The organism is Campylobacter sp. JMF_04 NA10 (genome assembly GCF_027737655.1).
Taxonomy (GTDB): domain Bacteria; phylum Campylobacterota; class Campylobacteria; order Campylobacterales; family Campylobacteraceae; genus Campylobacter_B.
In genome coordinates this window covers 1-57,215 of the sequence record NZ_JAOVTZ010000005.1, presented here as the reverse complement: position 1 = coordinate 57,215, position 57,215 = coordinate 1, and the positions used below count along the sequence as shown (strand labels likewise).

The 57,215-nt window shown below is 40.9% G+C and carries 59 protein-coding genes and 1 other RNA gene (1 of these 60 running past the window's edge); 38 read left to right on the top strand and 22 right to left on the bottom strand.

Annotation, left to right across the window (positions count from 1 at the left end):
* The 4 genes from OFO12_RS07045 to OFO12_RS07030 form a co-directional block, all read left to right on the top strand.
* Positions 1-2,352, top strand: partial view of a DEAD/DEAH box helicase gene (locus tag OFO12_RS07045; protein WP_270869981.1) — the 3' portion only. It extends 624 nt beyond the left edge of the window; the window shows 2,352 of its 2,976 coding nt (coding positions 625-2,976); its start codon lies beyond the left edge, outside the window; it ends in the stop codon at positions 2,350-2,352.
* Positions 2,345-3,193 carry an ATP-binding protein gene (locus tag OFO12_RS07040; RefSeq protein WP_270869980.1) on the top strand — a complete coding sequence of 283 codons (849 nt, stop codon included), beginning with the start codon at positions 2,345-2,347 and terminating at the stop codon, positions 3,191-3,193. The genes OFO12_RS07045 and OFO12_RS07040 overlap by 8 nt, the downstream gene beginning before the upstream one ends.
* Positions 3,180-3,860 (top strand): 3-methyladenine DNA glycosylase, encoded by a 681-nt coding sequence (locus OFO12_RS07035; protein ID WP_270870033.1) that lies wholly within the window; start codon positions 3,180-3,182, stop codon positions 3,858-3,860. The genes OFO12_RS07040 and OFO12_RS07035 overlap by 14 nt, the downstream gene beginning before the upstream one ends.
* Before the next feature lie 125 nt (positions 3,861-3,985).
* Complete coding sequence (locus tag OFO12_RS07030) at positions 3,986-4,486, top strand: hypothetical protein (RefSeq protein ID WP_270869979.1); 501 nt, start codon at positions 3,986-3,988, stop codon at positions 4,484-4,486.
* 84 nt (positions 4,487-4,570) lie between these two features.
* Here the strand turns inward: OFO12_RS07030 and OFO12_RS07025 are convergent, their stop codons facing one another.
* Together OFO12_RS07025 and ssrA are read right to left on the bottom strand one after the other, a co-directional pair.
* Positions 4,571-5,329 (bottom strand): metallophosphoesterase, encoded by a 759-nt coding sequence (locus OFO12_RS07025; protein ID WP_270869978.1) that lies wholly within the window; start codon positions 5,327-5,329, stop codon positions 4,571-4,573.
* 64 nt (positions 5,330-5,393) lie between these two features.
* Positions 5,394-5,754, bottom strand: a transfer-messenger RNA (tmRNA) gene (gene ssrA / locus OFO12_RS07020).
* Between the two features lie 103 nt (positions 5,755-5,857).
* Here ssrA and panB point away from each other — a divergent pair.
* From panB to OFO12_RS07000, 4 genes are all read left to right on the top strand, one after another.
* A complete protein-coding gene (gene panB / locus OFO12_RS07015) occupies positions 5,858-6,652 on the top strand; it encodes a 3-methyl-2-oxobutanoate hydroxymethyltransferase (protein WP_270869977.1) in 795 nt (264 codons plus the stop codon).
* Between the two features lie 9 nt (positions 6,653-6,661).
* Positions 6,662-7,675 (top strand): Holliday junction branch migration DNA helicase RuvB, encoded by a 1,014-nt coding sequence (gene ruvB, locus OFO12_RS07010; protein WP_270869976.1) that lies wholly within the window; start codon positions 6,662-6,664, stop codon positions 7,673-7,675.
* Positions 7,676-7,759: 84 nt separating this feature from the next.
* Complete coding sequence (locus OFO12_RS07005) at positions 7,760-9,508, top strand: phosphoethanolamine transferase (RefSeq protein WP_270869975.1); 1,749 nt, start codon at positions 7,760-7,762, stop codon at positions 9,506-9,508.
* A gap of 111 nt (positions 9,509-9,619) precedes the next feature.
* Positions 9,620-9,751 carry a hypothetical protein gene (locus tag OFO12_RS07000; protein ID WP_270869974.1) on the top strand — a complete coding sequence of 44 codons (132 nt, stop codon included), beginning with the start codon at positions 9,620-9,622 and terminating at the stop codon, positions 9,749-9,751.
* Between the two features lie 54 nt (positions 9,752-9,805).
* On the opposite strand, the gene OFO12_RS06995 is transcribed toward OFO12_RS07000, so the two are convergent.
* Positions 9,806-10,456 carry a Crp/Fnr family transcriptional regulator gene (locus tag OFO12_RS06995; protein WP_270869973.1) on the bottom strand — a complete coding sequence of 217 codons (651 nt, stop codon included), beginning with the start codon at positions 10,454-10,456 and terminating at the stop codon, positions 9,806-9,808.
* 90 nt (positions 10,457-10,546) lie between these two features.
* Here OFO12_RS06995 and hcp point away from each other — a divergent pair, with 90 nt between their 5' ends.
* Positions 10,547-12,178: a hydroxylamine reductase gene (hcp, locus tag OFO12_RS06990; protein WP_270869972.1), complete on the top strand. Its 1,632-nt coding sequence runs from the start codon at positions 10,547-10,549 to the stop codon at positions 12,176-12,178.
* A gap of 95 nt (positions 12,179-12,273) precedes the next feature.
* Positions 12,274-12,765, top strand: coding sequence for an EexN family lipoprotein (locus tag OFO12_RS06985; RefSeq protein WP_270869971.1), 492 nt, complete (start codon positions 12,274-12,276; stop codon positions 12,763-12,765).
* A 71-nt stretch (positions 12,766-12,836) separates the two neighbouring features.
* On the opposite strand, the gene OFO12_RS06980 is transcribed toward OFO12_RS06985, so the two are convergent.
* Positions 12,837-13,673 carry a hypothetical protein gene (locus OFO12_RS06980; RefSeq protein ID WP_270869970.1) on the bottom strand — a complete coding sequence of 279 codons (837 nt, stop codon included), beginning with the start codon at positions 13,671-13,673 and terminating at the stop codon, positions 12,837-12,839.
* Positions 13,674-13,878: 205 nt separating this feature from the next.
* Between OFO12_RS06980 and OFO12_RS06975 the strand changes: the two genes are divergently transcribed.
* Positions 13,879-15,018 (top strand): AI-2E family transporter, encoded by a 1,140-nt coding sequence (locus tag OFO12_RS06975; RefSeq protein WP_270869969.1) that lies wholly within the window; start codon positions 13,879-13,881, stop codon positions 15,016-15,018.
* 15 nt (positions 15,019-15,033) lie between these two features.
* Here the strand turns inward: OFO12_RS06975 and OFO12_RS06970 are convergent, their stop codons facing one another.
* The 4 genes from OFO12_RS06970 to OFO12_RS06955 all read right to left on the bottom strand — a co-directional run bounded on the left by OFO12_RS06970 (position 15,034) and on the right by OFO12_RS06955 (position 17,105).
* Positions 15,034-15,402, bottom strand: coding sequence for a hypothetical protein (locus OFO12_RS06970; RefSeq protein WP_270869968.1), 369 nt, complete (start codon positions 15,400-15,402; stop codon positions 15,034-15,036).
* A 2-nt stretch (positions 15,403-15,404) separates the two neighbouring features.
* Positions 15,405-15,761 (bottom strand): holo-ACP synthase, encoded by a 357-nt coding sequence (gene acpS, locus OFO12_RS06965; protein WP_270869967.1) that lies wholly within the window; start codon positions 15,759-15,761, stop codon positions 15,405-15,407.
* A gap of 108 nt (positions 15,762-15,869) precedes the next feature.
* Entirely contained in the window at positions 15,870-16,358 is a 489-nt protein-coding gene (locus tag OFO12_RS06960; RefSeq protein WP_270869966.1) for a peptidylprolyl isomerase, read from the bottom strand.
* Positions 16,359-16,367: 9 nt separating this feature from the next.
* Positions 16,368-17,105 carry a YebC/PmpR family DNA-binding transcriptional regulator gene (locus OFO12_RS06955; RefSeq protein WP_270858167.1) on the bottom strand — a complete coding sequence of 246 codons (738 nt, stop codon included), beginning with the start codon at positions 17,103-17,105 and terminating at the stop codon, positions 16,368-16,370.
* 141 nt (positions 17,106-17,246) lie between these two features.
* On the opposite strand from OFO12_RS06955, the gene OFO12_RS06950 reads away from it, so the two are divergent.
* From OFO12_RS06950 to OFO12_RS06905, 10 genes are all read left to right on the top strand, one after another.
* On the top strand, positions 17,247-17,456 hold the full coding sequence (locus tag OFO12_RS06950) for a heavy-metal-associated domain-containing protein (RefSeq protein ID WP_442867887.1): 210 nt from the start codon (positions 17,247-17,249) through the stop codon (positions 17,454-17,456).
* A gap of 6 nt (positions 17,457-17,462) precedes the next feature.
* Positions 17,463-19,631 (top strand): heavy metal translocating P-type ATPase, encoded by a 2,169-nt coding sequence (locus OFO12_RS06945; RefSeq protein WP_270869965.1) that lies wholly within the window; start codon positions 17,463-17,465, stop codon positions 19,629-19,631.
* Between the two features lie 125 nt (positions 19,632-19,756).
* Positions 19,757-22,306, top strand: coding sequence for a bifunctional aconitate hydratase 2/2-methylisocitrate dehydratase (locus OFO12_RS06940; RefSeq protein ID WP_270869964.1), 2,550 nt, complete (start codon positions 19,757-19,759; stop codon positions 22,304-22,306).
* A gap of 85 nt (positions 22,307-22,391) precedes the next feature.
* The gene (locus OFO12_RS06935; RefSeq protein ID WP_270869963.1) at positions 22,392-23,636 is read left to right on the top strand and encodes an ankyrin repeat domain-containing protein; all 1,245 of its coding nucleotides are present in this window, start codon (positions 22,392-22,394) and stop codon (positions 23,634-23,636) included.
* 21 nt (positions 23,637-23,657) lie between these two features.
* Complete coding sequence (locus tag OFO12_RS06930) at positions 23,658-25,361, top strand: Na+/H+ antiporter NhaC family protein (RefSeq protein WP_270869962.1); 1,704 nt, start codon at positions 23,658-23,660, stop codon at positions 25,359-25,361.
* On the top strand, positions 25,348-26,457 hold the full coding sequence (trmA, locus tag OFO12_RS06925) for a tRNA (uridine(54)-C5)-methyltransferase TrmA (RefSeq protein ID WP_270869961.1): 1,110 nt from the start codon (positions 25,348-25,350) through the stop codon (positions 26,455-26,457). Before OFO12_RS06930 ends, trmA begins: the two co-directional genes overlap by 14 nt.
* Entirely contained in the window at positions 26,454-26,843 is a 390-nt protein-coding gene (locus OFO12_RS06920) for a CoA-binding protein (RefSeq protein WP_270869960.1), read from the top strand. Before trmA ends, OFO12_RS06920 begins: the two co-directional genes overlap by 4 nt.
* A gap of 2 nt (positions 26,844-26,845) precedes the next feature.
* On the top strand, positions 26,846-28,057 hold the full coding sequence (gene ilvA / locus OFO12_RS06915) for a threonine ammonia-lyase (RefSeq protein WP_270862599.1): 1,212 nt from the start codon (positions 26,846-26,848) through the stop codon (positions 28,055-28,057).
* A 22-nt stretch (positions 28,058-28,079) separates the two neighbouring features.
* Positions 28,080-28,796 carry a DUF4230 domain-containing protein gene (locus tag OFO12_RS06910; RefSeq protein ID WP_270869959.1) on the top strand — a complete coding sequence of 239 codons (717 nt, stop codon included), beginning with the start codon at positions 28,080-28,082 and terminating at the stop codon, positions 28,794-28,796.
* Between the two features lie 9 nt (positions 28,797-28,805).
* A complete protein-coding gene (locus OFO12_RS06905) occupies positions 28,806-29,261 on the top strand; it encodes a hypothetical protein (RefSeq protein ID WP_270869958.1) in 456 nt (151 codons plus the stop codon).
* Between the two features lies 1 nt (position 29,262).
* On the opposite strand, the gene OFO12_RS06900 is transcribed toward OFO12_RS06905, so the two are convergent.
* The 4 genes from OFO12_RS06900 to ribH are packed head-to-tail and all read right to left on the bottom strand — an operon-like array spanning position 29,263 to position 31,545.
* The gene (locus OFO12_RS06900) at positions 29,263-30,003 is read right to left on the bottom strand and encodes a DUF3108 domain-containing protein (RefSeq protein ID WP_270862601.1); all 741 of its coding nucleotides are present in this window, start codon (positions 30,001-30,003) and stop codon (positions 29,263-29,265) included.
* A complete protein-coding gene (gene pyrF / locus OFO12_RS06895) occupies positions 30,000-30,686 on the bottom strand; it encodes an orotidine-5'-phosphate decarboxylase (protein ID WP_270869957.1) in 687 nt (228 codons plus the stop codon). Before pyrF ends, OFO12_RS06900 begins: the two co-directional genes overlap by 4 nt.
* Positions 30,683-31,072, bottom strand: a complete 390-nt coding sequence (nusB, locus tag OFO12_RS06890; protein WP_270866664.1) for a transcription antitermination factor NusB — start codon at positions 31,070-31,072, stop codon at positions 30,683-30,685. Before nusB ends, pyrF begins: the two co-directional genes overlap by 4 nt.
* A gap of 2 nt (positions 31,073-31,074) precedes the next feature.
* A complete protein-coding gene (ribH, locus tag OFO12_RS06885) occupies positions 31,075-31,545 on the bottom strand; it encodes a 6,7-dimethyl-8-ribityllumazine synthase (protein WP_270869956.1) in 471 nt (156 codons plus the stop codon).
* A 151-nt stretch (positions 31,546-31,696) separates the two neighbouring features.
* Here ribH and sodB point away from each other — a divergent pair, with 151 nt between their 5' ends.
* Positions 31,697-32,320 carry a superoxide dismutase [Fe] gene (gene sodB / locus OFO12_RS06880; RefSeq protein WP_270869955.1) on the top strand — a complete coding sequence of 208 codons (624 nt, stop codon included), beginning with the start codon at positions 31,697-31,699 and terminating at the stop codon, positions 32,318-32,320.
* 32 nt (positions 32,321-32,352) lie between these two features.
* Here the strand turns inward: sodB and OFO12_RS06875 are convergent, their stop codons facing one another.
* Positions 32,353-32,979 carry a phosphoribosylanthranilate isomerase gene (locus tag OFO12_RS06875; RefSeq protein ID WP_270869954.1) on the bottom strand — a complete coding sequence of 209 codons (627 nt, stop codon included), beginning with the start codon at positions 32,977-32,979 and terminating at the stop codon, positions 32,353-32,355.
* A gap of 2 nt (positions 32,980-32,981) precedes the next feature.
* On the bottom strand, positions 32,982-34,085 hold the full coding sequence (locus OFO12_RS06870; protein ID WP_270869953.1) for a DNA adenine methylase: 1,104 nt from the start codon (positions 34,083-34,085) through the stop codon (positions 32,982-32,984).
* A 219-nt stretch (positions 34,086-34,304) separates the two neighbouring features.
* On the opposite strand from OFO12_RS06870, the gene OFO12_RS06865 reads away from it, so the two are divergent.
* The 3 genes from OFO12_RS06865 to OFO12_RS06855 are packed head-to-tail and all read left to right on the top strand — an operon-like array spanning position 34,305 to position 37,508.
* Complete coding sequence (locus OFO12_RS06865) at positions 34,305-34,988, top strand: DNA-methyltransferase (protein ID WP_270869952.1); 684 nt, start codon at positions 34,305-34,307, stop codon at positions 34,986-34,988.
* Positions 34,954-35,823 carry a DNA adenine methylase gene (locus tag OFO12_RS06860; RefSeq protein WP_270869951.1) on the top strand — a complete coding sequence of 290 codons (870 nt, stop codon included), beginning with the start codon at positions 34,954-34,956 and terminating at the stop codon, positions 35,821-35,823. The genes OFO12_RS06865 and OFO12_RS06860 overlap by 35 nt, the downstream gene beginning before the upstream one ends.
* A gap of 11 nt (positions 35,824-35,834) precedes the next feature.
* Positions 35,835-37,508: a hypothetical protein gene (locus tag OFO12_RS06855; protein ID WP_270869950.1), complete on the top strand. Its 1,674-nt coding sequence runs from the start codon at positions 35,835-35,837 to the stop codon at positions 37,506-37,508.
* A 78-nt stretch (positions 37,509-37,586) separates the two neighbouring features.
* Here OFO12_RS06855 and trpD read toward each other — a convergent pair whose 3' ends face one another.
* Together trpD and OFO12_RS06845 are read right to left on the bottom strand one after the other, a co-directional pair.
* Positions 37,587-39,188, bottom strand: coding sequence for an anthranilate phosphoribosyltransferase (trpD, locus tag OFO12_RS06850; protein ID WP_270869949.1), 1,602 nt, complete (start codon positions 39,186-39,188; stop codon positions 37,587-37,589).
* Complete coding sequence (locus tag OFO12_RS06845) at positions 39,185-40,459, bottom strand: anthranilate synthase component I family protein (protein ID WP_270869948.1); 1,275 nt, start codon at positions 40,457-40,459, stop codon at positions 39,185-39,187. Before OFO12_RS06845 ends, trpD begins: the two co-directional genes overlap by 4 nt.
* A gap of 70 nt (positions 40,460-40,529) precedes the next feature.
* Between OFO12_RS06845 and yaaA the strand changes: the two genes are divergently transcribed.
* Entirely contained in the window at positions 40,530-41,282 is a 753-nt protein-coding gene (gene yaaA, locus OFO12_RS06840) for a peroxide stress protein YaaA (protein WP_270869947.1), read from the top strand.
* 9 nt (positions 41,283-41,291) lie between these two features.
* Positions 41,292-42,044: a sulfite exporter TauE/SafE family protein gene (locus OFO12_RS06835; RefSeq protein WP_270862611.1), complete on the top strand. Its 753-nt coding sequence runs from the start codon at positions 41,292-41,294 to the stop codon at positions 42,042-42,044.
* Positions 42,045-42,226: 182 nt separating this feature from the next.
* Here the strand turns inward: OFO12_RS06835 and OFO12_RS06830 are convergent, their stop codons facing one another.
* The 4 genes from OFO12_RS06830 to OFO12_RS06815 form a co-directional block, all read right to left on the bottom strand.
* A complete protein-coding gene (locus OFO12_RS06830) occupies positions 42,227-42,646 on the bottom strand; it encodes a hypothetical protein (RefSeq protein WP_270862612.1) in 420 nt (139 codons plus the stop codon).
* An 8-nt stretch (positions 42,647-42,654) separates the two neighbouring features.
* A complete protein-coding gene (locus OFO12_RS06825; RefSeq protein WP_270869946.1) occupies positions 42,655-44,019 on the bottom strand; it encodes a sodium-dependent transporter in 1,365 nt (454 codons plus the stop codon).
* Between the two features lie 135 nt (positions 44,020-44,154).
* A complete protein-coding gene (rpsU, locus tag OFO12_RS06820) occupies positions 44,155-44,367 on the bottom strand; it encodes a 30S ribosomal protein S21 (protein ID WP_270858142.1) in 213 nt (70 codons plus the stop codon).
* A 65-nt stretch (positions 44,368-44,432) separates the two neighbouring features.
* On the bottom strand, positions 44,433-44,966 hold the full coding sequence (locus tag OFO12_RS06815) for a hypothetical protein (RefSeq protein ID WP_270869945.1): 534 nt from the start codon (positions 44,964-44,966) through the stop codon (positions 44,433-44,435).
* 160 nt (positions 44,967-45,126) lie between these two features.
* Here OFO12_RS06815 and OFO12_RS06810 point away from each other — a divergent pair, with 160 nt between their 5' ends.
* The 7 genes from OFO12_RS06810 to OFO12_RS06780 all read left to right on the top strand — a co-directional run bounded on the left by OFO12_RS06810 (position 45,127) and on the right by OFO12_RS06780 (position 52,427).
* Positions 45,127-47,226, top strand: a complete 2,100-nt coding sequence (locus OFO12_RS06810) for a ribonucleoside triphosphate reductase (RefSeq protein ID WP_270862615.1) — start codon at positions 45,127-45,129, stop codon at positions 47,224-47,226.
* Between the two features lie 35 nt (positions 47,227-47,261).
* A complete protein-coding gene (nrdD, locus tag OFO12_RS06805) occupies positions 47,262-47,426 on the top strand; it encodes an anaerobic ribonucleoside-triphosphate reductase (RefSeq protein ID WP_270858139.1) in 165 nt (54 codons plus the stop codon).
* Between the two features lie 58 nt (positions 47,427-47,484).
* Positions 47,485-48,165 (top strand): anaerobic ribonucleoside-triphosphate reductase activating protein, encoded by a 681-nt coding sequence (locus tag OFO12_RS06800; protein WP_270869944.1) that lies wholly within the window; start codon positions 47,485-47,487, stop codon positions 48,163-48,165.
* Positions 48,166-48,214: 49 nt separating this feature from the next.
* On the top strand, positions 48,215-49,237 hold the full coding sequence (locus tag OFO12_RS06795; protein WP_270862616.1) for a ribonucleotide-diphosphate reductase subunit beta: 1,023 nt from the start codon (positions 48,215-48,217) through the stop codon (positions 49,235-49,237).
* A gap of 132 nt (positions 49,238-49,369) precedes the next feature.
* Positions 49,370-50,005 carry a protein-L-isoaspartate(D-aspartate) O-methyltransferase gene (locus tag OFO12_RS06790; protein WP_270869943.1) on the top strand — a complete coding sequence of 212 codons (636 nt, stop codon included), beginning with the start codon at positions 49,370-49,372 and terminating at the stop codon, positions 50,003-50,005.
* 70 nt (positions 50,006-50,075) lie between these two features.
* Positions 50,076-51,875: a hypothetical protein gene (locus OFO12_RS06785; protein WP_270869942.1), complete on the top strand. Its 1,800-nt coding sequence runs from the start codon at positions 50,076-50,078 to the stop codon at positions 51,873-51,875.
* A gap of 66 nt (positions 51,876-51,941) precedes the next feature.
* A complete protein-coding gene (locus tag OFO12_RS06780) occupies positions 51,942-52,427 on the top strand; it encodes a DUF2628 domain-containing protein (protein WP_270869941.1) in 486 nt (161 codons plus the stop codon).
* Between the two features lie 35 nt (positions 52,428-52,462).
* On the opposite strand, the gene OFO12_RS06775 is transcribed toward OFO12_RS06780, so the two are convergent.
* Positions 52,463-52,915 carry a molybdopterin synthase catalytic subunit gene (locus OFO12_RS06775; protein WP_270869940.1) on the bottom strand — a complete coding sequence of 151 codons (453 nt, stop codon included), beginning with the start codon at positions 52,913-52,915 and terminating at the stop codon, positions 52,463-52,465.
* 1 nt (position 52,916) lies between these two features.
* Positions 52,917-53,138 carry a MoaD/ThiS family protein gene (locus OFO12_RS06770; RefSeq protein ID WP_270858133.1) on the bottom strand — a complete coding sequence of 74 codons (222 nt, stop codon included), beginning with the start codon at positions 53,136-53,138 and terminating at the stop codon, positions 52,917-52,919.
* Between the two features lie 86 nt (positions 53,139-53,224).
* Here OFO12_RS06770 and nspC point away from each other — a divergent pair, with 86 nt between their 5' ends.
* The 4 genes from nspC (at position 53,225) to selD (ending at position 57,087) form a co-directional block, all read left to right on the top strand.
* Entirely contained in the window at positions 53,225-54,382 is a 1,158-nt protein-coding gene (nspC, locus tag OFO12_RS06765; RefSeq protein WP_270869939.1) for a carboxynorspermidine decarboxylase, read from the top strand.
* 68 nt (positions 54,383-54,450) lie between these two features.
* The gene (locus tag OFO12_RS06760; RefSeq protein ID WP_270869938.1) at positions 54,451-55,404 is read left to right on the top strand and encodes a formate dehydrogenase subunit gamma; all 954 of its coding nucleotides are present in this window, start codon (positions 54,451-54,453) and stop codon (positions 55,402-55,404) included.
* Positions 55,405-55,468: 64 nt separating this feature from the next.
* Positions 55,469-56,065: a sulfurtransferase-like selenium metabolism protein YedF gene (gene yedF, locus OFO12_RS06755; protein ID WP_270869937.1), complete on the top strand. Its 597-nt coding sequence runs from the start codon at positions 55,469-55,471 to the stop codon at positions 56,063-56,065.
* Positions 56,062-57,087 carry a selenide, water dikinase SelD gene (gene selD / locus OFO12_RS06750; RefSeq protein WP_270869936.1) on the top strand — a complete coding sequence of 342 codons (1,026 nt, stop codon included), beginning with the start codon at positions 56,062-56,064 and terminating at the stop codon, positions 57,085-57,087. The genes yedF and selD overlap by 4 nt, the downstream gene beginning before the upstream one ends.
* Positions 57,088-57,215: the final 128 nt, after the last annotated feature.

Sequence of the window (57,215 nt, the reverse complement as noted above, 5' to 3'; positions counted from 1 at the left end):
AAAATTAGCGCCTTTGATAGCGACGCTTTGATCAACGATCTAACTTCGCTTGGGTTTTGGTTTATTGATGGATTTGCGGATTATTTGCAAGAATTTAGCGCGGTTTTAGCGTGTCCTATCAAAAAAGATGAAATCTTTGCCGAAAGGGATCTAAGCGTCCTTGATACACTGCCACTAATACCTGCCGCGCGTAAATTTAAGGATTTGCAAATCACGCCAAATAGCGAATTTTTCGAATTTCACAAAAACGACAAAATCACCATTATCGCGCGAAATGATGCACTTTTGGCGCATTTGGATCTATCAAATTTAAGCAATGCGAAAATTTTAAAAGAGGATTTTATCCTAAATTTAATCAGCTCTGACGAGATTATCGTTTCATTAAACAAGCTAATCCCTAAAAAGCGCGTTCGCAAATCTAGCCTTGCGCTCGATGAGCTAAATCCGGGCGATTTTGTCGTGCATGAAGACTACGGAATCGCCAAATTCGCTGGCCTTGAACTAGCCACCGTTTTGGGGCATTCGCGTGAGTTTGTCGCCCTGATATACGAAGGCGGCGACAAGCTACTTTTGCCTGTGGAATACCTAAACAAAATCGACAAATATATCGCTGGTGGGGGCGTGGTAAGCCCTGATCGCCTAGGCAAGGCAAGCTTTGCGAAAATCAAAGAAAAGGTGCGCGAAAAACTCTTTGTCATCGCTAGTAAAATAATCCAAACCGCCGCTAAACGCGAGCTAATTCGTGGCGTGATGATAGAAAATACCGGTCCAAATTACGCCAAATTTATCGCTTCTAGCGGGTTTTCATACACGCCAGATCAAGAAAGCGCGATTAGCGCGATTTTGCAGGATTTGCGCAGTGGCAAGGTCATGGATAGGCTATTAAGCGGCGATGTGGGCTTTGGCAAGACAGAAGTGGCGATGAACGCGATATTTGCGACGATAAAAAGTGGCTTTTCAGCACTTTTTTTCGTGCCGACGACTTTGCTGTGCGCTCAGCACTACGCCACGCTAAAAGCGAGATTTGATGAGTTTGAAATCCCTGTTTTTAGGCTAGATAGATTTAGCAAAGCAAAGGAAAAAAGCGAAATTTTAAAACGGCTTAAAAATAACGAAGCGATTGTGTGTGTAGGCACGCATAGCCTGCTAAATGTCGAAGCGCCAAATTTAGGGCTTGTAATCGTCGATGAAGAGCATAAATTCGGCGTGAAACAAAAAGAAAAATTAAAGGAAAAATCGCAAAATTCGCACCTTTTAAGCATGTCTGCTACGCCAATTCCTCGCTCATTAAATATGGCGCTAAGCCAGATTAAGAGTTATAGCACGCTTCTAACTCCGCCACTAGATCGCCTCGATGTGCGCACAATGGTTAAAGAGTGGGACGAAAAAATCGTAAAAGAGGCGATTACTAGGGAGCTTCGCCGTGGTGGGCAGATTTTTTATGTGCATAATCATATCGCAAGTATGCCTAGCGTGAAAAAACGGCTACTTGAAATTTTGCCAAATTTAAAAATCGTAATCTTACACTCTAAAATCGATGCGCAAACCACCGAGGACGAGATGGCTAAATTTATCGCTGGGGAGTATGATCTCATGCTATGCACGAGCATAGTCGAGAGTGGAATCCACATGCCACGCGTCAATACGATTTTAATCGACAACGCCGATAAATTTGGCATAGCAGACCTGCACCAGCTTCGGGGCAGGGTAGGGCGCAGCAACAAACAGGCATTTTGCTACTATTTGATTGGCGATAAAACTGCCCTTACTAGCGATGCGCTAAAACGGCTCGTGGCATTAGAGAGCAACTCATTTCTAGGCTCTGGTTCGGTGCTAGCGTATCATGACCTAGAAATCAGAGGTGGTGGAAATCTCGTCGGTGAAGCACAAAGCGGGCATATCGAGGCTATCGGATACAGCCTGTATTTGCGTATGCTAGAAGATGAGATAAACAAGCTTTTAAACCAAAAAACAATCATTTCAAGCGTTGAGCTTAAAATTTCAGTCAATGCCTTTTTAAACAGCGAATATATCGCGGAGGATAGGTTGAGGCTTGATATTTACCACAGGCTTAGCAAATGCGAAAACGCTATGCAAATAAATGAAATTTACGCTGAAATCGAGGATAGATTCGGCAAGGCTGATGTTTATACCAAACAATTCATAGATATGATGATGATAAAGGTGCTAGCCCAAAATATCGGTGTGCGCGCGATTTCGAGCGCAGATGTAAATATCGTAATCACAGATAAAAATGGCGAAAAAATCCGCCTAAAATCGCCTTCGAAAGACGATGATGATGTGTTAGCGGAAATTTTAGTGTATTTGCGAAAGGAAAACAAAAATGTCTGAGTTAAATTTGAAAATCGATTGGCAAAGCGTGCAAGTGGCGCAGTTTCGCAGACACGGATTAAAACTGCGGGCGATAGAGGATATTGATTTTGTTGATATCAACGCGCTTTGTGGCTTGGAGGCGCAAAAAACCGCGCTTGTAGAAAATACGCGAAATTTTATCCACGGGCGTGGGGCAAATCACGCCTTGCTCTGGGGCGAGCCGGGCTGTGGTAAATCAAGCCTAGCAAAGGCAGTTTTTACGAAATTTTTGCAAGACGGGCTTAAAATCGTCGAAATCGGCAAAGATGATTTGGAGTATCTCATCGATATAATCGATGAAATCAGGGGGCAGGATTATTATTTCATCATTTTTTGCGATGATCTTAGCTTTGAGCTTGGCGAAAACGCCTACAAGCACCTAAAACCGCTACTTGACGGCTCTATGGAGCGCGCGCCAAAAAATGTGCTAATGTATGCGACCTCAAATCGCAGACACATTTTAAGCGAGCTAGCCAGCGACAACATGGGCGCGCAGGTGGGCACCGACGAGCTTCATTTAAGCGACGCCAAAAACGAGCGCATTAGCCTTAGCGAGCGATTTGGCTTGCAACTTAGCTTTTATAGTGGCAATATGAGCGAGTATTTGGGCGTGGTGGAGAGCTATTTCGCGGCATTTAGATTTATGAGCGTGGAGGAATTTAGGGCAAAATTTGCAGAATTTTTGCCGGATTTACACGCTAGGGCGCGCGAATTTTCCACGCTTAGGGCGAGCCGAAGCGGGCGGATTGCAAAGCAGTTTGCGCTAAGCTATGCAAGCGAGTTTTTTGCGAAATTTAGCCCCGAAAATGAGCGCGACTGAGCTATTTCGCGCACTTTTTGGCGCGATTAAATTTGATGATTTTCGCTGGTGGCCGAATTTTGGCGAATTTGAAGTGATTGTCGGCGCGATACTGATCCAAAATACAAACTGGAAAAACGCCGAACTCGCACTTGAAAATTTAAGGAAATTTGGGCTTTTGGATTTGCAAAATTTGGCGAATTTAAGCGTGGAAAATTTAGCTGAAATTATCAAACCAAGCGGATTTTATAACCAAAAAGCAAAGCGATTAAGCTTGCTTTGCAGGGCAATTGAGGCAGAATTTGGCGATTTTGAAAATTTCGCGCACGCCGTAAGCCGTGAGTGGCTGATAAGCCAAAAAGGCATAGGGGCAGAAACCTGCGACGCGATTTTGTGCTATGCGTGCGGAAGAGCCGTAATGGTCGCAGATAGCTACTCTGCGCGTTTGCTAGGCGCGCTTGGATATGAGTTTGAGAGCTACGACGAACTTAGCGAGTGGCTTGGCGCACTAGAATTTGGCGAAATTTTTAAACTAGTAAATTCTCGCTATGATAATTTTTCAAACGACGAAAACGGCGCATTTGCACTATTTCACGGACTAATAGTTGAATTTTGCAAAGAGCATTTAAGGGGCAAAAAATTTGATGAATTTGCGATAAATTTATTTAATGAGTTAAAATGCAGTTAAAAATCCAAATTTTTCTAACAATTTTTCTCGTGATTTACACCCTTTTATCGCTACCTAGCCAGATAAAAAATAAAAACTATTTTCAAATTTTTCTTTTTTTGTCTTTTGTCTGTATTAGCATAGAAATGCTTAGGCAAAACAGCCTTATAAATGGGCTTTTATCTAGTGTTGGTATGGATTTTATCGACATTATTTTGATTGGTGTTATGCTCTTTTTTATCTATGCTTTTCGTTCTGATAAGGTTGGCACTTTTATGATGTCTGCAATCTTTTTTTTTGATGGATTTGCTTCGCTAAACGGATATAAAGTGTGGAGCAAATACCAAGGCTGGGTAAGACTTGGCACAAGGGGCAAAATTTTTGCTTTTATTGTGGCTTTTGCCTCGCTTTTTGCTTTTTTATTTGGTAAAAAAAGCAATCAAAATAAACTATTTTTCTGCAAAAATTGCCAAAAGACTTTTTATTTTTATGAGGTAAAAAATTTAAGGTGCAAACAATGTTTTGGGAATTTGGTGGATTATGAGCACTATTTAAAAGAAAAATATGCACATAAAAATGAAATTTTTACTGGTGATAAAGCTGGCAAGTCAAAACCGCGCAAGAATAAACGAAAAAAGCATAAATAAGCCCTAAATGGAAAAATTTTAGCCGATTTTGCCCCTTGAAAATTTTAAAATTTCGGCGCAGTGTTTAGAATTTGCGAAGCGAGATTAAATCACGCACAAATGTTTGATTTTCTCACCCTCAAATTTCAGCTCCACTATATCGTGCCAAAGTGTCACAAACTGGCTATTTACGCAGAAAAGCTCCTCGTGAAAGTGTCCGAAAAACCACTTTTTAAATTTGATTTTGCGATAAATTTCTTCTAGTAAATCGCCGTTTGGATCGTGGAAATCTAGCGCAAACTCGTTTATGGCCAGCACCTTTTGCGCGATAGAATTCGGCGCAGTGTGCGAAAGCATCAAATCCACGCTAAAATCGTGCTTGGCGAGGTTTTCGTAAGCCTCGTTTAGCTCAGCCTCGCTGATATTTTCGCCCTCCCACCATGATATGTTTTGCGTGCGATATTCCCTGTCGATACTCGCCGCACCGCCCATACTAAGGACTTTGTGCCCTGCAAGCTCATAAACCTGCCCCCGCATTAAATGATATATGCACTCAGAAATTTTATGCACTTTTCCGCCGTGGAATTCGCTAATTTCATACGAATTTAAGCGATTGAAATTTTCGTGGTTGCCGTCGATAAAAAGCGTGGTATAATTCCGCTCGTTAAAATATTTTAGCCAACGAATTTCATCTTTATCCGGCTTACTCTCCCAAATAAAGCCAAAATCTCCTACAATAATGAGAAAATCATCTTTGCAAAGCTCTTTTTCGGTTTTGTATCTAAACTTTTCAAACCTTTTCATTTCACCGCTAAACCCACGCCAGCCGCCGTGTGTATCGCCTGTGATGAAAATTCTAGCCATTGTTTTGCCTTTAAATTTATGAAATTTTGTAAATTTTATGAAAATAACTTAAAAAAAGCTTAAATGGTGGAGGTGTGCGGGATCGAACCGCAGTCCAAAAACAAACGACCAAAGCCTCTACATGCTTAGCAAAAGTGAAATTCTCGCCCCGGCTTGCTCACTTTCCAAAACAACTCGCCAAAGCAAAGACTAAATTTCGCCCCGCGCCTCGTCAGAGCGCGAAACTACGCTATCTAGGATTACCCGCTACCGCGCTTAGATAGTATGGGCGCAGTGCAGGGCTCGACTGCGATTACGCTACTTTTGCGTAAGCAGGAGCAAAATTTTTGTTATTTGCGTTTAATTTTAATTTGGATTTTATACGCTATATCCGAAGCGGCATGCCACCTTGACCAATCCATTTCTGTCGAAGCCAAGTCACCCCCAAAAGGAAGTCGCACATTTTACTTCAAAAATTTTATATTGTCAAATTTGGGTTAAATTTGCCAAATTTAGGCTATAATCGCAAAAAATTTTAAAGGATAAAATATGGCAAAAATCACTATAAAAGACCTTTATAAAATGAAAGAAAACAGCGAAAAAATCGTTATGATCACAGCATACGACGCACTTTTTGCCAAAATTTTTAACGATCAAGTCGATATGGTGCTAGTAGGCGATAGCCTAAATATGAGCTTTGGCGGACACGCTGAGACTATCGGCATAAGTGTCGATGAGATGATTTATCACGCAAGGGCTGTTAGGCGCGGTCTAACTCACCCGTATTTGGTCGTGGATATGCCGTTTTGTTCGTGTGCTACGCCCCAGCTTGCGCTTAAAAACTGCGCCAAAGTCTATGAAAAGACAGGTTGCGACGCCGTTAAAATCGAAGGCGGAAAGGACTTTGCCGCTACCGTCGAGCTTCTTAGCAAAAACGGCATTGCCGTTATGAGCCACATAGGACTGCGCCCGCAACTCTCTCGCTTTCAAGGCGGTTACAAGGTAAGCGGTCGTGAGAAAAACGCCCTAAATTTGCTACTTGATGACGCCAAAGCTGTGCAAAATGCGGGAGCGGTTTTGCTTCTGCTTGAAGGCACAGTTTCTAGCGTGGCTAATGAAGTAATGAGCGTCGCAAATGTCCCTGTTATCGGTATCGGCGCAGGGTCGTGCGACGGACAGGTGCTAGTATGGAGCGATATGCTAGGATTTTTTGACGAATTTAAGCCAAAATTTGTAAAACGCTACCTAAACGGCGCCGAACTCGTGCGAGAAGCTGTGAAAAACTACGCTAACGATGTAAAAAAAGGCATTTTCCCAAGCGAAGAATTTGAGTATTTGAAATAGGTAAATTTAATGGACAGAATCGTAGAAATAGAAAAATTAAAACTAGATGAAGCGTCGGAAATTTCGCTAAGACCGGCGAATTTCGAGGATTATATCGGGCAAGAAAAAATCAAATCGAACCTAAACATAGCAATCACGGCCGCCAAAAAGCGCGCCGAGTGCCTAGATCATGTGCTGTTTTATGGGCCACCAGGGCTTGGCAAGACCACACTTGCGCACATTATCGCCTCGCAAATGGGAGCCAATATCAAAGTAACCGCCGCTCCAATGATAGAAAAAAGTGGCGATTTAGCGGCGATTTTGACAAATCTCGAAGAGGGTGATGTGCTTTTTATCGATGAAATTCATCGTTTAAGTCCTGCAATCGAAGAAGTTTTGTATTCGGCTATGGAGGATTTTCGCCTTGATATCATCATCGGCTCAGGCCCAGCGGCGCAAACCATTAAAATCGATATTCCACACTTTACGCTCATCGGTGCGACCACGCGCGCAGGCATGATTTCTGCGCCTTTGCGAGATCGCTTCGGTATGCAGTTTCGCTTGCAGTTTTATACCACCGAAGAGCTTGCCAAAATCGTAAAAATCGCCTCGATCAAACTCGAAAAAGAGTGCGAAAAAGACGCTAGCTTAGAGATCGCGCGTCGTAGCCGTGGCACGCCACGCATCGCGCTTCGACTTTTGAAACGCATAAGAGATTTTGCTGAGGTCAAAGACGAGGAAATCATCACCAAAGAGCGCGCAAACGAGGGTTTGGACGCGCTTGGGGTCAATGAGCTTGGATTTGATGAGATGGATTTGCGATACCTTGCGATTTTGGGCGAAGCGGGCAAGAGAGCCATGGGGCTAAGCACCATCGCAGCGGCACTTAGCGAGGACGAGGGCACGATCGAAGATGTCATCGAGCCGTATTTACTCGCAAACGGCTATATCGAAAAGACAGCCAAAGGGCGCATTATGAGCGTGCGCGCAAAATCAGCCCTAGGATACGAAACCAGCCCCGATGAACGGGGGCTTTTTGATTAAATTTAAAATCCGAATAAATTTAATAAATAGTATTTTGTAAGTTACACACGGCGAAATATTGTAATTTTGGTAAAAGGAGGGAGATTGAAAGATTTAAATTTTATAAATTTACGAGTAAATTCACTTAATTTTTTCGTGCTTTTTGCGCTTTCGTATATGCTATTTGTATCACTTGCGTATGTCCTAGCTAAGGGTATGCCAGTCGCAATAAATATAGTTAAATTTTTCTTTATAGATATGATTTTTGTGAGTGCTTTCATCGCCATTGGGGGGGGGCTTTGGCGCGATGAAAGGGCGTTTTTTAAGAAATTTTGCTTTATCTTTTTACTCATAAGCATTCCGCTGTTTTTAAATTTTACCACACCTTCTTTGCTAATAAATCGTAGTCCTAGTCTGAATTTCGCTTTTTTCGCTGTTTTGGCATTTGTTTTACTTATAGTTTTTAGATTGATTAAATTTAAAATAGCGCGAATTTTGCTCTTTGTTTTGATGATAATTCCTAGTGCATTTTATCTGGTGTATTTTTCGCAAACAGGCGGAGTTTTTAACGAATACTCGCTTATAGCGATACTCCAAAGCGAACCAGGCGAAGCCATAGAATACCTAAACACGAAATTTAACCTTTATTTGCCCTTAATCATTGCTTTTTTTATTTTGTCGTATTTTGTCATTTTTTTTAACTTTGAGCGATTAAATTTCGTTAAATTTGATTTAAGTGCAGTATTAAAGGTAGCTATATGCGTGCTTTTGGCATTTGATATTTTTACTAAATTTAATTTTAGAAAAATGCAAATTTATGCCATATCGTTAGATAAGGCAAATGAATTTTTGCAAAGCCTAGACAAATTTAAGCAAAACGAAAACGAGCGAATTAGTGGCGTAAAAAATTTAAAATTTAGCGATGAAAAGGCTCTTTATGTCCTTGTCATCGGCGAAAGCCAAAACAAAAATCACATGAGCGTGTATGGTTACAAGCACGATACTACGCCGTTTTTGCGCGAATTTGCAAAGCAAGGCAACTCAGTATTTTTCACAAATGCCTTTTCAAATCACAGCTTCACAATCCATGTGCTTTATCAGTTTATGACAGCGCGAAATCAATACAATGAAATCCCGCAAGAAAAGGCTATTAGCCTAATAGAACTGGCAAAAATGGCAAATTTTGAAACCATATATATCTCAAATCAAGCAAAACACGGCATTTATGGCTCGCCACTTTCTATGCTTTTTGCTAGCGCAAATCAAAAATTTTGGCTCACTGCGCTAGGCACAGATAGATTTCATCGCCCAGAAGAGCCGTATGATGAGAAAATTTTGCCAAAAATCGATGAGATGAAATTCGGGGATAAAACACTTCTTATCTTGCACCTTATGGGCGCACACTGGAAATACGAAGCAAGGTATCCAAAAGATTTTGTAAAATTTGAATCAAAATACGACAATGCGGTGTTGTATAATGATTTCATAGTGCAAAAAATTTACGAAAAAGTGCGCAAAATGCCGAATTTCAAGGCGCTTGTGTATTGCGCTGATCACGGCGAGGATATGCTTTATCAGCACGATAGCTCAAATTTTACTATGGATATGGCGCAAATCCCGTTTTTTGCGTATTTTAGCGATGATTGGATAGCTTTAAATTCGCAAAAATTTGCACAAATCAAAGCCAATGCAAACGAGTATTTTACAAATGATTTGATATTTAATTTCATAAGTGGCATTATGGGGATAAAATCATCAGTCGATGAGCCGTATAATGATATTTCCGGCGAATTTTACGACGCAAATAAAAGCCGTTTTAAAACGCTTCATGGAAAAAGAAAAATTTTAGAATAGTTTTAAATTTTGCATAAAAATATTATAATGTTTTTTAAATTAATTTAAAAAGCAAATTATGAAATTTATAAATTTTTGTGTTTTGGCGATACTAGGCGCAGTGTTTTTGGGTTGCGAAAGCAAAAAAGCGTGGATTATTATAGGGCAGATTTAAGTGCAGCCAAAGGGCGCATTATGAGTGTGCGCGCAAAATCAGCTCTGGGATACGAAACCAGCCCTGATGAACGGGGACTTTTTGATTAAAATTGCGTTAAATTTGCAAAATTTAATGCAAAATTTTGCAAATTTTAAAAAATTTCAAATATTAAAATTCAGGCGAAATTCGTTTTTATCATAGCTTATTAGTCCGTCTTTCGCCATTTTGCTAAGTTCGTTTGACATAGCGCTTCGATCTACGCCTAGATAATCAGCCAGCCCCTGCCTAGAAAACGACACACAAAAGCTGGTGCTTGCGTTTTTGAGTGCTTGCTCACCAAAATAAGAAAGCAATCTCTCTCGTATAGTCTTGGGCGCAGTGTGCATCATACGGGCTGAGAGATTTAGGTTTTTGTTGCTTGAAATTTTAAACAGATTATAGATGATTTTGTGATGATAGGGGCAATTTTCGGCACAAGAAGTTAGAATTTTGCGCAAATTTAAAAATAAAATTTCACTTGGCTCTGCGCTTACGACATCGCATTCTAGGGGTTTTGCGCTTATGGCGTAGTTTGCAGCAAATATATCGCCTCTGGTAATACGCCCAAAAATATTGCTATTTCCGCGCAAGAAATTTACGACAATATCCACGCTCCCGCTTAGCACGAGCCCGATTTTCGCAGTGCTGTCCCCACAGCGAAAGATTATCTCATCTTTGGCGAATTTCGCCCTTTGTGCTTCCAAGCAAGGGAGCAAATCTGCAATCTCATCTTCGCTTATGCCGTTAAAAAGTATGGTTTTGGATAAATTCATAAATTTTGCCTTTTTGTTGTTATAACAACAGAAATTAATTTTGCATTATATTATAATGCGCCTTGAATTTCAAATTTCAAAGGAGAAATTATGGAAAATATGTTTTGTTTCCAATGCCAAGAGACGGCTAAAAACACAGGCTGCACGATTAGTGGCGTATGTGGCAAAAAGCCAGAAGTTGCAGCTATGCAAGATCTGCTAGTGTGGGTTACAAAAGCTCTTTCTAGCGTAGCTTGTGCGCTAAGGGCACAGGGTAAAAGCGTAGCAAAAGAGGTAAATCACAGAGTAACGATGAATTTATTTGTAACTATCACAAACGCAAATTTCGATAATCCTGCGATTATCGCAATTATCAAAAAAACCATAGAAATGAAAAAATCGCTTATCGCAAATTTAGGCGATTGTTCAAATTTGCCAAGCTTTGCCCTTTGGGAGGGAGATGAGAGCGAATTTGCACAAAAAGCAAAAGAAGTCGGAGTTTTAAGCACGGCTGATGAGGACAAACGAAGCCTAAAAGAGCTTACCACTTATGGATTAAAGGGACTTGCTGCGTATATGAAACACGCAAACGCCCTAAATAAGGAAGATGAGAGCATTGATATTTTTATCCAAGAGGCTTTGGCAAAAACCCTTGATGATAGCCTAAGCATTGATGAGCTAATCGCTCTTGCCATGGAGACTGGCAAATTTGGCGTATCTGGCATGGCTTTGCTAGATAGCGCAAATACAGGCGCTTACGGCAATCCTGAGATTAGCGAAGTAAATATCGGCGTAGGGAAAAATCCCGGAATTTTAATTTCAGGGCATGATTTGCGCGATTTAGAAATGCTATTGGAGCAGACACAAGGCAGTGGCGTAGATGTCTATACACACTCTGAAATGCTTCCAGCCCACTACTATCCGTTTTTCAAAAAATATCCGAATTTAAGGGGAAATTACGGCAATGCGTGGTGGAAGCAAAAAGAGGAATTTGAGAAATTTAACGGACCGATTTTGATGACTACAAACTGCGTCATAATCCCGCCAGAGAGCTACAAACACAGACTTTGGACGACAGGTGCTGTGGGCGTGGAGGGTTGCCCCCACATTAAGGGCGAACACGGCGAAAATAAGGATTTTGGCGCTATAATCGAGCAGGCCAAAACCTGCGCCCCACCGACACAAATCGAAAGTGGTAAAATCGTAGGCGGTTTTGCTCATGCACAGGTTTTCGCCCTAGCCAATAAGGTCGTAGAGGCGGTAAAATCAGGCGCAATCCGTAAATTTGTCGTCATGGCTGGGTGCGACGGACGGGCGAAATCTAGGGAGTATTACACTGAGTTTGCAAAAGCTTTGCCAAAAGACACCGTGATTTTAACCGCAGGTTGTGCGAAATACAAATACAATAAGCTAAATTTGGGCGATATCGGCGGAATCCCGCGTGTCCTAGACGCTGGTCAGTGCAACGATTCATACTCACTTGCGCTAATTGCTTTGAAATTAAAAGAAATTTTTAATCTAAATGATATAAATGAACTTCCACTAGCGTTTAATATCGCTTGGTATGAGCAAAAGGCGGTTATCGTGCTTTTAGCGCTTTTATATCTTGGCGTGAAAAATATCCACCTTGGACCTACACTTCCAGCGTTTTTATCGCCAAATGTGGCAAAGGTATTGGTCGAAAACTTCGGCATTGCGGGCATTAGCTCGGTTGAGGCCGATATGAGATTGCTTGTTGGATAAATAATAGTTCTCCTTTTATGCTCGCCGTTTTGGCGAGCAAATTTTAACCCCAAATTCGCTATAATCTTTCTTCAAATTTCACAAAAAGGCTAAAAATGAAATTCATAAAATTTTGCGCTATTGTGGCGTTTTGCGCCGTTTTTTTAGGCTGCGAAAGCGAAAAAAGCGTGGATTATTACAGGGCAAATTTAAGCGAGGCAAAAGAGCGAGTGGCGCAGTGCAAAGGCATAAAAAACAAATCCAAAAAAACAGCCAAAGAGTGCGCAAACGCAAGCACGGCGCTTTCGCAAGTGGCGGCGAAAATGGATTTAGAAGCAAATCGTGCCAAGCTCAGCATAGGAGCGATTGTGCAGGATTTCACCACGCATTATATCGCGCAGGGCGAGTTTGGCGCGCCTGCTTCTATGAGTGGCATCTCGCTTCCTTTGCGTGTGGGAAGCGTGGTTTGTGCGGAGTTTGAGCGCAAAAGTGGAGATGAAATGTGGCTTGTGATAAACCGAGATGATGAGTTTTGCGCCGTGATTTATAATGAGTTTAGACAGGGCGAAATTTCAGTGGCAAATTCGGCTAAAATCATTATAAAATAGGCAAAATTTTAAAATTTTGCTTCGCAAATCCCGAATACTGGCGCGGAATTTTATTTTAAATTTCAATAATCTTATTTGCATAATTTTGCGATTTCTTTTCGCAAAAATTCTGGGTAAATGGTGCAAATTTCGGGGTGTAATTTTATATACTTTTTAACTTCATTTAACCCAATACCGTGTTTTTTATCATCATAAATCAAAAATCCAGCGTAAAATTTAGCTGTGTAAAGTCCCGTTAAATATCGATAAAAAAAGTAGTTGCGAAAGCCACTTACTATCTCTTCGTTTTTGTTGCTAAATGTAGCCAAAGCCTCAAAATGCGCTTCCAAGCTCTTTTCATGCAAAAGTTCTAATAATTGGGATTTTTGCTCTGTAAATGAGCGTTCGTATAGATAAGACTTGTAGTTTTTACCTGCTTGGGCGCTGATTTTTTTGACGATTTGCAAATCTACATTTTGCATTTCTTTCAGAGCTTGCAATATGCCAGCTAGATTTAGCACTTCGGTTGGGTGTCCGCATGGATCGCCTATGCAGGTTTCTAGCTCGTTAAATTTGGCTAAATTTTCCGTGCCGTTTGAGAGTAGAAAATCGACCTTTTCTTGCAAATACTCTTTGTAAAACTCCAAGGTCTTATCGAATTTGTTTTGATTTTGTGTTTGAGTTGCAATAAGTAAGAAATTTAGCCTTTGATCTAGTAGAAAATATTCTATAAATTCTTGATTTTTCAAGGTTTTGAGCTTTGTTAAATTTGCTATATTTTCATCTTGCCACTCCCGGCTCAAATCTAGCAATTTTTGTGTTTGGGTAGAGTTGTTTGCGTCTAAATTGCTAAGTTCTTTTGCAAATTCAGTTTTATCAAAAGCAAAAATTTGCCCCACAAGAGATAAAAACAGCAATATTTTTTTCATAAAAATTCCTTGAATAAAATGCGAAATTTTATCTTTTTAAATTTAAAATTTAGTTTGATTTTGTTTTCACAGAATTTTAAGAGAGGTAAAATTTCGGCGCAGTATTTATAGCCTGTGGTAGCGAATTTGAAAGAATTTGGGGTAAAATTTGAAATTTAAAAATTAAATTTATAAAATACCCCTTTTGAAATTTAAAGGATAAAATTTGGCAAATAATGAAAATTTAGACGCGCTTTCACACTCACGCCCTAATATCGTCGATTCTAAGGGCGAACCGCTGGGCAAAGCTAGTGCGAAAAACGCAAAAACGAGCAAGATTTTTTTCATCGGCATAATTTTATTTCTGTTTTGTTGCGTGATTTATCTGTTTTCGCCGTTTTTGCTGGCGATTGCGATTGGGGTTTTGATTTCGATTTCGACATCTGGTTTGCATGTCAAAATCCTCTCATTTGTGCGTGGCAAAAAGGTGCTAGGCTCGCTTCTGACGACGCTGGTGCTGTGCGTGGTGCTGTTTGTGCCATTTATCTATGCTGGCACGCAGATTACGAAAAATATCGCGCATTTTGACATTTCTAGCCTAAATTTAATGGTCGAAAATGCCAAAAATATGGATATTCAGCTCCCAAAGGCACTAAATGGATTTGAGGCGCAAATCAAGGAATTTTTGGGCAACCTAGACATCGCGGCCACTGCCAAACAGGCGTTTTCATACTTTTCTGTGGCGGGCAAATCGAGCCTAAAATTTATCGCTGATATGGTGTTAATCATCATTTTTTGCTTTTTTTCATACCTTTACGGTGCCGATATTGCGGGATTTATCAAAAAAATCGTCCCTGTCAAAGCCGAGCAGCTTGATTATATCTTCGCAGAGACCGCAAATACCATGAGCGTGGTGCTATACTCGACGATTTTTAACGCCGTTTTGCAGGGGCTTTTGTTTTCGGTGATTGCTGGAAGCTACGGATTTGACCCTGTGCTAATGGGCGTGATTTTTGGATTTTGCTCGCTAATCCCTGCGATCGGTGGCGCGCTCGTGTATGTGCCTACCGCGCTAATCGTCTTTATCGGGGGTTCGACGAGCGGTGCGCTTATCATTTTGATTTATTGTGTGGTGATGATTTCTACGATTGCTGATAGCTTTGTAAAGCCACTTGTGATTAAATTTATCAACTCGCGCCTTGTCAAAAATCCCGCCAAAATCAATGAAATTTTAATCTTTTTCTCAATGCTAGCTGGAATTTCGACCTTTGGGTTTTGGGGTGTGATACTGGGCCCTGCGATACTGACGCTGTTTTTAAGCGTGCTAAGTATGTATGATTATCTGCGTAGCGTGGATTTTGAGTAAAATTTAGGCAAAATTTTAATCAGCAAAAGCATAAACATAAAAATAATCGCCGACTATTATGTCTAAAATATCCTTATATGGGTAATCTGTGCCATTTGGATATAGATATGCGATAAAATCATCGAGTTTGGATTTGTGAATTTTGTAATGCAGATGAATATCGATTTTTGTAACTTCGTCATATAAATCTTTTGGCAATTTTTGCAAAGCAGACCAAGTTGAGAGATAATTCGGAAGTTGCGGGTGGATACACTCTAAAAGATTTGATTTTTCGGCTTGTTGTTCGCTGATTGCAAAATAGCTTTCAACATGCCAAAATTCATCAAGATATTCATCATCAAGCTTGATTGGTGGTTCATTTTTGCTTTTCAAATATAGTCGCATTGTTAATCCTTTTTTATTTCCAAAATCACAGCTGCGATTGCGAAATTTCCGTCGTGGCTGATACTAAGGGCTGAGTTTTTTATGCTAAATTTGGCTTTTAAATTTGGTGAGATTTCAAAAAACGGCGCACCTTTTGGCGTTTTTGCGATTTTTATATCCAAAAATCCACACTCGCCACCAATGCCAGTGCCAAGAGCCTTTGAAAAGGCTTCTTTGGCGGCGAAAAATCCTGCCAAAGTTTCATCGCTTTTTATCAAAGCAATTTCATCATCGCAAAAAACGCGACGCAAAAATTTCTCGCCGAATTTTTCTCGTAAGCCCGATATGCGTGAAATTTGAACTATGTCTATCCCAACCATTTTTTGATTTTTAAATTTGTCATTGCGAGCGAAGCGAAGCAATCCAGAGAATTTTTGATATTGTCTGATTTCAAAACAGCTTCGCCATTTCTCGCAATGATGATAAATTTACAAGCTTTCTTTAATCTCAATATCGATGATTTTATCGCCGGCTCTAATCGCGTCAAGCACGGCTAATCCTGCATTATCCACGACCTTGCCAAATACCGTATGCACGCCGTCAAGGTGTGGTTGTGCGCTGTGGCAGACGAAAAACTGGCTTCCGCCTGTGTTGCGTCCAGCATGCGCCATGCTTAGCGAACCACGCTCGTGGCGGTGTTTTTGACCTACGCACTCGCAGTTTATGCGCCAGCCAGGACCGCCTGTGCCAGTGCCGTAAGGGCAGCCGCCTTGGATTACGAAATTTGGGATAACGCGGTGGAAATTTAACCCCTTATAAAAGCCTGAGTTTGCAAGTGTGGCGAAATTTGTTACAGCTTGTGGCGCCTCGCTTGCGTATAATTCTAGCGTCATGTCGCCTTTATCCGTGTGGATTATGGCGAATTTTAGCTTTGATAGCGCGCTTTCGTCGATTTCATAGACTTTTAACTCTTCCATTTTTGCTCCTTATTCGATATTTGTGTAGATTGCTTGCACATCGTCGTCGTCTTCGAGGCGATCTAGTAGCGCGTCGATATCGGCGATTTGCTCGTCGCTGAATTCGTGTTTGTCGTTGGCGATGAATTTCAAATTTCCGCTAATTAGCTCCAAACCTAGCTTTTCGATACCCTCATTTAGAGTGCCGAAATTTTCGTATTCGCCATAGATGATTAGCGTTTTTTCGCTCTCGCCTTTGTCGTTTTCGAACTCATTTACCTCGATTTCGCTTAGTCCAAAGTCGATTAGTTCGAGTTCTAGCTCCTCGATATCTGCGCCATCTGGGAATTTCGTCTCAAAAACTGCCTTGCGAGAAAACATAAATTTCAAACTTCCGCTTGGCAAAAACTCGCCCTTGCCTTTGTTGAAGGCTGATTTTATGTTTGCAACCGTGCGGGTAGGGTTGTCTGTGGCGCACTCGACGATGACAAGCGCGCCGTGCGGGGCTTTGCCGTCGTAAAATACAGTCTTAATCTCTGCGCTATCCTTGCCGCTGGCGCGTTTAATCGCCGCGTCGATATTGTCCTTTGGCATGTTTTGCGCCTTTGCAGTCGCGATTGCAGCGCGAAGTTTGGCGTTCATTTCAGGATCTTCGCCACCTTCTTTGGCTGCCATTGTGATTGCCTTGCCAAGTTTTGGGAAAAGTTTGCTCATTTTCCCCCATCTAGCCTCTTTTGCCGCTCGTCTATACTCAAACGCTCGTCCCATAAATTATCCTTGTGAATTTAAAATTTAAAAACCTACGATTGTAGCAAAATTTGGCTTAAATTTAGGGGTAGTGGATTTAGGATTGACAAATGTTGTAAATTTTGATATATAATCGCAAAATAATTTTTTCAAGGAGCGAAAATGTCTTTTAAACAAACTATGAAATTTAGCGCACCAAAAATCATGTGCAACGGCTGCGCAAATACTATCAAAAACGCCCTAGCTGAGGAGTTTGGCGAGATTAGTGTCGATGTAGAAAACAAGGTCGTAAGCGTAAATTTAAGCGCAGATGAGGTGGAAAAATTTCTTAGCGAAATGGACGATTTGGGATTTAGCGCAACCAAAATTTAATCGCAAATGGCACAAAAATTTAACCTAAACATAGTCGGAATGACCTGCGTGAATTGCTCGAACGCAATCGAGCGAGTTACGCGTAAAATCGACGGCGTCGAAAGCGTAAGCGTGAGCTTCACAGCTGGTTCGGGCGAATTTGAAGTGGCAGATGATGCCGTGCTAGACGCCGTAAAAGCAAAAATCACAAAACTAGGCTATGAAATCGCCACAAACTACGAAGAGCTGGAAGCCAAAAAGGCGCGAAATTTAAAAAATATGCTTTTTAAATTCGTTTTAGCCGTGATTTTAGCGTGTTTTATAATGCTAATCGAAATGAAATCAAATTTCAGCTTCGCCGTAAAAGCCCTGCTCTGTGCGATTTTGGGTGCTGTTGTGCTTGGCTTTTGCGGCAAAAACTTTTTTTATCACGCGATAGGCTCACTTAAAAACAAAAACTACGATATGAATGTTCTGGTTTCGCTTGGCTCATCTGCGGCGTATTTGTATTCGCTAGGAAGTGCGATTTTCGTCCATTTTAAGGGCGGAAATGAGTGGGCGAATTTGTATTTTAGCTCTTCATCGATGATAATCGCTTTCATATTGCTAGGAAAATACCTTGAAGAGCGAAGCAAACTAAAAGCCAATGATTACATTAAAAAACTTATCGATTTAAGCCCAAAAAAGGCGATTTTGATTAACCCAGACGGCACGACAAGCGAAATTTTGGCTAACGAACTAAAACCCGGCGATAAAGTTTTAGTCAAAAACGGTGCGCAAATCCCGGGCGATGGCGTGGTTATAGATGGCGTTGCCGAAATAGATACAAGCCTGATAACCGGCGAGAGTTTAGCCGTTTTTAAAAAGGTCGGCGACAGCGTAAATGCTGGGTGCGTGAGTGTCGCAGGAATTTTGCAAGTGGAAATCACAAAATTTTCGCACCAAAGCGTTTTAGCTGAAATCAAAAATTTGCTAAGCGAAGCAGGAAGCAAAAAAATGCCGATTTCTCGCTTTGCCGATAAAATCGCAAATATCTTTGTGCCAAGCGTGATTTTTATCGCCGTTTGCGTGTTTGTGATTTGGCTAGTCGCAGGAAAAGCCCATATCGGCTTACTTTGCGCGATTTGCGTTTTGATTATTTCATGCCCTTGCGCTTTGGGTTTGGCTACGCCCATTGCGATAGTTTGCGCTATTTCAAATGCCGCTAAAAACGGCGTTTTGGTAAAAAACCCAGAAGTTTTAGAAATCTTAAAAGATACGAAAATCGCCGTTTTTGATAAAACAGGCACACTCAGCAGGGGCGAAATTTCGGTAAATTTTACAAATTTAAGCGATGAAAATCTGGCACTAATCGCAAGCGTGCAAATGCTTAGCGAACACCCGATTTCAAAGGCGATTGTGAAATTTGCAAAAGAAAAAGGGGTTAAATTTGCTAAATTTGACGGAGAATTTGAGAGTTTGCTGGGTCGTGGTATAAAGGCGCAAAACGGCGAATTTACGCTACTAGCGGGAAATAAAGAGCTTTTAAATGAAAACGGCGTGGAATTTGAAACGCCAAAAAATGCAGATGAATTTTTATCTAACGGCTTTGGCGTGATTTTTGTGGCTATAAATGCCGAATTCGTGGGCTTTGTGGCGCTTAGCGACATTTTGCGTGATGAAGCCAAGCAGTGCATAAGCACACTCAAAAATCAAGGCATAAAAACCATAATGCTAACAGGTGATAACGCCAAAACAGCGAATTTCATCGGCAAAAATTTAGGCATAGATGAGATCATAAGCGAAGTTTTGCCAAGCCAAAAATATGAATTTATCGCAAATTTAAAAAACGGCGAAAAAGTCCTTTTCGTAGGAGATGGCATAAACGACGCTCCGTCTCTTAAAACCGCCGGTATAGGTGTCGCGATGAACTCAGGCAGCGACATCGCCAAGGGTGCCGGAGATATAATCTTTATCAAAAACGACTTGCGAAATTTGGCTTATTTGATAAATTTGTCGCAGGTGGCGATGAAAACGATAAAACAAAACCTTTTTTGGGCGTTTTTTTACAATCTCATCTGCATACCTGTGGCGGCTGGAATTTTATATCCTTTGTGGGGAATATTACTAAAACCGATGTTTGGGGCTCTGGCAATGTGTTTTAGCTCGGTAACCGTAGTGCTAAATTCGATTAGACTGAAATTTGCGAGAATTTAAATTGTTTTGAATTTTGCTAACGCAAATTTCTTGCAATGAGTGCAAATTTAAAATTCCTGCGAATTTAACTATTTAATCAAATTTATTGTAAAATTGTCCAAAATTTTACCAAAAAGGGGCAAAATATGGACTTTTTACAAAACTACGAATCCAGCGTAAATGAGCGCGCGAAGCTAGGTATCCCGCCACTAGCACTTAGCGCCGAGCAAACCAAGCAGTTGTGCGAAATCCTAAAAACCAATCCAAGCGAAAAATTAATCGAAATTTTAAAAACACGCATTAACCCGGGCGTCGATGATGCCGCTAAAATCAAGGCGGAGTTTTTAGGCGAAATCATAAACGGTGAGTGCATTGTGGCTGGTATTAGCAAAGATGAGGCTTTTGCGATGTTGGAGCGCATGCTTGGCGGATACAGCGTGATCGAGCTAATCCGCGCCTTACAAAGCGCAGATGAAGCCACCGCAAAGGGCGCAGCAGCGGCTCTTGGTAGGACGATTTTCGTGCATGATTACTTCGCAGAGGTCGCAAGGCTGGCAAAAGAGGGCAACGCTCACGCAAAAGCCGTGCTTCAAGCGTGGGCGAATATGGAGTGGTTTAGGGCGAAAAAACCTCTGAGTGAGTGTATCAAAGGCGTGGTTTTCAAGGTCGCTGGCGAGACAAACACAGATGATTTAAGCCCTGCTAGCGAGGCTTTCACGCGTTCTGATATCCCGCTTCACGCTCTAAGCATGCTTAGCAAACGCCAAGCCGGTAGCCTAGAAACAATCGCTCAGCTTAAAAAAAGCGGTAGGCAGGTCGTGTATGTGGGCGATGTCGTGGGCACTGGAAGTAGTCGCAAAAGTGGCGTGAATTCCGTGCAGTGGCATATCGGCGAGGAAATTTATGGTATCCCAAACAAAAAAACAGGCGGTGTAATCATAGGCTCGGTCATCGCGCCGATTTTTTTCAACACAGCCCAAGATAGCGGTGCCTTGCCAATCGAAGCGAGTGTGGAAAATCTCGAAATGGGCGATGAAATCGAGATTTATCCATACAAGGGCGAGATTGTCAAAAATGGCGAGGTCGTTTGCAAATTTAGCCTGAGCCCAAATACGATTTTCGATGAATACAAAGCCGGCGGGCGAATCCCGCTAATCATCGCAAGAGGGCTTTGCGCTAAGGCTAGAAAAGAGCTAGGCTTAGGCGATGATGAGATTTTTACTAGACCAGAGCAACCTAAATTTGACGAGAGCGCAGGTTACACTCTCGCGCAAAAAATCGTCGGCAAAGCCTGTGGCATGGCGGGCGTGAGAGCTGGTATGTATGTCGAGCCACTCACGCTAACTGTGGGTTCGCAAGACACCACAGGCCCTATGACGCGCGATGAGATTAAAGAGCTTGCTAGCCTTGGATTTGGCGCAGATTTCGTGTTGCAGAGCTTTTGCCACACAGCAGCCTACCCTAAGCCAAGCGATACTATCACACACCGAACGCTTCCGTCTTTTATGAGTAGTCGCGGTGGCGTGGCACTGCGCCCAGGGGACGGCGTAATCCACTCATGGCTAAATCGTATGGTGCTCCCTGATAGCGTAGGCACGGGCGGAGATAGCCACACGAGATTTCCAATCGGCATTAGCTTTCCAGCAGGTAGCGGGCTAGTGGCGTTTGCGGCAGTTACTGGAAGTATGCCACTAAATATGCCAGAATCCGTGCTAGTTAGATTTAAAGGCGAGTTGCAAGAGGGCATTACTTTGCGCGATTTGGTAAATGCAATTCCTTACTATGCGATTAAAAAAGGCTTATTGAGCGTCGAGAAAAAGGGCAAGAAAAATATATTTGCGGGCAAAATTTTAGAGATTGAAGGGCTTGAAAATTTAAAGGCCGAGCAGGCTTTCGAGCTAAGCGACGCTAGTGCCGAGAGAAGTGCAGCAGCGTGCGCGATCGCGCTAAATACCGAGAGCGTGTGCGAATACATACGCTCAAATATCGCTCTAATCGACGCTATGATAAAAGCTGGTTATCAAAACAGCGACGCGCTAGCTAGAAGGGGCGAAAAAATGAAAAAATGGCTAGAAAATCCGACACTTCTAAAAGCCGATGAAAACGCAAAATACGCAGAAGTGATTGAAATAGATTTGGGTGAGATTACAGAGCCGATTTTAGCCTGCCCTAACGACCCTGACGATGTCGCAACGCTAAGCGAAATTTTAGCCGATGAGGCAAGGGCGAAAAATATCGATGAGGTTTTCATCGGAAGCTGTATGACAAATATCGGGCATTATCGCGCCGCAGCGCAGATTTTAAAGGGTAGCGCGCAAACACCAGCCCGCCTTTGGATAGCACCGCCTACGAAAATGGACGAAAAAAAACTCAAAGAAGAGGGCGTGTATAGCGTATTTGGCGCGGTAGGAGCGCGCACAGAGGTGCCTGGGTGCTCGCTGTGTATGGGAAATCAAGCGCGAGTAAAAGATAATGCGGTCGTAGTATCAACTTCGACTAGAAATTTCGATAATCGCATGGGTATGGGTGCTAAGGTGTATTTAGCCAGTGCCGAACTAGCCGCTGTTTGCGCGATGCTAGGCAGAATTCCTAGCGCGAGAGAATACAAAGAGATAGTGCGTGAGAAATTAAGTGGCAAAAATAGCGAAATTTATCGTTATTTAAATTTTAACGAGGAAGAAAATTTCGCGCTCTAAGCCACGAATTAGCGCGTTTTGCGCTAATAAGTTTAAATAAGCAAAATTTCGCTAAAATGGCAGGTTAAATTTGACAAGGTTGGTTATGCAAAGAATTTTGATTTTATGGATATTTGGCGCAATCTGTGCTTTTGGCGCGACCTGCGCCGATATCGAGGCAGATCCGAAAGCCTATTTTGCCACTACGCCAAGCCCTAGCGAACTTTTGCTGAGTGATTATGATTGCAAGGGCTCGCTTGTAAAGGCTCCATTTTTGCGAAATTTGCAAAATTTAGCTAGGACGATTAGAAGCGAGAGTATCGAGTGCGTGGGAAACGAAGCTAGCATAAATGAGAAAAAATTCGAACGCATATTAGCGCAGGCTGGCATGGATAGCGAGGGATTTTTGCGCGAGGCTAAGCAGAAAAATTTAGGCGCAGCGTATGCAAATGCGCTAGAAATTTTAGAATTTTACTCTGAGCAAAAATTTATAAATTTCATAAATTTCAAAAATTTTATCTCTGAGATAAATTTGGCAAAAACAGCATTACAAAGCCATTTTAACGCAAATTTATCCCCAAACGAGGCTAGTGAGATTGCGGATTTGGTGCTGAGCGAATTTGCCCTATATGCGGCCAAAAATCGCAGTATCGACGCGTATAATAAGCTCGAATTAGCCCTTAAAAACAGGGTAAATATAGATGAGTTTAATGTGCTTTTAAGCAGCGACACTTACAGCACAAACGACCTTAGCGGTGCGCTAAATTTGGCACTTTTGCTAGGATATGATACGAAATTTATCGACGCACTTATTACGCGCGGGGCGAAGATTAACGATGGGGACGATAGCGCGCTATTTTACGCTATGTCAAATTTACAAAATGCTAAATTTCTAATCTCCAAAGGCGCGCAAGTATCGCACAAAAATCAACTTGGCCAAACCCCGATTTTCTACGCTGTGGCTAGCAAAAACTACGAAATGGTAAATTTCATGGTCTATAACCACGCAAGTGTCAATGTCCGCCAAATCGGCTCTACCGAAAAGGGCGCGCTAGCTTCACTTGGCGGGTATTCGGACGCGTGTGCGTTTAATGATTTGGGTGCTAGTTTGCTAATGTATTCGGCGCTACATGGAAACAAAGAAATCACCGAGCTTTTGGTAAAATCTGGCGCAGATGAAAAAAGAGTAGATGAGGCCGGGCTAAATGCGCTTGATTACGCTATTTTTGGTGGCGATGAAAAGATCCAAGAATACCTCAAATCTATCGGACTTAAACCTAGTGTAAGCGCGAATAATGGGGATTTCATGGGAAGCATGGCAGAGGAAAATTTCGAAGATATAGCGAACTAATCTAATACAAAAGGGAAATTTATGTTTAGGATTTTATTTATTTTTTTGCTTCCGTTTTTTGTCTTTGGCGCGGAGCTTAGCCCAGCTGAAAAAAATGCAAGCATTTATGGCGCACTGACGCTGATTCCGCCACTTGTGGCGATTGCTCTTGCATTTATCACCAAAGATGTCATTTTATCGCTGTTTTTGGGCGTGTTAAGCGGGACATTTCTCATCGGTATGAACGATAATGGCGTGCTCTCTGGCTTTGTCGTAGCTTTTACGGATTTGTGTGCGCGTGTGGTAGCCTCCATGGCAGATGCGTGGAATGCGGGAATTTTGCTTCAAGTTATGTGTATCGGAGGCTTAATCGCGCTAGTTACCAAAAGTGGCGGCACCAAAGCCCTTGCTATGTGGCTTGGGGCTAGGGCGCATACTGGGGTTAGGGCGCAAATTTATACTTGGTTTATGGGAATTATCATTTTCTTTGACGATTACGCAAACGCCCTTATTTTGGGGCCTATCATGCGTCCTTTGATGGATAGATTTAAAATTTCGCGTGCGCGCTTTGCCTTTATCATCGACGCGACAGCTGCGCCGATAACTGGAATTGCGCTGATTTCGACTTGGGTCGGGGTTGAGATTTCGGCGATTAAGGAAGCGTATGCGCAAATTGGCGTCGAGGATATCAACGCATTTACGATTTTTGTGGAGACAATCCCGTATAGATTTTATAATATTTACATGCTTTTCTTTGTCGTGGCAAGTGCTGTGATGATGAGGGAATTTGGCCCTATGTATCGCGCCGAAATGGCGTCTCGCGCTGGCAAAAATGGCGGACGGGACTTTAAAATCGCAAATTTAGAAGATCAAGCATTTAGTCCAAAAGGGGGTATCGAACCACGCAAGATTAATGCTTTAATTCCGCTTGGAGCGATGATTGTGCTAAGCGTGATTGGGTTTTATGCAAACGGACTTGGCGCGCTTGGCGAAGAGGAATTAAAGGCTGTGCAAGCAGATCCGTTTTCCTTCGTTTCTATCAGAACGGCATTTAGCGGGGCTGACGCTTCTGTGGTGCTGTTTCAAGCGGCTATGTTTTCGTCGATAATCGGCATAGTTTTGGGGCTGTGGCAAAAAATTTATGGTATCAAAGAGGGGATTGAAATTTGGATTGGGGGCTGGAAAACCATGCTTACAACCGTTTTAATCCTGCTTTTTGCGTGGTCGCTAAGTTCTACGATAAAAGAGCTTGGCACCTCAAAATACCTTGTGGATTTGCTAGGCGAGAGCACCCCTATGGCGCTACTTGCGCTCGTGATTTTTGTGCTAAGCTCGATTATTTCATTTTCAACAGGCACTAGCTTTGGCACTATGGGTATCGTAACTCCACTCGCTGTGCCACTAGCTGCTTCTGTGGGGGCGAAATACGGCCTTAGCGGCGATGAATTTCATGCTTTTATGTGTTTAAATATCAGCTCGGTTTTTACAGGGGCGATTTTTGGCGATCACTGCTCGCCGATTTCAGATACCACAATCCTCTCCTCAATGGGCGCAGGTTGCGATCATATCGAGCATGTCAGCACTCAGCTACCTTACGCTATCGTCGTGGGTATCATCAGTACATTTTGCGGGTTTTTGCCAGCTAGCTTTGGGGTAAATGTCTGGGTCTGCCTAGTCTTTGGGCTTGGCGTAACCGTGCTTGCGATACGAATTTTAGGCAAAAAGGTAAGCGGTGAAGTGCGATAAATTTGGTATTTGTGGAAGTTGCGTTTATGATTTGCCTTACAAAGAGCAGTTAAATTTAAAAAAAGAGCGCATAAGCGCGGAGTTTGCGCCGTTTTATACTGGCGAAATCGAGGTTTTTGCCTCCAAAGAAAGCGCATTTCGCTCGCGGGCTGAATTTGGGATTTTTCACGAGGGCGAGAAGCTTCATTTTAGCATGCGAGGCAGGGATAAAGAGCGTGTTTTCGTGCAAAACTGCCCTATCGTAGATGAAAAAATCCAAAGCTTTATGGATAGAGTTTTGCCGATTTTACAAAATGATGAAATTTTAAAATTTAGGCTTTTTGGGTGCGAGTTTATCGCTAGTAAAAATGATTTTTTATGCGTGCTTTTATATCACCGAAATATCGAAGAAATAGAGCCGAATTTGGCAAATTTAGCCAAAAATTTGGGGGTAAATTTAATCGCTAGATCGCGCGGGAAAAAGCTCGTTTTTGGCAGGGAAAATTTAGAAGACGAGTTTGAAATAAAGGGGCAAGTTTATCGCTACACTTTCGAAGCTACGGCGTTTTCGCAGCCAAACAGAGGCGTTAATGAAAAGATGATTTCGTGGGTGTTAGGCGCAGTGGGCGATGAGAAAAGCGCTAGAAAAGATCTGCTTGAAATGTATTGCGGACATGGGAATTTCACAATCCCGCTTAGTGCTAAATTTCGCCAAATTTTGGCAAATGAGATTAGCAAAAATAGCATAAAAAACGCACTTTTAAACGTGCAAAAAAACGGCGCTAAAAACATAAAATTCGTGCGCCTAAGCGCAGATGAGCTAATGAGCGCATTTGGGGGAGAGCGCGAATTTACCCGCTTAGAAGGGGTAGATTTGCAAGGCTATGAAATCTCGCATATTTTGGTAGATCCGCCACGCGCAGGGCTTGAAGCAAGCGTGCTAAATTTCATCAAAGATTACAAAAACATAATCTACATTTCGTGCAATCCGCAAAGCTTGAAGCAAAATTTAAGCTATCTTTGCAAAACGCACAAGGTGGAGAAATTCGCGATTTTCGATCAGTTCGCGCATACTGCGCATGTCGAGTGTGGCGTGATTTTAAAGGCGTTAGCGTGATAAGTGAAATTTTAAGAAATGCCAAAAATATCGCTATCGTGGGGCTTAGCCCAAATCAGAGCAAGCCAAGCAACCGCGTGGGGCAGTATTTAGTCGCGCAAAATTTTAAAATTTTTCCAATTTATCCTAAATTTGATGAAATTTTAGGCAGGAAGGTTTATAGAAATTTAAAAGAAATAAATGATAAAATCGACATTGTCGTTATGTTTCGAAAAGGCGAGTTCGCAAACGCGCTTTTTAGCGATGTTTTGGCGTGTAAAGCCAAAACGCTTTGGTTACAACTTGGCATTTTTAACGATAGCGTGGCTTTTTTGGCACAAAAAAATGGAGTAAATTTTATCCAAAACAAGTGCATAATGATAGAGCATAAAAATTTGAAAGGCTAAAAATGGTAGATTTAAATAAAATAGTTCAAGCAAAGCGCACAATAGCGGCTTTTGTGCATAAGACACCCTTCGCTTTCGCACCAAAGTTAAGCGAAATTTATGGGGCGCAAATTTATCTAAAAAATGAGAATTTACAACGCACGGGTGCGTATAAAATTCGTGGCGCATACAACAAAATCGCTCATCTTAGCGAAGATGAAAAGAGCCGTGGCGTAATCGCAGCGAGTGCGGGCAATCACGCGCAAGGCGTGGCTATGAGTGCGCAAAAATTTGGCGTGCGTGCCGTAATCGTCATGCCAGAAGCAACTCCGCTTTTAAAGGTCAGTGGCACCAAGGCTTTGGGGGCTGAGATTATCCTAAAAGGCGATAATTTCGACGAGGCTTACGCTTATGCGCTCGAATATGCCAAGGAAAACAACCTTACCTTTGTCCATCCTTTCGATGATGAGCTAGTCCAAGCAGGACAGGGCACAATCGCGCTTGAAATGCTAGAAGATGTCGCGGATTTAGACTATATCATAGCGCCTGTGGGCGGTGGCGGATTAATCAGTGGCGTGGCAAGCTGTGCTAAACAAATCAATCCTGATATAAAAATCATCGCCGTTGGCGCAAAGGGCGCGCCTGCCATGCATGATAGCTTCGTAGCTAAAAAGGCGATAAACTCTCAGAGCGTGCGCACTATCGCCGATGGTATCGCGGTGCGTGATACTAGCGAGATCACGCTAAAACATATTTTAGAAAGCGTCGATGAGTTCGTCCAAGTCGATGATGAGGAGGTCGCAAGCGCGATTTTGTATTTGCTAGAAAATCAAAAAATCATCGTCGAGGGCGCAGGAGCTGTGGGCGTGGCTGCGCTGATAAATCATAAATTTAGCTTTAATGAGGGCGCTAAAATCGGCATTATTTTAAGTGGTGGAAATATCGATGTGCAAATGCTAAACATCATCATCGAAAAAGGTCTTATCAAATCTCACCGCAAAATGACGATAAATGTTACGCTCGTGGATAAACCGGGCTCGCTAACCAAGCTTACAAATGTTTTGCGTGATGCGAACGCAAACATCGTCAAAATCGACTATGATCGCTTCTCGACCGAGATCGAATACGGCGATGCGCAAATTACAATCACGCTAGAAACCAAGGGCAAGGCGCACCAAGAGGAGATTGCGTGGGCGTTAAAAAGCGCAGGATATGATTTCAAAGAGCTGTTTTAGGCGAAATTTGAAAGGATAAAATTTGGAAAATTTGGCTTTTATCTTAAATTTTTTAATTTTTGTGATTTTGGTTTATATGTTTTTGCGTATGAAAAAATCTGGCGCAAATGCCCCTAAAACGGAGATTAGCACGGATATTACGCGCCTAAAAAGCATAGGCGAGTTAAGCGTGTTTAAAATTTATTCCAAAGAGATCGTTACACGCAAAGAAAATGTCGCTGACGGCTTCCTTGGCTCGCTAGTTTCGCCACTGATGACGAAAAAACAGATTGCGATTATTTTCGAGTTTGAGATAGATTTCGTCTATGACCTGCTAAGCCCTGAATTTAGCATAATTCCGCGTGGCGAGGACAAATACGAGATCAAAATGCCACCTTGCAAATACAAATATTCGATTAAGGATATGAAAATTTACGACGAGAAAAACTCCAAACTTTTGCCGTTTTTGCTGCCTGATTCGCTAAATGGTATTTTTGGATCTAGCTTTGATGAGAGCGATAAAAACCGCCTAATCGACGACGCGAAAAACGAGGTTAAGTCACTCTCGCTTAAAATCATAAACGATTTAGGGGGCAAAATCCACAAATCCGCAACCGACACACTTGAAACCATAGCAAAAAGTTTTGGCGCCAAAGAAATCGGCTTTGTCTTCCAAGACAAGGCATTAGAGACAATCGATATCAACCCAAGCGATATTTCTATCGCAAGTTCGCTAAAATCGCAAATCGAAGAGAAATAAGGGCGAGCGTTGCAGGCTTACGAGGCGCTGTTTGGGCTGTATTTTTCGTATTATACGAGCTTTAAGCGCAAAATTTACGCTAAATTCGAGCGATTTATCACTCCGATTCGCCTAAGCAGGGAGAAAAAACGGCTCAAAGCCAAGGGCTATTTCGTGCCAGACGAGCTTTGGGCGGGCTTTTTTAGCGAATTTAGCTTTTGCAAATGCTTTATCATAAAAAAAATCCTTTTTCCGAATTTTTACGCTATCAAAAACAGCTCCAAATGGCAGATACAAAACGCACAAATCGCCTTTAAAATCGGGGTTTTTGCATACGATGAGATAGCGTGGATTTTCATACCGCAAAGGTATGATAAAACGAAAAAAAATGATTTGGAAATGGTATTAGATTTGCTAGCAAAATTTCCGCAAATTCGCTACGAAAAGCTAGAAGAGGGCATTAAAATTTTCGGATATGAATTTTAGGCTAAAATTTAGCCTCAGTTAGCTTAGCATGGATATCGCCGAAAAACAAAACATCTTTTAAAATCACATTTTCTGCGATTTCTTGGCGATTTAGCGAGAGGTAGAGTTCGCCCTTTTTGCTAGAAAAAATCTTTTGATTTATAAAAACGATAAATGGGTTCGAGCTCGTCTGCAAGGCGTTTTGGATAGCTTTGGCGTGTTTGCCACGCGGGATTTGCACATCTATGCGCCCGGTTTCGTTTTTGGCTCCGGCTGCGGTTAGGAAAAACATATCGCCTTTGTGCGGAATTTTGCCGAAATTAAAAAACACGCTTAGCAGGTCGTTTGTCGCAAAATATGGCAAAATTTTGTCGCTACTAGGACGCAAATCGCCGTTTTCGCCCTTAAATTTCTGCTCTCTAATGCGTTTGTTATTGTAATCAAATGTGAAAATTTGGCGCGTGTTTATGGTTTTTTTACCCTTTTTGCGCTCGACTTCGTGGCGGTAAATTTTGGGTTTTAAAATCTCGCCCACAACGCTTCCTTTGGAGTAAAATTTCTCCCTTCTATCCCCGCTTAGCGAGCCAGCGATCCCATAAGCCCTCGCATTTAGCGTGATTTCGTAGGTTTTGGCGGTTTTGACTAATTTAGCATCGGCATGCCCCACGACGCCAAAAACGCCGTAAGAAATATCGTAGTGTGCCTCGATAGTTTCGCCAAATACTGCGCCGAAAAAGAAAAAAAGAAATGCTAAAACTCTCATAAGCTAGCCAAAATTTGCTTTACGATTTGCTCTGGATTTTGCGCTTGATAAATCGGGCGACCGACCACGATAAAATCGGCGTTTGCGCTTTTAGCGTCGCTTAAATTTGCCACACGCGCTTGATCGTTTGCACTCTCGCCAAAAGGTCGCACGCCAGGGCAAAGCGTGATAAATTTATCGTTTGTGGCGTTTTTAATCGCACTTGATTCAAAAACCGAGCAGACCATGCCATCTAGCCCGCACTCATGCGCAAAACGCGAGAATTTCACCACGCTTGGCGCAATTTCATCGTTGTAAATTTCGCCAAATTCGCTCTCGTTAAAGCTTGTCAATGCCGATACACCAAGCACGAGCGGGCGGGTATTTAGCGCGCCTAAGCGGTTCATAACCTCGCTCATAGCGCGCTTTCCAGCGCTTGCGTGCAGGTTTATCATATCTACGCCAAGACCTGCGACGACCTGCGCGGCGTCAGCCATGGTGTTTGGGATATCGTAAAATTTAAGATCTAAGAAAATTTTAAAATTTGCGATTTTTTTGAGTTTTTCGATAAATTTCGCCCCGTCTCGCAGATACGAGCGCAGGCCGACTTTGAGCCAAATTTGATCCCCAAATTGCGCTAAATTCGCACTCAAAGCTAAATTTTGCTCTTTGCTAGCCATATCCAAGGCTACGCAAAGCTTCATTTTACGACCTTAATAGCGTCTAAAACGCCGTTTATTAGCTTCGATGACGCGCCAAGCTCCTTGGCTGCGGTTACGGCTTCGTTTATGATGATACCAGCGTCTGTATCACTGAAACGCAACTCATACGCGCCAAGTCGCAAAATAGCGCGCTCAACCGCTGAAATTTCGTGTAGTTTAAATTCCTTCAAATACTCATTTAAAAGCGCGTCAATCGTTTCTGTATTATCGCGCACGCTGTGAAGCAGGCCTAGCGTCCAGTTTCTCTGCTCGTTTCTAATCTTTTTTTCTTCTAAATATTCGTTTTCAAACTCAGGCTTTTCTTCGTTCATATCTTTTGCGTAAAGTAGCGAAATCACCGCTAATCGCGCTTGGTGTCTTGTCGCCATGATTACGCCTTTATTTTGCGAAATAAGCTTAGCATTTCGATTACGCCTGTCATCGCTTCGAAGCCCTTGTTGCCGGCTTTTGAGCCTGCGCGCTCGATCGCTTGCTCGATAGTATCTGTGGTAAGCACGCCAAAGGTAACTGGCGCGCCGTGGCGAAGCATGGTGTTTGCGATACCCTTGCTGACCTCTGCGCTGACATAGTCAAAATGCGGTGTGCTGCCTCTGATGACTGCGCCCACGCAGACGACGGCGTCGTATTTTTTCGATAAAAGTGCCTTTTCTAGGGCGAGTGGGATTTCAAATGCGCCAGGGACTAGCATTAGGCTTAAATTTTCCTCTTTGCCGCCATGTCGCAAAAATGCGTCGTGAGCGCCTTCGACTAGGCGATCTGTGATGATGTGGTTAAATCTGGCGTTGATGATTAGGATTTTTTCATCGCCGTTTAGGGTCAAATTTCCTTCGATAATGTTCATTTTATATCCTTTAAATTTCAAAATTCGCTAAGTTTAGCCAAATTAGGCAAAATTTTTAATAAATTTATAAATTTCAATTAAAGGATAAAATTTATCTTTTGTTTAAGAGAGTTTTTGTATTATAGGGGATAATTTTTTTAAAGGAGAAAATATGTTTAAACTTAGAAATTTACCTTTCGAGGCAGAGAAAAATGCCGTAGTAAGCGCAAAAACCTGTGAGTATCACCACGGCAAACACCACGCAACTTATGTGGCAAATTTGAATAAAATGACCGAAAGTGGCGAGTTTGCGGGCAAGGGGCTTTATGATATCGTAATGAACGCTACTGGCGGGCTTTTTAACAACGCGGCGCAGGTGTATAACCACGACTTTTATTGGGATTGTATCGCAAAAATTAGCGAGCCAAGCGAGGCGCTAAAATCGGCATTGGCTGAAAATTTCGCTGATTTTAAAGCTGAGTTTATCGCGGCAGCGACGGCTCACTTTGGCTCTGGCTGGGTGTGGCTAGTGTGCGATCCAGCGACTAAAAAGCTTTCGATTGTCGCTACGAAAAACGCCGATACGCCTGCGCGCGACGGGCTTGTGCCACTTCTAGTAGTCGATGTGTGGGAGCACGCATACTATATCGATGTTTGCAACGCGCGCCCAGCGTATTTGGAGAAATTTTATGCTGGAATCAACTGGGAGTTCGTATCAAGCGCCTACGAGTGGGCTCTCAAAGAGGGTATGGGCTCGGTGAAATTTTATATCGACGAGCTTCACGGTAACGACTGATTTTGATTTCGCTTCTTATTTTGCGCGTGGATTTACTGCGCGCAAATCTTTAAAATTTCCATTATTTTTGCTGGGTTTTTTATGCCATTTTCGTTTTCTACTTTGCTATTAATATCGAGGCAAAATGGCTTTATTTTTAGGGCGTTTGCGAGGTTTTGCGCGCCGATACCGCCAGCTAGGATAAATGGAATTTGCAAATTTTTTAGCATTTTCCACTCGAAGCTTTCGCCGTTTCCGCCCATTTTGTCGCCTTTGTAATCAAACAAAATTTTGTCATAGTTCAAATTTTTTAAATTTGGAATTTCATCTTTCACGCGCACGACCTGCCACGCTTCTACGCCCAAATTTGCTAGATTTTGCTTTAAATTCGGCGAAATTTCTTTATAAATTTGAGCCACACTTAAATTTGCAAATTTGCAAATTTGCAAAATTTCATCATCGCTCGTATCGGTAAAAACGCCGACACTTTTTCGCCCAAATTCACGCACTAAATTTGAAATTTCTTTTGCTATTTCGGGTGCTACTTTTCGTTTGCTTTCGGCAAAGATTAAACCCAAAAAATCCACTCTAACGCCACTAAATTCGCACTCTAAAACGCTTTTTGCTTCGGCTAAATTTTTAATCCCGCAAATTTTGATTTTTGGTTTTATAGCGCCCATTTTCACGCCTTTTTGACGATATACAGATACTCTGTTACATGCAAATTTCGGTTTCGCAAGTTCCTAGAAGCACGATACGCAGGGTATTTTATCTCGATTTTTGCCACTTTACCGATGAGAGAGAGATTTTTTAAAAACTCATCTTCGCTGATGAAGCCTTCTGAGTTGAACGAGATTATCAAATATTTCGCCCTAAATTCAGCCAAAAGCGTGAAAAATTCATCTGCGGCACGAGATTTTTTGTTGTAATTCGAGCGGTTCCACCCGTTTGGGATACCGCTAACTTCGCTTAAATCCCCTAAATTTGGTGCTTTAAAATCAGCGATTAAATTTAGCATAAAATAATTCGAGCCGTAAGGGTGCTGGTTATACGGCGGGTCAAAATACGCTATATCCACGCTTGGAGCAAGTTTTGAAAACTCATAAGCATCGCTCTGAAAAACCTGAAAATCGCTTGTGAAATTTGAAAAAACCGGAAACGGCAAATTTATCTCGCCCAAAATGCGAGATAGCGCGTTTTCGCCACTACCGCCGAATTTCCCCACGCCGTTTTTGTCCTTGTAAAAGCCCTTAAAAACGCCACCTGTGTTTGAGTGGATACTAGCTTCGCTTAGAAGCGGAGCGATGAAGTATTTTTGAAACTCACTTGGAATTTGGCTAATCGCCGTGCGTAGTCCCCCCAAAATAAGGGCGTTTTGGCGTGAGTAAAAAACTCTTTCGCCTTTTTTGATTTTTTCATCGTCTTTTGGGGCGTAAAGTTCGCTAATAAAGCTCTCGCAAGGCTTAAAATTCGCTAAAATTTCGGCATGAAATTTAGCTAAATTTGCTCTTAGCTGTGGCGTTAAATTCGCCAAATAACACGAATTTATAACAAAAGAGTATTTTTCCAAATCATTTGCCAAAACCAAATTTGAGTGAGCTTTGGCAAATCTCGCCACCACGCCACTGCCGCTAAAAACATCGGCAAAAGCGATTTTTTCAGCACCCAAATTTGCTTTAATGTCCGTTATAACGCCATTTATCGCCCCCAAAAGTGAGCGTTTGTTTCCTAAATAGCTAATAAGTTGTTCGCCCAGATAGTTTTCGTTTTCTTTTAAATTTATCATAAAATCAAAACTTTGTTTTAAAATTCAAAGGCATATTATATATTATTGGGACTTTTAAAGGTATTAAAATTTATATATTTGCAAAGTAAAATTAGTTATAATCTTGTGTTTTTTAAGGCTTAATCAATTGGAAAAATTTTACAAAATAATAAGCCAAATTTAGAGCAATTTAGGATAATTATGCAAGATATTGAATTTTTTAATTGTGATTATAAAAATTTGATTGATAAATTTGAAAAAGAAAATACCAAAATTGATTGCATTTTAACCGACCCGCCTTATAATATTTCACGCACACATCAACTTGGTTTTTCAAATATGGGGCGAAGCGGTATGAACTACGGACAATGGGATTATGGATTTAATCAAACCGAGTGGATTAAAGATTGCGTTAAATTTCTAAAAAATGGCGGAAGTATTATAATTTTTAATGATTGGAAAAATTTATCGTTTATTACACAAATGCTTGAAAATTGTGGCTGTGTTATAAAAGACTTGCTTCGTTGGGAAAAGGCAAATCCTATGCCTAGAAATGTAAATTCTCGTTATGTAATTGATTTTGAAGTAGCGGTTTGGGCTGTAAAAGGAAAATCAAAATGGACTTTTAATAAACCAAGCGAAATTCCATATTTAAAAGCTGTTTTTAAAAGTGGTATAGTTTTAGGTGGAAAAAATAGATTACATCCTACGCAAAAACATTTAAGTGTGATTGAAGAAATTTTAAAAATTCATACAAATAAAAATGATTTGGTTTTTGATCCATTTTGTGGAAGCGGAACAACTGCTGTTGCCTGCGTAAATTTGGAGCGAAAATTTATAGGAAGCGAAATTGATGAAAATTATTTTATCAAAGCACAAAAGAGAATAAATGATAGTATCTCCTCTAAATTATTCAGGCAATAAAGCTAAAATTTTAAAGCATATTATTCCGTTATTTCCGCAAGATGTAAATGTTTTTGCCGATATTTTTTGTGGTAGCGGAATAGTAGGATTAAATTCGCCTTGCGAAACCTTGCTACTAAACGATAAAGAAAAAAGAATTTTAAATCTACTCAAATATTTTAAAACAAATGATTTAGATAAAATATTATTTGAAATTGCAAATTTAATCCAAATTTATGATTTAACCGATACTAAAAGCAAACCAAAGGGATATTATAAAATTTATGCAAATGAAGGATTATCAAAATACAATAAAGACGGATTTTTAAAACTTCGCAAAGATTATAACGAAAAACCTAACGACATAAAACTATTTGTTTTGATACTTTATGGTTTTAATCACTATCTGAGATTTAATTCTAAAAATTTATTCAATGTTCCTGTTGGAAAAATGGACTTTTCAAAGTCATTGTATGATAAAACTATTGAATTTATCAAATTTTTACAAGAAAAAAATATCAAATTTACAAATTTGGATTTTAGAGATGAAAATTTATATAAAACAGCTGATTTTTTCTACTTTGATCCACCATATTTGATAACAAATGCTCCATACAATGCAAGTTGGAGCCAAAAAGATGAAAATGATTTGTATGAAATTTTAGATTTTTTAAATTCAAAAAATAAAAAATTTGCTTTTTCAAATGTTATATTTTCAAATGGAAAAACAAATGAAAAACTTAAAATTTGGAGCAAAAAATATCAAATTTGCGAAATAAAAAGACAATATACAAACGCAAATTATAGGCGAAAAAATTTAAGCAACGCAATGGAAGTTTTGATAAAAAATTACTAAAAGGATATAAAATGGGAACAAGCGGAAATAGGGACGGTTATAAGATATTTTCCATAAATACAACAGTAAGAAATCCGCAAAGAAATTTGGAATTTTTAATATATTTTAAAAAATTTGACGGCTTTGTTTTTGATGAAAAAATGAAAATAAATTATTTGATAGAACTTGTTAAAAATGGGGCATATAAATTTAGCATAATTCCAAATGATATAAAATATAAACTTGAAAACGACATTTTGCTTACCGATGATGAAATAAATGAACTTCTAAATAAAAATCCACAAAAAACTGGATTTGATGGTCGTGTTATGACACAGCTTCGTGCATTAAAAGATCAAGGATTGCTTATTTTTAGCGGAAACAAAAATAAACCGAGAATAAAAATGACAAATTTGGCTCATTTATTAGCAAATAAAGAAGCTTACATAACCGATATTTATTCAAAAATTATGATAGGGCTTCACGCAAACAATCCAACAAGAACGAGTATTTATAATAAATCAAGAGTTTTTCTAAATACTCTTTTTGTAATTGATTTACTTAAAAAAGAGTGGCAAAAACAAAATAAAGTTTCAAAAGGGATTTTAAAACACGAATTTGTCTTTATTTTAGGTATGAAAGATTGCGATTATAAAAAATGCGTAAATGATATTTTAAAGTATAGAGCTAAAAATGGTTTAAAAGAAAATTTAAACGATATTCAAAAATATCTTTTTGATGATTTAAAGCTTTTGCCTATTAGTAAAAGCAGTATTAGAGATTATGTTGATGATGTTTTTCGTAAATTTGAAATGACTGGGCTTTTGGTTTCTAGGGGAGCTTTTAAAAATATTTACTATGATTTTTCAGAATTTAACATTAAAAAAATCGAAGCAATTTTAAAATATTATGAAAACTATAAATTTGAAAATTTTAAAACTGCTGATGAGTATATAAATTTTTTAGAAAATATAAAGTTGCCGTGGCTAGAAAATGCAATTGTTAGAAAAGAAGTTATAAAAAATAAAGCCTTAAATTTACAACTCGATTTTGACAAATTAGATAGTTCTGATTTAGAAAAATTAGAAAATGAGTTAGACCAAAAATTCTACGCAAAATCGCTTAAAAAAGTTATTGACGAAACAAATTTAAATGATTTATATAAAGAACTTGAAATTTTAGCTCAAATTTCAGATGATACTTCGAAATATGATAATATCCCAGAACCTTTAAGATTGGAATATATTTTAGCTTTAACTTTTGGTAAAAAATTTGGAGATGATAGATTGTTTTCAAATTTAATTTATAATGAAAACGGAATTCCGCTATCTTATGCACCTGCTGGAAAAGTTGATTTAGAATATAAAGATTTTTTAATTGAAGCAACGATGATAAAAAATCGTAATCAACAATTAAATGCCGAAACTACGAGTATCGCAAGACATATGTATGAAAAGAAAAAGAAAAACCAAACCGAACTTAGAACGATGTTAATTGCTCCAATTATTCACTGGGATGTAGCACTGTTTTTCAAATTTTGCACGAAAGAATTTGATAGCAAATTAGCTCCACTTAGTATCATAAAATTTATTGAAATCGTTAAAAATTCGCAAGATTTAAACGAATTTAAAATAAATTTTGATAGTTGCGTAGATAATTTAATTACGCTAAGAAGCGAGAATTATCAAGATTTTGTAAATATATGATTGTAATTAAATTTCCGTTTTAGATAAATAAAATTTCAAATTTATGGCAAATTTTAAATTTGCCATAAATTTCTATTTTTACCCAAAATTCTTAATATAATTTTGATAAAATTCCCACACCTTGCCGCTATCAATGGCGTTTTCGATTATCTCTTTGGCCTCGGTTGGGCTTTTGGCAAAGTCAGCCGCATACAAAGCAAACATCGCATTTAGCACGACTATGTCGCGTTTAGGTCCCTTTAACTCGCCATTAATCGTGCTTTTAAAAATTTCAGCATTAAATTTGCTATCTCCACCCTCGATGTCGGTGTGAAAGGCGCGGTTAAAGCCAAATTGCTCAGGCGTGATTTTATACTCGATGATTTTCTCGCCCCGCACTTCATGCACGAGCGTCTCGTCGCACAGCGTAATCTCGTCCATGCTGTCCATGCCATGCACGACTAGGGCGTGCTTTCGACCTAGTTTTTGCAGAGTTTGCGCTATGAGAGCATTTACTTCTTCGTGGTAGTTGCCTACGACTTGGTTCGAAAGGGTCAAATTTGGATTTAGCAAAGGTCCTAAAATATTAAAGAAAGTGCCGATTTTAAGGCGAGTTCGTGCTTCTTTGACTTCGGCTGTAACCTTGTGAAAAAACGGCGCGTGGAAAAACGCCAAATTCGTCTTATCCATAAGCGCTCTAAGTTCGCCAAGATCGCTATTTAACGGCACTCCTAAGGCTTCAAAGATATTGCTCGATCCGCTCTTGCTTGATACTGCGCTGTTGCCGTGTTTGCCGACCCTGACGCCAAGAGAGGCCAAGATAAACGCGCAGGTTGTGGAGATATTTATCGTTTTTAGCGCGTCTCCGCCGGTGCCTACGATGTCTAGCATAGGCTTATCATCGCTGTAAGTTTTGGAGTATTTCAAAACGCTTCGCACAAGCGCACTTAGGCTATCTGGGTAAAGCGATTTTTCGCTAATTAGCACGAGCAAACCAGCTAGTTGGACAATGTCATAATCCTTTGCCATAACGGCACTAAAAATCTCTTCGTAATCGCCACTTTCAAGCGGATAGCCCTTTTGTAGCTTTATCATAAACGGGGCGAAATTGCTCATTTTTTTCTCCTGTGTTTTTGGTTTGTTTAAATTTACAAAATTTTCAATGATTTTTTTGCCATACTGCGTGAAATAGCTCTCTGGGTGAAACTGAATGCCGTAAATTGCGCGCTCTTTGTGTTTCATCGCCATTATGACGCCGTCTTCACTCACGGCTGAAATCTCCAAATTTTCCGGCAACTCATCTACATAAAGTGAGTGATAACGCATAACTTCAAATTTGCTAGGCAAGCCTGCTAAAACGGCATTTTCGCCCGTTACACAAATTTCGCTAGTTTTGCCGTGTTTTGGGATTTCAAGCGTTTTTATTTTCGCGCCAAAGCTTAATCCTATGGCTTGGTGTCCCAAACACACGCCTAAAATGGGTATGCCTAAATTTGCCTTTAAAATTTCTAGGCAAATTCCGCTGTCTTTTGGGTGTTTTGGACCCGGGCTTAAAATAATCTTGCTTGGCGATAAAAATTTAATCGCTTCGAGCGTGATTTCGTCATTTCGTTTGCAAACTATCTCTTCGTCAGTAGTTTCAAGCACATATTGATATATGTTAAATACGAAACTATCGTAGTTATCAATCATTAAAATCATTGCATTTCCTTGCAAGTTTTTTCAAAAATTTTTAGGCAAGATTTGCGTTTGTTGCAAATTTCGGCGTATTCGTTTTCAAACACACTATCAAACACCTGCCCGTATCCTGCTCCCACGAAAATATCGCTAAATTCGGGGTTTGCTTTGTCTTTTACAAAAATCGCCGAACGGATTAAAATCGCCATTTGCAAATCGCCGTTAAAATGCCAAAACCCGATCCCGCCGCCGTAAATCCCACGCGCGTGGCTTTCTAATTCGTTTATAATTTGCATAGCACGAATTTTTGGGCTTCCGCTAAGCGTGCCAGCAGGAAAAACCACACCCAAAACATCAAAATTATCCTTGCTTTCATCTTTTACGCCACGCACATCGCTGACGATATGCATAACGCTTTCAAAAAACTGCACATGGGCTAAATTTCGCACTTTCACGCTTCCTTTTTTGGCAAATTTGCCAATGTCGTTTCGCGCCAAATCAACTAGCATTTTATGCTCACTCATCTCTTTTTCATCGCTTAAAAGGTCGTTTTTTAGGGCTTCATCCTCGTTTGCGTCCTTGCCGCGTGGTCTAGTTCCTGCTATGGGAGCGACAAAAATTTCGTTATTTCTGATTTGAAGCACGAGTTCAGGGGAGCTTCCAGCCACCACGCCGTAAGGTGTCGGAAAAAAATACATATAATGGCTTGGATTTTGGCGTTTTAAAATTTCATAAAACTCCAAAGGGTCTAAATTCGAATAAATTTGCAGTGTTTGAGACGGCACGACCTGAAAAATATCGCCGCTTTTGATATACTCTTTTGCTTTTTTAAAAATACGCTCGGCGTCGCTTTTTTCGGCGTTTAAATCGGTTTTGATTTTATAAAATTTCTCGCCCACAAATTTCGGCGCGGTATCCCCAAAATCTGAATTTTCCAAATTTTCAAAATATTTTCCTTCGCCATAAAAGCTGTAAATTTTGCTTTGTTTGTCGTAGTGCAGATACGCCCTTGCGTTTGCGTAAAAATATGTCGGAAAGTCGTAAAGGCGGGGCTTAATATCGCCAAGTCGCTCAAATTTATAAACTGCTTCGTAGCTTAGCACTCCAAAAAGCCCTGCAAATTCGCAAATTTGCGTGGTGTTTTGCAAGGCAAATTTGAGTTTGTCAAGGTCATCGCCTTGCAAATATTCGCAGTCAATGCCGATGATAATCTGCCCGCCGTCTTCGGCGAGATAGGAATTTGGGAATTTAGCCAAAATATTTTTGAAATAAAAAATCGGATCTTTTAAAAACATAAAACCTCTTTGTATTTTTTTGTAACTTAGATTATAGTAAAATGGGCTTAAATTTTGTATAAGGATTGTGATGAAAGTTCTGTTTTCGCCAAGCGAAATGAAGTCGAAAATCGGCTCGGATAAAATTTTGGATTTGTCAAATTTCGAATTTTGCGATGAGAGTGGGGTGCGAGAAAACGCTATAAACGAGTATGCAAAATTTGTCGCAAATGCCGAGTTAGGCGCGCTTTGCAAACTTTTTGGGCTTAAAGAAATTGATGAGAGTTTGCGGGAGAGTATCTTTGAAAAGGGCTGTGTGAGCGCATTGGAGCGTTACACTGGCGTGGCGTATGAGGCGCTAGCTTACGCTAAGCTTGAAAATACTGCGCGCGAATTTTTGGGTGCTAATGTGATAATTTTTTCAAATCTTTTTGGGCCGATTTTGGGGCGCGACCAGCTCCCTGAATACAAGCTTAAACAAGGCGAGAAATTTTCTGGGCTTGATTTGCCAAAAATTTACAGGGAAAATTTTAGCGCGAAAATTGATGAAATTTTGGAGAGCGAAGTGGGGAACGGCGAGTGCGTGGTGGATCTGCGTGCTGGGTTTTATGAGAAATTTTACGAGTTAAAAGTCCCGCATCTAAGCTTTAAATTTATCAAAAATGGCAAGGTGCTCAGCCACTATGCTAAGGCGTATCGCGGGAAAGTATTACGCGAAATCGCACGAAATTTAGCCAAAACCGAACGAGAAATTTTAAATTTAAATTTTAGTGGTGTAAAATTAGCCGAAATCAGAGAAATTTCGCTTAAAAAAGAGATAGTTTTGGAAATTTGCGAAAACTAAGGGGAAAAAATGCTTTTTATAATACCATTTTTAGGGATTTTGGTAGGTTGTATTTCTGGGTTTTTCGGTATTGGTGGCGGCACAATCGTCGTGCCGATAATGATGGCGCTAGGATACGATATCAAAGAAGCCGTGGGGATTTCGATTTTGCAAATGCTTTTTAGCGCGATTTTTGGGTCGTATCTAAACTACAAAGCAGGCAAACTCCGCCTCGATAGTGGCGTGATTGTGGGGCTTGGCGGACTTTGTGGCGCGTCGCTTTCGGGCTTCATCGTCGCAAATGTGGCTTCAATCGTCCTAGAAATCGGACTTTTGCTGACTTTGACAATCGCGTTTTGCAGGGTTTTGATGACAAATGTCGAAAACCAAGCCCCCAAAGAACCAGCCAAAATTTTGCTTTTTGCCGTGGGTTTTGCAATCGGCGCAATCGCCATTAGTATGGGCGTTGGCGGGGCGATTTTTTTGACGCCGATTTTGGTGGGATTTTTAGGCGTGGATATCAAAAAAGCCGTTTCTATGGGGCTATTTTTCGTGATTTTTAGCTCGTTTAGCGGATTTTTAAGCATGGCGTATAATGGCAATGTGCAGTATTTAGAGGGCGTATTAATGGGGCTTGGCGGCCTTGTGGGCGTGTATTTTGGCACGAAGATTTCGCACAAAGTCGCTAAAAGCACGCAGAAAAAATGCCTTTTGGTAATGTATGTGGTGATGTTTTTGCTAGCCCTTAAAAAGACGCTCGGGGTTGATTTTGGGATTTTGTAAAATTTTGGAATTTTAAAATTTGGCGAAATTTTGCTTTTAAGTGTCATTGCGAGGAAGCGTGAAGTGGCTTCCGAAGCAATCTACAAAGCTTAAATTAAAAGCAGAGTAAATGGCAAAATTCTGCGAAATTTAAATTTCATAGCTACTTTTGGTGGTAAAAATAAATTTCTCATAAAATTCCTTCAATTTTTAAATTTACCTAATTGTTTGCCAAACAAATTAGTGAATATATTTCGTTTTTTATCTCTTTTATCATCTTTTGAAATTTCAAATTTAGTGACAAATAAAAGTAAAATTAACCATTCCAAAAACATACAAATAAAAGATAATAAAAACCAAGAAAATACAAAAATAAACACGGAAATCAACCAATATGTATCAAAATTTTCATCTATATATATCGCAAATCCAATAGAAAAAAATATACAAAAAAGAGCATAAAAAGTTTCGACTATATTTGATAAAAAATTGCAAAATTTTATATTTGATATTTCATATATTGTTCCACAATTTTTGCATTTTATATACTCATCGAATTTAAAAGTAAATAAATTTTGCAATTTATTTACTTTTTCGTTACAAACTTCGCATTGTTTATACATTATTTTACTTAAAACGCGACTTTGTTTATCAATGCGATACTGCACAAAACAAGCACGATTGGCACATAGATAAATTTGCCGATATAATACCAGGTGTTTGAGTATGTTTTAGCTGAGCCTGTGTTGATTTCGTCCAAAAGCTCGTCCTTGCGCAAAATCCAAAACCACGAAATCGCGCCCAAAACCGCGCCGATTGGGATTATATAGATAGATACTAGATCCATCCACGGACCCCAGTTGTGCAGATGAACTTCGTAAAATGTGGTCGCTGGGTTTGTGTCGCTTGGCGCGATTGTTTCCATATTTACGCCGATTCCGAAGCAGACCACACACAAAATCACCAAAACCAAAGCCCTATTTAAGCTTGGAAATTTATGCAAAAGCGACTCGGTTACGGCCTCGAACATATTTTGCAAAGATGAAATTCCGCCAAAAATCACCGCCGTAAATAAAATAATCGCAAAAATTCCGCCACCTGGCATGTCTTGCAAAATTTTTGGCAGTGTTACGAAAAGTAGCCCAGGGCCCGCTGTTTGGTCCTCGCCGTAAGCAAAAAGCGCAGGTATCATCACCAAGGCCGCCACAAAAGCAGCGATTGTGTCGAAAAATGCGGTTTTTTTCGCCGCATCGACGATATCCTCGTCTTTGTGCAGATACGCGCCATATACGAGCATTCCTGAGCCCGTGATAGAGAGCGAAAAGAGCGCTTGTCCCATGGCTGTGATCCAGACATTGGCATCGCCCAGTTTGCTCCAATCTGCGCTAAACATAAATTTATACCCAGCCCCAGCTCCGTCTAAAAGTGCCACGCGCACCGCTAAAATGGCAAAAAGCACGAAAAATAGTGGCATCATGATTTTGTTTGTGCGCTCGATACTTTTCGCGCCCAAAAATATGCTAAAAAGCGTGCCAGCAACGATGATGAAGTGAAATGGCACCACAGAATATGGCGTGAAGGCAAACGAGCCAAACCAAGTCGATGTATCCACGCTCATAAGAGAGCCATTAAGTGCCTGAAATAGGGCTTTTAGCACATAAGCAATGATGACAGCGTATCCGATAGCGATACACATCGACCCCGCTAGTGGAAGCCAGCCTAAAATTTTGCCAATGACGCCTAAATTTCGTGATTTCCACGCAAGCTCATAAGAGCCAAGAGTGCCAGTTTTAGCCCGTCTGCCGATAGCGTATTCGGCTGAGAGCGCGACATAGGCAAAAAGTGAGATGAAAAAAATGTAAATGAGTAAAAACGCGCCACCGCCGTTGGCACCGAGTTTATACGGGAAGCCCCAGACATTGGCCATGCCCACAGCCGAGCCGACACAGGCTAAAATAAAAGCCCAACGAGATGAAAAAATTTTATTTTTGCTCATTATGGTTTCCTTTTTGCGAAAAAATTCAGGGATTATAGCAAATTTAAAATTTAATTAATTTAAATTTTGATTAAGATTTAAAATTCGGTTAAGCGAAAATTTAAGAGAGAAATTCGGGCGAAATTCGCCCGAGAATTACAAACGAGATTCGTATCTGCGAAGTGTGTAAAGTCTTTTAAGCATTTTTTTGCGAGCCGCAATTTTTTGTTTTTTGCGGATCTCAGTCATAGGCTCGAAATACTTTCTAGCACGGACTTCGGTAACGATAAGGTTACGATCTGTCTGTTTTTTGAAGCGTCTGTAAGCTTCATCAAATGATTCGTTCGGATGTACCTTAACTCCTGGCACGCTCCTCACCACCTTTCGAAAAAAATTAAGCTGTGATTTTAGCCAAAATAAGCTTAAATTTGGCATTAAAATTTGTTTTTATAACTCCAAATTTCGCTTTTTTTCTCTGCGTCTTTTAGCGAAACCTCGAAAATACCATTTTTATCGCCACTAAATTTGACGCTAGGAAGCAGAATGAAATCTGGCGAATAAATCGAATTTGCGTGCGAGGCGTTGGATTTTTTAAGTCCGTCGTTGCTAAAAACTAGCTCGTCAGAGCTAGGCGCGTCGATGACTACGACTTTACCCGAGTGTATCAGGCCAACTTTGAGTTTTTTTCTCAAAAAATCGGTGTTGAAATCGCATTTTTTTTCGCATGAAATTTCGCTAATTCCCACGATTGCGAAGCGGTTTTTTTGCTTTGAAATTTTTTTGGAAGCAAGGAGTTTTTTTGTGCTATCGCTCGCTAGCTTTTTAAGCGTAGCTTCTGAAATTTTAGCGCTTTTTAAATTTTGCTCGCTACTGCTACTTTGCGCGCTAGTTGGGGATTTCTTGGCGATACAGCCACCCAAAAACATAGCTATAAAAACAGCTAAAATCGCAATTTTCAAACCCTTCATAAATTCGTCCTACAAAATAAATTTTATCCGAAATTATACTAAGCCTTGGTTAAATTTAACTTTGTTTTTCAAACTACAAAATTCAATAAATTTTAACTATTTTTAACTATTTTTAACTATATCTTGCTATACTTTCGCGTTTCTTTTTTAGGGGGAATTAATGATAAAAATTATTAAAAGAGATGGTAGTTTTCAAGAATTTAAAGATTATAAAATAAAAGACGCTATTAAAAAAGCCTATGAGAGTGTAGGCGCAAATTTTGATGAAAAAGTCTTTGAAAATGTCCTAAAAACGATTGTTTTCAAAGATAGCCTAAGCGTCGAAGATGTCCAAGACATAATAGAAAAAAAGCTGTTTGAAAGCGGAAATTTCGATGTTTTAAAAAGCTTTATGATTTATCGCCACACGCACAAAATGCAAAGAGAGCATGTCTATGGGCTAGAAGAAGACACCACCTACATAAACTGCACCCAAACCGTCAATGAATATATCGGCAAATCAGATTGGCGAATTTTAGCCAACTCAAACACAAGCTATTCAAACGCAGGATTAATCAACAACACCGCTGGCAAGGTCATTGCAAACTACTGGCTAGACAAGGTGTATTCGCGCGAAGAAGGCGCTGCGCACAGAAACGGCGATTATCATATCCACGATTTAGACTGCCTCACCGCATACTGCGCTGGTTGGAGCCTAAGGGTATTGCTTGATGAGGGATTTAACGGCGTTCGTGGCAGAGTAGAGAGCAAAGCTCCAAAACATTTCCGTGAAGCACTTCATCAAATGGCGAATTTCTTAGGAATTTTGCAAAGCGAGTGGGCGGGAGCGCAGGCGTTTTCTAGTTTCGATACCTATCTTGCCCCTTATGTTTTTAAGGATAAATTAAGCGACAAAGAGATCAAAAAAGCAATCACAAGCTTCGTTTATAACCTAAATGTCCCAGCGCGCTGGGGTCAGAGCCCATTTACAAATGTTACGATTGATATGACCTGCCCAGAGGATTTAAAGGCGCAAATCCCTACCTCAAACCAACACCACCTTTTTGAGGGAATCGATGATGAGGAGCTGTTGCAAAGGGCAAAAGAGCGTGGCAAAAACTCACTTATTGAGCTTACTTACGGCGATTTTGAGCCAGAGATGAGGCGCATTGTTATCGCATTTTACGAGGTTTTGACAGCGGGCGATAAATGCGGTCAGCCTTTTACCTTCCCGATTCCTACCGTAAATATCACTCAGGATTTCGACTGGGACAGCGACGCGGCAAATGCAGTGTTTGAAAACACAGCCAAAATCGGATCAAGCTATTTTCAAAATTTCGTCGGAAGCCAGTATATCACGGACGAAAACGGCAACAAAGTCGAAAATCCAAAAGCCTATAAACCAGGCGCAGTTCGCTCGATGTGTTGCAGACTGCAACTAGATTTAAGAGAGCTTTTAAAGCGCGGTGGCGGGCTTTTTGGCAGTGCTGAGATGACTGGAAGTATCGGCGTGGTAACGATAAATTTAGCCCGCCTTGGATACCTTTACAAAGGCGATAAAGAGGCGCTTTACGCTAGGCTCGAAACGCTTTTGCAGTTAGCAAAAAGCACTTTGGAGAAAAAGCGTGTGTTTGTCAAGGAAATGTTCGAACGCGGATTATATCCATACACCAAGCGATATTTGCCGGGCTTTAACAACCATTTTAGCACCATTGGCATTAACGGCGCAAACGAAATGATTAGAAATTTCACAGATGATAAAGAAGACATTACGACCAAATTCGGCCGTGAATTTGCGCTAGAATTGATCGAGTATTTGCGCCATAAAATTCGCCTTTTCCAAGAAAACACAGGAAATCTATACAACCTCGAAGCAACGCCTGCTGAGGGCACCACATATCGCTTCGCCAAAGAGGATAAAAAACGCTACCCAGATATCATACAGGCGGGCTTTGGCGAAAATATCTACTACACAAACTCTACCCAAGTCCCAGCAAGTTTTAGCGACGATCCGTTCGCGGCACTGGATATGCAAGACGAGCTACAAAGTAGCTACACAGGAGGCACGGTGCTTCATTTGTATATGAAGGAGCGAATTAGTTCAGGCACAGCGTGCAAGAAATTTATCAAAAATGTCATTAGCAACTACAAACTCCCATACATTACGATTTCGCCTGTATTTAGCGTCTGCACAAAGCATGGATATATCGCAGGCGAGCACGAATACTGCCCGAAATGCGACGCTGAATTGATGGCGGAGTATGAGAGCAAGGGTGCTTGAAATTTGAAATTTTGAAATTTAAATAAGGAGAGAAAATGGAATTCCCAAAAGAGTTAGAAAAAAAACGCACAAAATGTGTAGTTTATACCCGTGTAATGGGGTATTTGCGCCCTGTGGAGAGCTTCAATGTAGGCAAAAAGGGCGAACACAAAGAGAGAGTGTTTTTCGACGAAAATAAGGTCAAATTCGAAGAAAAATAGTCAAAATTTAGCCAAATTTAGCGTGTTTAAATTTGGCTAAATTTTAAAATTCACAATTATGCAAAATTCTCAAATTTACCATATCACGCCATTTACGATGACAGATTTCCCTGAGCGGCTCTCGGCTATTGTGTGGTTTGCTGGGTGTAATATGCGATGCCGGTATTGCTACAACCCTAGCGTCGTGCGTGGCGAGGGCAAAATCAGCGAAGATGAGCTATTTGCGTTTTTGCGCTCGCGCGTTGGCAAGCTAGAAGCCGTGGTGTTTAGCGGGGGCGAATGCACCTGCGCTAGGGGATTTATGCAAATTTTGCAAAAAACGAAAAATTTGGGCTTTGAGGTCAAAATCGACACAAACGGCTCAAATCCACAAATCATACAAAATGCCGTAAATTTGGGCTTAGTCGATTTCATCTCGCTCGATTTTAAGGCGCATGAGGCTAAATTTAGCTTTATCACAAAATCAAATTTCTACGAAAAATTCCTTCAAACTTTGAAATTTTTATTATCCACAAATTTTGCTTTTGAGGTGCGAACTACCGTGCATAGCGATCTTTTAAGCGAAAGCGACATTTCGCAAATGGCGCAAATTTTGTGCGAGCAAGGATACACGGGCGAGTATTTTTTGCAAAATTTCCTTGATACTGGCGAAAATTTGGGCGGTCTTGGCGCGCCAAAGCAAAATTTCGACCCCTCTAAGATAATCTCGCCTCTAAAAATCTCTCTTAGAAATTTCTAATTTGTATTTTGCTAGAATTGCGAGTTAAATTTCAAAAAAAGGCAAAATTATGGATAGAAAAAAAATCTACAACCCCTTTTCAGACGAAACTCTCACCAATCGCAAGGTCTTTAACGGCAATCCGCACGGAATACTAAATTTCACCAAGGCAAAATACCAATGGGCGCTCAAACTCTGGGACATTATGGAGGCAAATACTTGGTTTCCAAAAGAGGTCGATACGACTGACGATGTGAGGGATTATAACTTCAATCTCACAACCGCCGAAAAACGCATGTATGATTTGGTATGGAGCCAGCTAATCTCCATGGATAGCTTCCAGACAAACAATCTAGCTGATAACATAAATCCTTATATAACAGCCCCTGAAATCAACGCTGTGCTCGCTCGCCAAGCTTACGAAGAGGCAAATCACAGCAAAAGTTACGCGGTAATGGTCGAGGCGATTTGCGAAAATACTGATTTGATTTATGAAATGGAAAAACACGATGATGTTTTGCGCGAGAAAAACGCCTATATTTCGAGCGTGTATGAGGAGCTAGCAGGCGAGGTTACGGACGATAAACTGCTCTTAGCAATGGTTGCTAATCAAATTTTAGAGGGCATTTATTTTTACAGCGGATTTACTTCGATTTATGCCTTGGCGCGCGCTGGCAAAATGCTTGGCTCAGCGCAGATGATTAGATTTATCCAAAGAGATGAAATCACGCACCTACTACTTTTCCAAAACATGATAAACTCCGTGCGCAAAGAACGACCTGACCTTTTCCACGAGAAAAATATCAGCAAAATTTACGAAATGTTTGAAACGGCTGGAAATTTGGAAATCAAATGGGGCAAATATATCACAGACAACCAAATCATGGGCTTTACAGACGATATCATCGAAGAATACATACACTACCTAGTCGATCAACGATTGCTTGCGATTGGTTTAGAGAAAAAATACGGCGCCTCTCACCCGATAAAATGGGTCGATGATTTCTCTAAATTTAACGATCAAAAGTCAAATTTCTTTGAAAGTAAGGTTACGAATTATTCAAAAGGAAGTTTGAGTTTCGACGATTTCTAGGGAGTTTGGCGGTTGAACCCAGCCTAGCTTTTTTGCGTTGCGAACTCGGGCAGACGACTTAGTCTAGCCCTTCGTCCGCCCCGCAAAAAATCGTCGGCATTCGTAGTTCATTTTAAAATAATGGAGAAAATTTTGGATAGTTTAGAAAAACTTCGTTGCGAAAAAATGGCGGAGGAAATCGCTGATAAAATTGCGATTTCACCAGCGCTTTATGACGCATTAAAAAGCGTATCTCGTAGCGAGTTTGCCCCATTTAGCGCGCATGCGTTTAGTCTAAATGCGCAACCGATTTTGGCGTCTCAGTGGATTAGCTCCCCGCTAACTGTGGCTAGAATGAGTATGGCGCTCGACATTGATGAGAGCGTAGAAAATGTCCTAGAAATCGGCTGCGGGAGCGGGTATCAGTCTGCGATTTTGGCATATATGGTGCGTAGGGTTTTTGCCGTGGAGCGCGTAGAGAGGCTAGTGGGCGAGGCGAAAAAACACTTCGCAAATTTGGGTATTCGCAACATAAATCTCCGCCACGATGACGGTAATGTGGGCTGGCGCGAGTTTGCGCCTTATGATAGGATACTGCTTTCAGCCTGCGCGTCCAAAATTGACGACAGGCTCTTCGCTCAGCTTAAAATCGGCGGTATTTTGGTCGCTCCCATGAGTGAGGGCGGAGCGCAATATATCATTAAATTTCATAAAATTTCGCCTAGCGAGATAAGCCAAGAAAATTTGGGTGCGTGCGAATTTGTCCCGCTGATTTCGGGCATACAATAGCTAGTTTTATTTATTATTTATTTAAATTTAGGTATCTTGCGAGGTTTATTTATCTTAAAAGGAAAAGTCCATGCAAGATTTCACAAAAGAGCAAATTACCGCGCTTGCTAGCGATTGGAAAAATCATAGCAAAAATCAGTATTGGGTCAAAAAACACCTAGCCATTTTAAAACATTTACAAACTTTAAAGCACAATTTAAATAGTTTCGATGATTTTGAGAGCGATTTTTTGTCGAATTTATACATAAATTTCAGCGACGGAAATTTAAGAAGCGACAAAATTTTAAGTTTCGGCGAAAAATTCCCGCATGCTGAGTATTTTTTCATGGATCAGTTTTTTGACGCGAATATCGGCGCGTTTTATTACGATTTTGTTTTCAAAGACCGTATCGCAGCCAAAAAAGATCTTTTCCCAAAAACAGGCGCTACTAGCGTTGAGAGCGTGCTTAGCGGCGAGGATAAAGATGTCGTCTCGCTCTATATTTTCATAGAAAATATAATCAAAAATTTCAATATGGCGACGCAAGAACGCCTTCAACGAAACGAATTTAAGCAAAAAATCATAAATTTTTACGACACGATGTATAGGCTATTTATCAGCATTGACGCGAATTTAGCCAGCGAATTTTTTGATATTTGCTTGCATAATCAGCCTTTTGTCGTAATTGAGTTTTTAAAAGCCACGATGAAGGCGGATAATTTTTTCTTATTAGAGCATTATTTAGGCGACGAGGGTTCGCTGAATTTAGGCGTGGGTGCGGGCGCGGACTTGGAGCAGGCTAGCCCAGAAAAACTCTACTTGCTAGCTAGTATTTTCACGCAGGCTAACGATGAGCTTCCGACATTTTTATACACAAATGAAAGCGTGAATTTGCTAAATTCGCTCTACACCATGCAAATCGAGAATTTCTCCGATTTTTACGAGGCTAGCGCGAAATTTATGAGCGAGTTCGAACCATACCCTGCCCAAGCTCCATATAATGCCAAACCGGTCTATGCTTCGCTATTTTTCGAATATTTGCAAAATTACAAAAGCGAAGAAGTCGCCAAAAATACGATATTTTTCGGTGCAATTGGCTCTGGAAAAACCAGAAGAATTCGCGCATTAATCAAGGATAAAAAATTAAGCCCTAGCCGTTTTTGTTATCTTTCTTTTCACGATAGTTTTTCGTATAGCGATTTTATCGATGGTTTCGTGGGAGATAGGCTAGTAAATGGCGAATTTAAGGCGCTTTGCAAAAAGGCGCTAAAAGATCCAAAAGGCGAGTATTATTTGATAATCGATTCCATTGATAGCGGAAATTTCGATGAAATTTTTGGCGAGAGCATTGCGCTTTTGGAGCGTAGATACGACGAAAACGACCCGCTCTCTATCATCCGCACCAAAAACTCGCACTTCATCGACACGCTCGATGAGGCGGAAATGGAAAAATTCAGCGTGATCGTCAAAGACAATAAATCCTATTTCGCCGTGCCAAAAAACCTCTTTATCATCTGCGCAGCAAATGTCAATGACACCCAAATTTCCCCGTCCAGCGCGAAAGCATTTCGTTGGATCAAATGCGAGTGCGATTATGGCGTGCTCGAAGACTTTTTAAACGACAACCATGTCGCTAACGCCAAAGCCACAGTGGCTGTGTGCCACGCGCTAAACGATTTCATGGGCAAGGAAGCGCGCTTTGGCAACGAAATCGGTCATGGTATTTTCATGGGGTTAGCAAGGTATGCTAGCAATGAGCAGATTACCCAAGAGGGCTTAAACGCCTTTTTTACCGAGGTTTTGGAGCCGATTTTTAAATGTGGCTACCAAAAAATCGATATTGGTATGGCAAAACAAATTTCATCTGCAAAAGATATTTTCAAATTTTAACTTATACTCTCGCCGAATTTATAATAAATTCGGCGAAAATTTTATCAAATTTTTAAAAGGAAATTTATGACGGATTATGCAAAAGAAGTGTTTAACGACCCAAAATTACTCAGAGAAAAATTAGCATTGTATATAAAAACACCAAAAAAAGTCGAACTTTATGCAAAAGATTGTGAAAAATTTTTCGTAGCAGAGAAGGGCGAAAAATTGGAATTTGCTAATGTTTTTAGCTGGTGGGGATTTTTTGGAACGATTTTCTTTTTGTTTTATAGAAAAATTTATTGGTTAGCTGGATTGATTTTTGCTTTTACAACTTTAAGCAGTATTATTTTTCCAAATTTAAATCCAAGTATAGATAGAGCGATTGGCTTGGCTATATCAGTGGTGTGTGGTATGTTTGGTAGATATTTAGTTTGTAATAGATTTTTGAAATTTTTGCAAATGCAAGATGATGAAATTCTGATAAAAAAAGGTGGTGTGAATTATTTCGCTTATGTTTTATTTGTGTTGTTTTTGTTGCTTGCGTATTGGAGTGTAGTCAATAGTAGGTAAATTTGCGTTATGTCAAAGAGTGAAATTTGCAAATTTCACCCCAAAATACCTGCGCCGCGCAGTTTTTGCGAGCGAGAAGCAGCGTAAATTCGCTCGCCTTTTATCAAATCATATTTCCAAATCGGCGCATTTGCCTTAAAATCCTCGACAAAATCGTTTATTAAAGCAAGAGCTAGCTTGCGCTGCGGGCTTAGCACGCCCGCGATATATGAGCTTTCATGCACGCTCACATCGCCTTTTGAGTGCGCGAAAAAGACCTGCGCGCCAGATTGTTGCGCCTTTGTTTGCCACGATTGAAACCACGAGCGCAAAATTGGCTCGTATATATCAAAACTAAGTCCGCTAATGCCCTCTTCATCGCGCACAATGCCGATAAAAGTTATCAGCGCACCGCAGTTTGCGCCTTTGTAACGCTCATACCATGAATTCGAAATCGCAGGGATATCAAGCGCACCATCGTGCAAAGAAAAATTGCCAGCAAATTTCATCTCAACCCCCACAAACCGGTGGCAAAAGGCTGATTTTATCGCCGTCTTTAAGCGCGGTATTTAGCTCATAGACCATTTTGTCATTTACCGCCACAGCGCAGCTAGATAGCCACTCTTTTAGCGAGCTATCTTTGCTTAAAATCTCTTTTACTTCGCTTAGTGTTTTGGCGTCAAATTTCATCGGCTCCTTGCCGATTGGACCTAAAAATTCCACTTCTACCATATCTTTCCTTTGATTTAAAATTCGGCGATTTTAGCCAAAATTTTATAAAATTTTATATAATTAAAAAATTTTACAAAAGGATTTTTATGAAAATTGATGAAATTCAAACCCCGGCGTATGTGTGCGAAAAATCGAAATTGCGGGCAAATTTAGCCCTTTTGCAAAGCGTGGGCGAGCGAAGTGGGGCGGTGGTTTTGTGTGCGTTAAAGGGTTTTGCGTTTTCTCTTGGTATGCCTTTGGTGCAAAAATACCTTTCCGGGGCTACTTGCAGCGGCTTGCACGAGGCGAAATTCGCTAGGCAAATGCTTGGAGCGGGCGCGCAGGTGCATACATACTCGCCCGCTTTTAAAGAGTGCGATATGGCTGAAATTTTATCCCTTAGCGATCATGTGGTTTTCAATAGCGCCTCTCAGTGGCGAAAATACCGCGCGCAGGCGATGAGTGCGGGCGTGCAATGTGGGCTTCGCCTAAATCCGCAAACTTCTTTTGCGCCCAAAGACGCTTACAATCCGTGCGGTAAATTTAGTCGTTTGGGTATGACGCTGGACGCACTAAACCGCGCTATTAGCGAGGAGAGCGGGTTTTTAGAGGGGATTAGTGGATTTCATTTTCATGCACTTTGCGAGGAGGGTGCGGAGAATTTAAAGCGCGTTTTAGAGGCATTTGAGGCGAAATTTAGCAAATATTTCGGCTCACTTAAATGGCTAAATTTCGGTGGCGGACACCATATCACGCGCGAGGGATACAATGTCGAATTGCTAATTAGCTTAATCAAAAAATTCCGTGAAAAATACGGCGTGGAGGTATTTTTAGAGCCAGGCGAGGCTGTGGGCTGGGAGTGCGGATACCTAGTCGCTAGCGTGCTTGATATCGTCGAAAATGACGCAAACATCGCGATTTTGGACACTTCGGCTGAGGCGCACATGCCAGATACCGTGCTTATGCCATATCGCCCTGCGGTGCGTGGCGAGAGCAAAGAGGGTAAATTTGTCTATCGTTTCGGCGGAAATACCTGCCTAGCTGGCGATATTGTAGGCTTGGAAGCAGGTGAGCCAGAGTATAAATTTGACAAACCTTTGCAAATCGGCGATAGGGTGATATTTGAAGACCAAATTCACTACACGATAGTCAAAAACACGACCTTTAACGGCATAAAATTGCCAAATTTGGTAATGGTAGATGATGAGGGAAATGTCGAGGATATGATAGAGTTTGGTTATGAGGAATTTAGGCGAAGAAACTAATAAAATTTTCTAAGCCATAATTTGGCTTAAAACGCTATAATCCCTAAATTTTTGTGTCAAGGAAATATATGAAGAAGTTCTTTTGTGTGCTTTGCGCCTGTTTGGGGGCGTATGCCGAGGACCGACCATATGCACAGGTTGTGCAAACTAGTGGGAATAATGTGTGGGGGAAAGCCCGACTAGAAAACATAAATTTATACGAAGATGGCCTAGCACCGCTTTTTGTGCAACTTCAAAGTTCAGGATTTTTTGCGTGGTTAGCCTTGGGGGCTAGCCTTGCGGTGATACTCTCGTTTTTGGGACATTATTTGATTGTGGGGGCGAAACACTTCGACCACCACGCTGGCAAGCCTGTGCTCGCATTTACCCTTTTTGAGCGATGCTTTCACTTCGTCGCGGCTAGCTCGTGGGCGATTTTGGTGCCAACTGGTCTAATAATGATGTTTGGCGAGAGTTTTGGCGGTGGAAGCTTCGTGAGGTTTTGTAAAAACGCCCATGGAATCGCCACTATCGCATTTGCAATCGCTGTGATTCCGATGTTTGGTTTGTGGTTTTGGCGTATGTTGCCACGCTTTTATGATATTAAATGGATGATTATCATGGGCGGATACCTTAGCAAAACCAAGCGCGCAATCCCTGCTGGTAAATTTAACGCTGGTCAAAAGGCGTGGTTTTGGATAGCGACTGTGGGCGGTATGGTGATGATAGCCACTGGTGCGTCAATGTATTTTTTGGATTACAGCGCGCCTGCGGTAAATAGCGCACTTGGTGGCGTGAGTCAAATCGAGCTTTTGCGTGCTAGTGTCATCGTGCATAACCTACTTGGCGCAGTTTGCGCTGTGTTTTTGTGCGTGCATATCTATATGACCGTTTTTGCGATCAGCGGAGCGATCCACTCTATGATAGATGGACACAAACCAGAAGAAGAAGTTTATGTGCTTCATCACTACTGGTATCGCGAGCTTTTGGATAAAGGAAGCGTGGCGAAATCACAGTTTGAGGAAAAATATCCTCGTTTATAAAATTTGAGCGAGGATTTTTCCTCGCTAGCTTTGCGTGTCAAAGATATTTTTTTAAGGATTTAATTTGCAACTAGATTGTCGAAATTTATCGTGCCCCGAGCCACTTTTGCTTACCAAAAAAGCCCTAAAATCGCTAAAAATCGGCGAAAATTTGGAAATTTTGGTTAATGATATAGCGCCCAAAGAAAACATAAAACGATTTTTGCAAAAAAACGGATTTGAGGCGCAAATCAGCGAAAATGGCGGTGAAGCCACGATTTCGCTTACCAAAACCGATGAGCTAAAAGATGAGAGTTTGGACGATATTTTTTGTGATACGCCAAATTTCGCTAAGCCAAAGGTAGTGTTTTTAAACGAAGAAAGTTGCGGTTCTGGCGCAGTCGGCAAGGCGCTTTTGGCTAAATTTTTGGGCGCGTTATTAAATTTAGAGCAAAAACCAGCCAAAATCATTTGCGTAAATAACGCCGTATTTATCACCACGAATCGCGCTCACCCAAGCTTTGAAGCGTTAAAAAATTTAAGCGAGGCGGGCGTGGAAATACTAAGCTGCGGAAGCTGTTTGGAAAGCTATAAATTAGTCGGCGACCTAGCTCTTGGCGAAATTTCAAACGCTTATGAGATTATGGAAATTTTATCAAAATACGAAGCTATAAAACTATGATTTATCGTGATTTTAACCTTACGAAATTTATCAGCGCAGCGGGTTGAGCAGCCAAGCTGGACCCGGCGGGTCTAACGAAAAACCTTGGAAACCTAATTGCGCCCGATGTAAATTTATTATCATCGATCGATAGCAACGAGGATGCGAGTGTATTTCGCATAAGTGAAAATTTGGCGCTCGTGCAGACGCTCGATTTCATTACGCCGATTGTCGATGATCCATATATTTTCGGCCAAATCGCCGCGGCAAATTCGCTCAGCGACATCTTCGCAATGGGCGCAAAAGTGATAAACGCTCTAAATATCGTTGGATTTGATGATTGTCATTTTGGTGATGAAATTTTGCAAGAAATTTTGGCTGGGGGCAAGAGCAAAATCAGCGAGTGCGGTGGCGTGCTAGTGGGCGGACACACGATAAAAACGAAAGAAATTTATTATGGATTAAGCGCTACTGGCGTGGTTGAGCCGGGGAAATTTTGGTCGAATAACACTGCGCGTGAAGGCGATTTGCTCGTGCTGACAAAATCTATTGGCAGTGGTATAATTTCGACGGCGATAAAGGCGAAATTTTTGAAATTCGCTGAATTTCGCGACGCAATCGAGAGTATGATTAGGCTAAATTCATACGCTCTGGGTGCGCTTAGTGGGCTAGAAATACACGCTGCGACCGATATTACCGGCTTTGGGCTTTTAGGACACGCGCTAGAAATGATAAATGAAAATATTAGCTTTGAAATTTTCGTGCGTGAAATTCCGCTTTTTGCAAGCGTGCAAAAGTGCCTAGATGAGGGGCTAATCCCTGGCGGAAGTTATAGAAATTTGAAATTTATCGCTCCGTTTTGCGATAAAGAAGCGCAAGTGATTTTAGCCGATGCGCAAACTAGTGGTGGGCTTTTGCTCGCTATAAGTGAAAAAGATGTCGCCGTGGCAGTGCGAAATTTAAAAAATGCAGGATACGAAAGTGCCACTATTGTGGGTCGCGTCGTAAAACGGGCAGAAAATAAAATTTTGTTTAAAGATTAAATTTTAAAATTTCAAAAATTTTTTCTAGTTTTAATCTCTTTTTAAGCAACCCTTGAATATAATCCACTTTCCGTTTTTGAAATCTAACTTCTGTTATTTTCCAATGCGTGTTATTTTATTTATTATTG

Bases quoted from the DNA above. Each gene is read 5' to 3' on its own strand.
- OFO12_RS07040 (WP_270869980.1), top strand. From the start codon at position 2,345: ATGTCTGAGTTAAATTTGAAAATCGATTGGCAAAGCGTGCAAGTGGCG.
- OFO12_RS07035 (WP_270870033.1), top strand. From the start codon at position 3,180: ATGAGCGCGACTGAGCTATTTCGCGCACTTTTTGGCGCGATTAAATTT.
- OFO12_RS07030 (WP_270869979.1), top strand. From the start codon at position 3,986: ATGCTTAGGCAAAACAGCCTTATAAATGGGCTTTTATCTAGTGTTGGT.
- OFO12_RS07025 (WP_270869978.1), bottom strand. From the start codon at position 5,329: ATGGCTAGAATTTTCATCACAGGCGATACACACGGCGGCTGGCGTGGG.
- panB (WP_270869977.1), top strand. From the start codon at position 5,858: ATGGCAAAAATCACTATAAAAGACCTTTATAAAATGAAAGAAAACAGC.
- ruvB (WP_270869976.1), top strand. From the start codon at position 6,662: ATGGACAGAATCGTAGAAATAGAAAAATTAAAACTAGATGAAGCGTCG.
- OFO12_RS06995 (WP_270869973.1), bottom strand. From the start codon at position 10,456: ATGAATTTATCCAAAACCATACTTTTTAACGGCATAAGCGAAGATGAG.
- hcp (WP_270869972.1), top strand. From the start codon at position 10,547: ATGGAAAATATGTTTTGTTTCCAATGCCAAGAGACGGCTAAAAACACA.
- OFO12_RS06985 (WP_270869971.1), top strand. From the start codon at position 12,274: ATGAAATTCATAAAATTTTGCGCTATTGTGGCGTTTTGCGCCGTTTTT.
- OFO12_RS06980 (WP_270869970.1), bottom strand. From the start codon at position 13,673: ATGAAAAAAATATTGCTGTTTTTATCTCTTGTGGGGCAAATTTTTGCT.
- OFO12_RS06970 (WP_270869968.1), bottom strand. From the start codon at position 15,402: ATGCGACTATATTTGAAAAGCAAAAATGAACCACCAATCAAGCTTGAT.
- acpS (WP_270869967.1), bottom strand. From the start codon at position 15,761: ATGGTTGGGATAGACATAGTTCAAATTTCACGCATATCGGGCTTACGA.
- OFO12_RS06960 (WP_270869966.1), bottom strand. From the start codon at position 16,358: ATGGAAGAGTTAAAAGTCTATGAAATCGACGAAAGCGCGCTATCAAAG.
- OFO12_RS06955 (WP_270858167.1), bottom strand. From the start codon at position 17,105: ATGGGACGAGCGTTTGAGTATAGACGAGCGGCAAAAGAGGCTAGATGG.
- OFO12_RS06950 (WP_442867887.1), top strand. From the start codon at position 17,247: ATGTCTTTTAAACAAACTATGAAATTTAGCGCACCAAAAATCATGTGC.
- OFO12_RS06945 (WP_270869965.1), top strand. From the start codon at position 17,463: ATGGCACAAAAATTTAACCTAAACATAGTCGGAATGACCTGCGTGAAT.
- OFO12_RS06940 (WP_270869964.1), top strand. From the start codon at position 19,757: ATGGACTTTTTACAAAACTACGAATCCAGCGTAAATGAGCGCGCGAAG.
- OFO12_RS06935 (WP_270869963.1), top strand. From the start codon at position 22,392: ATGCAAAGAATTTTGATTTTATGGATATTTGGCGCAATCTGTGCTTTT.
- OFO12_RS06930 (WP_270869962.1), top strand. From the start codon at position 23,658: ATGTTTAGGATTTTATTTATTTTTTTGCTTCCGTTTTTTGTCTTTGGC.
- ilvA (WP_270862599.1), top strand. From the start codon at position 26,846: ATGGTAGATTTAAATAAAATAGTTCAAGCAAAGCGCACAATAGCGGCT.
- OFO12_RS06900 (WP_270862601.1), bottom strand. From the start codon at position 30,003: ATGAGAGTTTTAGCATTTCTTTTTTTCTTTTTCGGCGCAGTATTTGGC.
- pyrF (WP_270869957.1), bottom strand. From the start codon at position 30,686: ATGAAGCTTTGCGTAGCCTTGGATATGGCTAGCAAAGAGCAAAATTTA.
- nusB (WP_270866664.1), bottom strand. From the start codon at position 31,072: ATGGCGACAAGACACCAAGCGCGATTAGCGGTGATTTCGCTACTTTAC.
- ribH (WP_270869956.1), bottom strand. From the start codon at position 31,545: ATGAACATTATCGAAGGAAATTTGACCCTAAACGGCGATGAAAAAATC.
- sodB (WP_270869955.1), top strand. From the start codon at position 31,697: ATGTTTAAACTTAGAAATTTACCTTTCGAGGCAGAGAAAAATGCCGTA.
- OFO12_RS06875 (WP_270869954.1), bottom strand. From the start codon at position 32,979: ATGGGCGCTATAAAACCAAAAATCAAAATTTGCGGGATTAAAAATTTA.
- OFO12_RS06870 (WP_270869953.1), bottom strand. From the start codon at position 34,085: ATGATAAATTTAAAAGAAAACGAAAACTATCTGGGCGAACAACTTATT.
- OFO12_RS06860 (WP_270869951.1), top strand. From the start codon at position 34,954: ATGATAGTATCTCCTCTAAATTATTCAGGCAATAAAGCTAAAATTTTA.
- OFO12_RS06855 (WP_270869950.1), top strand. From the start codon at position 35,835: ATGGGAACAAGCGGAAATAGGGACGGTTATAAGATATTTTCCATAAAT.
- trpD (WP_270869949.1), bottom strand. From the start codon at position 39,188: ATGATTTTAATGATTGATAACTACGATAGTTTCGTATTTAACATATAT.
- OFO12_RS06845 (WP_270869948.1), bottom strand. From the start codon at position 40,459: ATGTTTTTAAAAGATCCGATTTTTTATTTCAAAAATATTTTGGCTAAA.
- yaaA (WP_270869947.1), top strand. From the start codon at position 40,530: ATGAAAGTTCTGTTTTCGCCAAGCGAAATGAAGTCGAAAATCGGCTCG.
- OFO12_RS06835 (WP_270862611.1), top strand. From the start codon at position 41,292: ATGCTTTTTATAATACCATTTTTAGGGATTTTGGTAGGTTGTATTTCT.
- OFO12_RS06830 (WP_270862612.1), bottom strand. From the start codon at position 42,646: ATGTATAAACAATGCGAAGTTTGTAACGAAAAAGTAAATAAATTGCAA.
- OFO12_RS06825 (WP_270869946.1), bottom strand. From the start codon at position 44,019: ATGAGCAAAAATAAAATTTTTTCATCTCGTTGGGCTTTTATTTTAGCC.
- OFO12_RS06815 (WP_270869945.1), bottom strand. From the start codon at position 44,966: ATGAAGGGTTTGAAAATTGCGATTTTAGCTGTTTTTATAGCTATGTTT.
- OFO12_RS06810 (WP_270862615.1), top strand. From the start codon at position 45,127: ATGATAAAAATTATTAAAAGAGATGGTAGTTTTCAAGAATTTAAAGAT.
- nrdD (WP_270858139.1), top strand. From the start codon at position 47,262: ATGGAATTCCCAAAAGAGTTAGAAAAAAAACGCACAAAATGTGTAGTT.
- OFO12_RS06800 (WP_270869944.1), top strand. From the start codon at position 47,485: ATGCAAAATTCTCAAATTTACCATATCACGCCATTTACGATGACAGAT.
- OFO12_RS06795 (WP_270862616.1), top strand. From the start codon at position 48,215: ATGGATAGAAAAAAAATCTACAACCCCTTTTCAGACGAAACTCTCACC.
- OFO12_RS06785 (WP_270869942.1), top strand. From the start codon at position 50,076: ATGCAAGATTTCACAAAAGAGCAAATTACCGCGCTTGCTAGCGATTGG.
- OFO12_RS06780 (WP_270869941.1), top strand. From the start codon at position 51,942: ATGACGGATTATGCAAAAGAAGTGTTTAACGACCCAAAATTACTCAGA.
- OFO12_RS06775 (WP_270869940.1), bottom strand. From the start codon at position 52,915: ATGAAATTTGCTGGCAATTTTTCTTTGCACGATGGTGCGCTTGATATC.
- OFO12_RS06770 (WP_270858133.1), bottom strand. From the start codon at position 53,138: ATGGTAGAAGTGGAATTTTTAGGTCCAATCGGCAAGGAGCCGATGAAA.
- nspC (WP_270869939.1), top strand. From the start codon at position 53,225: ATGAAAATTGATGAAATTCAAACCCCGGCGTATGTGTGCGAAAAATCG.
- OFO12_RS06760 (WP_270869938.1), top strand. From the start codon at position 54,451: ATGAAGAAGTTCTTTTGTGTGCTTTGCGCCTGTTTGGGGGCGTATGCC.